This window comes from Helicobacter sp. MIT 99-5507 (assembly GCF_003364295.1).
In the GTDB taxonomy this organism is placed as follows: Bacteria; Campylobacterota; Campylobacteria; order Campylobacterales; family Helicobacteraceae; genus NHYM01.
Window position 1 is genome coordinate 230,136 of the sequence record NZ_NXLO01000001.1, and the last position, 57,671, is coordinate 287,806.

Sequence of the window (57,671 nt, forward strand, 5' to 3'; positions counted from 1 at the left end):
AAAAAGATTGGCATTAGATGGTGAATTATATAGCTATTGTCATAATGGATTCTGGAAATGTATGGATACTTTAAGGGATAAAAATGAATTATGCGATATGTGGTTAAGCAATAAAGCTCCTTGGGCTATGTGGTTAAAATAAAAGAAAGGAATAAATATGAATAAATGTAAAAGTTGTGGTAGTTATAGTTTGGATAATTTATTATTTAGAGAAAATGTGCCAGTTTTTCAAAATATGAAATACAAAGATAAAATTGAAGCAGTCAATGCTAAATGCGGGAATCTTGATATAAAAATATGTAATATTTGTGGAATGGCACATAATTTTGCATTTGATAGTAGCTTAGTAGATTATGCAGAATCCTATGAAAACTCTCAATTTTGCAGTGGAGAATATGTAAATTATATCAATGAAATAATTGATATTTTAATCAATAAATATGAAATCAAAAATACAAATATCGTAGAAATTGGTTGTGGTAATGGAAAATTTTTATCAATATTAGCAAAAGAGAGCAAATCAAAAGGTTTTGGATTTGATCCATCATTTAGTAAAGATTCCAATATGGGGGGGGGTAGAAGCAGAAATAGAAATAAAACAAGAGTATTACACTTCACAAAAATTGATAAATCCTGGACTTATTGCATGTAGGCATGTAATAGAACATTTGCAAAATCCCCTAACTTTTTTACAAATAATTAGAAAACAAATAAAAAATAATCCGCTTATATTTTTTGAGACACCAAGATTTGAATGGATATTAGAGAATAATGCATTTTATGACTTTTTTTATGAACATTGCAATTACTTTACAGAAGAATCTATTAGGATTCTATTCTTTAGGGCTGGATTTGATGTGATAGAAATTATTCCATCATTTAAAAATCAATATCAATTAATCTTTGCAAGACCTAAAAAATACAATAGAAATATAACAGATTTGCAAATAAAAAATGATTTAGAAAAATTTAAAAATATCGCTATTTGGGGTGCTGGTGCAAAAGGTGTAACGCTATGCAATATGTTGGATAATGTAAAATGTGTAATTGATATAAATCCAAACAAACAAAATTGTTTTATTCCAAAATCTGGCATTCCAATACTTTCTCTTAAAAATGCTATGCTTAAATATAAGCTAGATTTGATTTTGGTAGTCAATCCAAACTACTTAAAAGAAGTAAAAAATATGATAAATGATGATAGAATTATGATTATAAGCGTGTGATTTGTAGATTCAAGTTTTATTAGGATAGAATCCTGCTCCATCTATATTTTAAGGCAAAAGTATGAATATCTATAAAAACAAAAAAGTTTTTCTAACTGGTCATAGTGGATTTAAAGGCACTTGGCTTTATAAGATATTAGAAACTATTGGTAGCGATGTATTTGGATATTCACTTGCACCTATAACAACTCCTAATCATTTTGATTTACTTGGTAGTAAAGATAGTTTTAGTGGGTTATTTGCTGATATAAGAGATAAAAATAGTTTGCAAAATACCCTTTTATCTTTTAATCCACATATAATCTTTCATCTTGCTGCCCAGCCACTTGTAAGAGAGAGCTACAAAAATCCATATGAAACATTTGAGATAAATGCACTTGGAATCTTAAATTTATTATATATAGTGTATAAAATAAAAGATCAACTTAGCAATTTAAAAGCTATCGTAGTTATTACAACTGATAAGGTTTATGAAAACAAAGAATGGATTTGGGGATATAGAGAAAATGATAGACTTGGAGGATTTGACCCATATAGTGCAAGTAAAGCATGTGGGGAGATTGTTGTAGATTCTATGAGGCAAAGCTTTTTTAATATCGCTGATTTTACTATTTTGCATAATATATTAATTGCTACTGCTAGAGCTGGAAATGTTATAGGTGGTGGCGATTTTAGCCAAGATAGATTATTGCCTGATTTAATAAGAGGAGTGATAAATAAAAAACCAACAATCATTAGAAATCCCTACTCTACTCGTCCATGGCAAAGTGTATTAGAACCTTTGAGAGGATATTTATTGCTTGGTAAAAAATTATTACAAGGTGAGACTAAATTTGCTAGTAGTTTTAATTTTGGACCAGATATAAATGGGAATCTAAAAGTCTTAGAAATGTTAGAGATTGCAAAAAGTATGTGGAATAAAATAAATTATGAAATACAAGAAGATTCTATCAATCCTCATGAAGCAAATTTATTAATGTTAGATACTTCAAAAGCTTATCATTTATTACAATACAAACCTATATTAAATACTATAGATTCTATAGAACATACTATCACTTGGTATAAAAAGTTTGTAGAAGATAAAGAAATAATTACACAAAAACAAATCATAGAATACTTAAATGGGGGGGGGGAATCTCATAATTTAAATCATAAAAACACTTCAAAAAACACTTCAAAAAATAAAAATCATACAAAAACACTAAATTATATAGAGATTCTACTTCTAAATAATTTATCTAACAAATACAAAATCAATCAATCAAAAAATGCTGCATAAAGGAAAAATATGGAAATTTTACGTGCAAAAACAAAAGAATTATTCAAAACAAAATTAAATCAAAAACAAGCTGCAAATTCTAAGCTAAATATAGAAGAATTGGAATCCAAAAAAACGATTTTAGATTCATATCCGCGTAGGATCGTCTTAGAAATGACAAGTGCATGCAATATAAAATGTATATTTTGTGGTAGAGATGAAGCAGAGTTTAATCAAACTTATCTCAAATTAGAAGTATTAGACAAATTATCAAATGCGTTGCAGCATTGCGAGGAAGTAACGCTATTTGGTTGGGGCGAGCCTACAATAAATCCTAATTTTTCTAAATTTCTAGCAAAATTAGATGAAATAAATGTGCGAAAATATTTTGTTACAAATGGAACAAGACTAGATAAGTTTATAGATGATATTTTTAAATATCATGTAGATATTATTGCAATTAGCTTAGATGGCGCAGATTCTAAAGTAAATGACAGCATTCGCGTTGGATCGAAATTTGATAAAATCATTGAAAATATAAGCAAAATCACTGCAAAAAAAGAGGAATTAAATCTTACATATCCATATCTAAATTTTGTATTTGTGGCAATGGAATCTAATATTAGAGAACTCCCAAAAATGATAAAACTTGCAAAAGATTTAAAAATGCAAGAAGTAAAAGTCGTATTTTTGACCGCTTTTAGCCCTGAAATGCTCAAAGAAAGTTTATATAATAAACAAGAATTAGTAAAAAGTGAATTTAGCAAAGCTATGGCTTTAGCAAAAGAATTAGATATTAAATTAAAACTTCCATATTTACAAGGCGAAGATATAGCAGGAGATAAATATCACAAAGATTGCTTTGTAGGATGGAGAGATTTCTTTATAGGTAGTGATGATAGTATCCGCCCTTGTCAAAGCACGAGTTTGAAATTTGGGAATCTTAGTGATTATGATACTTTTGAGGATGCTTGGAATTCAAAAGTTATGCAAGATTTTAGGGCAAATGTAAATGATAATGGGGGGGGGTATGCCTCTTTGTTGCAAATTATGCTATCAAAGCTCGCATGCAAATTGGAACAGAAAATCAAGCTTTATTCAAATTGGCACAGCATTTGCACCAGATTGGGAGAAAAAGAAAAACTAAAGAAGAATCTAAAAAGCCACTTCAATCTTTTAAAATTTTTAATCCAATATTTGCATATCAGCACAAAAATCCATTTAGGAGTGCTGCATGCTAAATAATACAATCATAAAAGAAGATTTCAAATACATATTTAATAATTTAGAAAATAAAAATAAATTTCAAGATTCTACTATTTTAATTACTGGCTGTGCGGGATTTTTGGGATTTTATTTTTTAGGATTTTTAAGTAGCTATGCAAAAGAATTTGGTATAAAAAAGATTATTGGCTTAGATAATTTTATGATTCAAACTCCACAATGGATAGATGAACTACAAAAAACATATAGCAATTTAGTAGAAATACAAAAATTTAATATTATCACTGATGATATAGATAATATAAAATATGCAAAAGAAGCAAATTTCATCATTCATCTAGCAAGCATTGCATCACCAACATTTTATAGAAAATATCCAATAGAAACGCTAGATGCAAATATTTGGGGGCTTAGGAATCTTTTTGAATTTTATAAAGATAAAAAAATAGATGGCTTTTTATTTTTTTCAAGCTCAGAAATATATGGCGATCCAGAATCTAGCCAGATTCCAACAAGTGAAGATTATAGAGGCAATGTATCTTGCATTGGTCCGCGAGCTTGTTATGATGAATCAAAACGATTTGGCGAGACTATGTGTTATTTATTTGCTCAAAAATATCACATGCCAATAGGCGTTTCTAGACCTTTTAACAATTATGGTCCGGGTATGAATATCAATGATAAACGTGTCCCAGCAGATTTTGCAAAGGCAATAGTAGAAAATAGAGATATTGAAATTTTTAGTGATGGCACACCAAAAAGAACATTTTGCTATATAAGTGATGCGATTTGTGGCTATCTAAAAATTTTACTTTATGGAAAATTTGATTTTTTTAATATTGGTATTGAAAAAAGAGAAATAAGTATAAAAGAATTAGCAGAGATTTATAAAGAAATTGGGATTAGATTATATAACTACAAAGGTGATATAAAACTCTCAATTTCTAGTGATAAAGACTATCTTACACATAATCCAAATAGAAGATGTCCAGATATCACAAAAGCAAGAGAATTGCTAAATTATAATCCAAATATTGATGTATCTAGTGGAGTTTTTAGATTCCTTAGTTTTTTAAAGGATTCTAAATGAAAATAGCAGTTTTTGGACTTGGCTTTGTTGGATTAACCACTGCTGTAGGATTTGCAAATAAGGGCTATGAAACTTTTGGATTTGAAATAGATAGATCTAAAATCACAACTATCAAAAATGGCAAAGCTCCATTTTTTGAAAATGGGCTAGATTCTGCATTACAAGCTGTAATCAATAATAATCTACATATCACAGATGACATAAAAGAAGCGCTAGATTGTGCTGATATTATATTTTATTGCATTGGAACACCTATGAGTGAAGATGGGAGTGCTGATTTATCCTATCTTTTAGAAGCATTAAAAATGAGTGCAAAATATATAAAATTATGCAAAAAAGTGCCAATTTTTGTTATCAAATCTACGATTCCACCAAGTAGCCTAAAAGAAATATTTTTACCATTTTTACAAAATTTAGGTTTAGTAGAAAATATAGATTTTATTTTGGCTAATAATCCAGAATTTTTAAGAGAAGGATTTGCTTATGATGATTTTATGAATCCAGATAGAATTGTGATTGGTGCAGATTTTGAGATAGATAAATTAAAAGATCTTTATTCAAAATTTAATGCTCCAATATTTTTTGTAACACCAAATACAGCAGAATTTATCAAATATCTAAGCAACACAATGTTATCTATGATGATAAGCTATGCAAATGATATGAGTGTGATAGCAAAATCTATTGGAAATATAGATACAAAAAAAGCATTTGAAATACTACATTTAGATAAAAGATTCTTTGGGAATCCTGCAAATATTACTAGCTATATTTATCCGGGTATGGGATTTGGTGGGTATTGTCTTCCAAAAGATACGCTAGCATTGTATAAAAAATCAAAAATGCAAGGTTATGAAAGCAAATTGATAAAAGAAATATTAGATATTAATAATAAAATTATTGATTTTCATATCAATACTATTGATGAAAATCTAAATACAGATATTGGAATCTTAGGGCTTAGTTTTAAGCCAAATAGTGATGATGTTAGAGATTCTAAATCATATATTTTAATAAAAAAATTACTTGATAAAGGATACAAAAATATACATGCTTTTGATCCTATATCAAATGATATTTTTCATAATACTTATGGATTAGATATCAAATATCATTCTAGTTTAGATTCTATAATACAATCTTGTAAAAGCTTGATTATATCTACCGCATGGAGTGAGTTTAAGAACTTGGATTGCAAGATTGTAGATAAAAAAATATATAATTTTAGATATATATAAAAAATAAGGAGATTTGATGGGCTTGCTTACAATAGCTTTTCCAACATATAAAAGACCATTTAGAATAAAAGAGGCAGTAAATGATACGCTAAAAATGGACTGCAATGAGATTGAGGTAATAGTTTGTGATAATAATGAAGATTATCAAACAAGAGATTTGTTATCTGATATAAAAGATTCTAGATTTAAATATTATAGAAATAATAAAAATTTAGGCTTATGTGGCAATTTTAAGTCTTGTATAATGAATGCAACAGGGAAATTTGTGCTTATTATTAGTGATGAAGATAGAATAAATCCTAGTGCAATTTATGATATTTTAAATATTATAAAAGAAAATATTAGGGGGGGGGCAGCAGCAAATTTCAGAAATTGTATCTGGAGTAGCCTATATAGAAGAACAAGATAGATATTATGTAGCTCCACCAAAAAATAAAAATCAATTTCTACCTCCACTAAAAGCCAAAAAACACCCACTTTATAAACTCTTACGAAGCTATATTTCAGGATTTTTATTTAATACAAAAATAGCGCAAAATATTTATACAAACAAAATAAAAGAATTTGAAGATTCTGAAATTTATTTTTATTATCCATTTTGGATTGTAGGCTGGCTTGGGCTAGATTCTGGTGGTTTATATACTTATAATTCTAAACCATTAATATTAAAAATGCAAAATGAACAATTTGGATATGTAGAAGATACAAAACAAGCAAATAAATTATTTAGTTTTAAATCAGAATTGCAATGCCTAAGAGATAGAATCCATCTATCAAAAAATGATAAACCTCTCATTCAAAGCAGTCTTGATGCATATAATATATCTTATATAAAATATGTAATATTAAACAATGACAAAACTATTTCATGGACAGACGCATTCAAAGAAATCAAAAAAGCGCTAAAAGAAGGTAGAAAATATTATCGTTTAAGCATAATTCATTTTTATTTTTTTGACTATATTAATAAAATAAAAGCAATTATTAAAAAAACAATTAAGTATAAGCCAAAATATAAAATATAATTCCATTATCAAATTTGCAAAAGGATTGGGTAATGGATTCTATAAAAATTCAAATAAGTGATAAAATAAAACAAGATTCTCTTGAATATAAAAGTATAAAAGATTCTAATAAACAACTAAATATTTATAATGTTGCAAAAATACTTTGCAGCGATGAAGATTCTAATAATGAATCATTAAAACAACTAAAAAAAGATTTTTTAGATATCAATAAAAGAATCTTTAAAATACCGCTAAATGAATTTAAGATTTATCACCAAGATGAAGCAAAGATTTGCTCATATGGTGGTTTGTTTGTAGAAGACAAAATAATAAAACAAAGCCTAAACTCTACTACAGCTAGCAAACATCAACAAAACACCTTTGATAAAATACAATATCATAGTAAAAATATTTTCAATAAAGAAAATCTAAAATCATTGCTTAAAAATAAATATTTTAAATATTTAGGAAGAGAATCTAAAAAAAATAAAGCAATATTTCAAGATCCAAACAAAGCAAAAATATTATTTTTCTGCGAATATTGGTCTAATTTTTATCATTTTATTTTTGAGGCATATCCAAGGCTAGTAGAGCTTATTAAAGAATGCAAAAAGAAAAATCTAGATTTTTATATCATAGCTCCACCAAAATATAGAAAACTCATGCAATATCATAAATGGTTTATTGATGAGATGTTTGAGAGCTTAAAAATTAGCAAAGATAAGGTTTTATATCTAGATCATCAAAACTATGATATTAAAAATATTTATTATTGTTCTAATCCACAATGCAATGGTAAATACACTCTTGAGAGCTTAAATAAACTAAAAGCGTATTGTGCAATTAGGGGGGGGGCAGCAGCATAAAATAGATATTATAGATAGAATTTATATAAGCCGCAAAAAATCCCCACGAAGATACTTAAGCAACGAAAAAGAAATCATTGAAATTTTAGAGAAACAATTTAACTTCAAAGTGCTATATATGGAAGATTATAGCTTATGTAAAAAAATCAATATTATGCAAAATGCAAAAGTGGTGATGAGTATAGAAGGCACAAGCCTAATAAATGGCTTATTTATGAATGCAAAAGATTCTAAGCTCATCGCACTTAGAAGTTTTGATATGACAGAGCATATATTTATCATATCTTCTATGTTTAAAAATATAGAATTTCTACCAATTGTATGTGATATAAAAAATAAAATTGGAGATTCTGCATTTTGGGTTGAAAGTGATTTATACCTAGATAAAGATTATCTAATCAAAAAATTAAAAGAATATGAAATAGAGCCAATAAATTAATTATATTTTTACCCAATGCTTTGGAATGAAGTGATTTGTATTATCGCCAATATTTCCAAGCCAATTTTTTGGTGTTATTATCAATTTTGCATATTTATTTAAATATGCTCCAAAATAGCTAAATGATGAATTTGCTGTTATTAAATATTTACATTCTTTCATAAGGATTAAATCTTTATAGCTATTTTTTCCTCTATTAAAATCTATAATATCCACCCCCCCTATTTTTACTTAATAATTTCATAAAATCATTTTTTACAAATTCTATATCATCACTAAAAATAAATATATGCATATTTTTATCATTAATAAAATTTATTGCATTTTTATAATAATCCAAGCTTAAGCCAATTCCACCTTGAAAACTCAAAAAATCCCCTCTTCTTATATGGATACCTAGTGAGTTTGTTGATTTCATTTTATTGATTATTTCTAGATTATATAAATCTAGTTTTTCTCTAATTTCTAAAGTATTGATTAATTCATTTCTTATAAAATCAAAATATTTCAAATTCATAAAATACCCAATATACACTTCAAATGGCTTTTTATTGATATGCAAAAATTCATCTTCATTTGTATAGACCTTTGCTAATTTAGATTGAATTAGCAATTTTTTATAAATCTTGAACATAATATTATTAGAATAAAACCAAATATTGTATGTTGGATTTATATTAAAAATCTTGCATAGCTCCTCACCATTATGCTGATTTTTTCCAAAAGTTTGGTTTGTTATTATTGATACATCATTGTATTTTGATTTTAATCCTAAATAAAATGCATATTGAAATATTTGATTACCAAGTCCAGAAAACAAAACAACGCTTTTCATATGATTTCATATTCTATAAGTTTAGATTCTAGATATTTTACATCAACTCTTAAATTGCTAAAAAACCAAGCTTCATTATTATGATTTAATATTTCATCATCAACATCACACACAATACAATAAAAATTCAAATCAAACATAGAAGCACTAAATTGATTAAACTCTTGCATATCATAAGATCGAAGACCAACTATATTAGAATCTTTTGGCATAAATATCATACTTGTTAGATTTGTCCCATCAACGCCAATAATATTTTTTGCTCTCATCATTATATTTACTCTATCTTTAAAGCTTAAATCTTCCATATCAATTTCAATAAAACCATGATTTGATAAAAAATCTATAACCTCTTTTTCATTATTTACCTTTCTTCTATTAGCTTTTTTTCTTGATATATAAATATTTTGATATTCCCATACAAAATCTTTATCATAAAAATATTGCTTTATTTTTTGTATTGATTCAAAACTTACAGATTTATTGTATTTTATATGCGTTGGTAAATATACATTTTTAAGAGATATAAAAGCTGGTGATATAAGAATATTTGTATGATTTGTATAGATTCTATCTTTTTCTTTTATATCTAGTGTTTCAAATATTGGATTTATAAAAGATTTATACAAGGATTCTGTTAAAAATTCACGTTTTTTAGGTGGCACAACAACGATAAAATCTCTATTTTGCTCTCTAAATATTTTAGTGATTAAATAAAGTCTTGGATATGCCTCTAAAATAAAATGTGTAAAGTTATCAAACCAAGGACAAAAAAATATAATTTTTGGCGTGTTTGATCTTGATAATTTGTATGATTTTGTGAATCTATAAAAAAACTGCTTTATTAGCTTTTTTATTTGTTTTATAATACTCTTATCATTTATAAAAGTATTATATGAATTTTGTAAATCTGTATTTAGCTGCCCACATTCAAAATGAGATAATGCTTCTTTGATGAGTTTGTCATCTACAAATACCCCCCCCCACAGCTAATTTTTGCTTCAGTGAAATGTAGTATTTTAAATTCTTCTAATTTAAATTTCATTTGTCTTTGTATGGAGATTCTCTCTCTTTTGTTTCCAAGCACATTTAATCCCACTAAATTTTGCATTTGAAAACTTCCAAATTTATTTTCATCTACCATACTCATAAATTCAATGGAACTATCTTTTATCTTATTATTTATTGTTACTTCTAGCATTGTTAATTCTCTTATTTATATAATCTTTAACTACTCCATCTTTTAGCCAGTCTTTTATTTCATCAAAACTAATTTTTGTAGTAATCATTCCAGATACATAAGGTGCTATTTGATAAATATCCCACATAAAAATAATTCCATCTGATCTTATAAAAAATGAACTTGGCAAAGTATCAATAGGAAAAATAAATAAACGATCTTTTTGAGGCTCTAAATATGAAGATAAAAGTGCTAAAAATTCATCGTCATTATTTATATCAAATACTTCTTCAAATTTGCTTGGGAGTTTTTCTCCACTATTTATATCATATAACTGCATAGTTTCCATGCTATATCCATGTGCTCCGCCTGTATATTCATATATAAAAGTATCAATCTCTAAAATATCATCATCAATATAGGCTACACTATCATTGCTACTAAAATTTACATTAAAGTCTATCTCACCATAATCATTCATTTTATCTTGCAATGTAGAATCTAGATTCTCTTCTAACTCTTCTATATTAAGGGCATTTGACATAGATTTATTTAATACATCTACATTTTTAAATGAACTATCTAAAATAATAGGTTTTGTAATCACATCTTCATAAGTAACTTCACTTCTATATTTATCATTTACATTGATTTTTTTAGATATGCTGGATTCTACAAAATATATTTTATTTAGCTTTGCATTAGAATCTTGAGTAAAACTAAAATCTACTCCATTATAACTTCCATTTATAAAAAGCATATCATTATTAAGCCCAAATTTTAAATCCTTAGAATCTAGCATGATATCAATATTTATATTATCTTGTTTTGGAAGTTTAATATTTGCAATATATTTTCTATCATAATTTTTTTTGATATGTAAATAAGCTTCTTGTTCTACTCCATCATATTTTCCATACAATAGATAAAATGCCTCCATATCATTTTTAAGATTTAAAGATTCTCTAAAATTTGTGCTATCAAGCTTTTGTAATGATTCTGCAAATAGCGAAAATACTAAAGTAAAAATCAATAATATCTTTTTCATACTAAACTCCTATTTTTTGCAATAATAAACAAATGCAGGCGGTATATTTTGCCATATTATATTTGATGTTTTTACATCACCAAAAGTATGAAACACTCTTTTTTTAAACCACTTTGCATGAGGTGTAGGTATGATATATGCAAAAGTAGTAAAATATCCTCCTGGCTTTAAAGCCTTATAAATACTTCTTAGTATAACGCTTTGCTCTTTTATTGATAATAAAGCCCAAGGAATCCCAGAGACTATAATATCTGCATATTGCATATTTCTTTTTTTCATCATAGATTCTAGAAATTTTGCAGAACCTATTTCTATATCAAGTCCATGGAACTTTTTGTGAAGATTATTTGCTATTTTTGAGTTTATCTCAACAGCAAAAAAATTAGAATTTTGCTTTTTATTATTTATTATGTATCGCGTAAAAGCCCCAAGCCCTGGACCAATTTCTATGATATTTTCTGCATTTTCAATTTCTATATTTTTTAGCATAGCACGACTTAATTGTTTGGAACTAGAACATACAGCACCCGTTGTTTTTGGGTTTTTAATATAATGCAATAACAATAACTTTAACCTTATTAAAAAATAGTTGCGTATTATATCAAATTAAGAGAGCTATAAATAAAATAAATGATATGTTAAAATACCAAGATTTTTTAAAAATGAGAAGAAAAATGAAAATAATACCAATAATGTTTTGCTTTGATAAAAATTACTGCATACCTGCAAGCATAGCTTTTATATCACTTCTTTGCAATACAGCAAAATATGGCACTATGGGGGGGGGTAAAATCAGAATCTAAATTAGAATCTAGCAATAAAGAAAAATTATTTTACAAATTATATGTCCTGCACAATGATATAACAAAAGATTATCAAGACTTACTTCAAGATTCTATAAAGCCATTTAGTGATTTTTCTACTTTACATTTCATCAATACTAGCAATACATTTGCAAAACAATGGAGCGATATATCACATAAGGCGCATTATGCAAAAGAGATGTTATACAAAATACTTTTATCTAGCAATTTTCCAAAATACGACAAAATTATTGTCTCTGATGTAGATGTTGTATTTTTAGGTGATGTAAGCAAAAGCTTTTTAGAGTTTGACACAGATGATGATATTTATATTTCTGGTGTAAAAATGAATAATCCAAATGATTTATTTCCGCTTACCAACTGGAAAGAAGGCTATAAAAAGTTTAATGACAAAGAGCTAGAATCTATTCAATATGGCGTAGGCGGCGGATATCTTATAGCAAATCTAAAAAAATGGCGTGAAGATAATATAGAATCCAAGATGATTGATTTTTTGCAAAATAATGCAAACAAACTCATACAAGCCGAACAAGATATCTTAAATATAATCTGCTATCCAAAGATTGGCAAACTCTCTCCTGCTCATATTGTAGGTAATGCTATGTGGGAAATCTATGGAGAATCTTGGGAAAAATACAAACCAAATGTATATTTATACGATGAGCTAAAAGATGCTAGGCTAAATCCGATACAGATACACTATATAGGCGATTGCAAGCCATGGCATACGCCAAGCACACCAAAAAGTGATATTTGGTATAAATATCTAGCACAAAGCCCATTTGCAAAAATCCACTTAGAGAATCTAGAAAATATTATCATCAAAAAATATTTAAAAACAACCCTGCCATATAGAATAAAATCTTATATAAAAAGAAATCCTACTTTTCTTCTGCAATATAGATTCTACACAAAGGTATTAAATAAAATAAAAAGGAAATATTTATGAAAAAAATCAATGGAAAAGATATGCTTCAAATTTATGATAATTTTAAAAAATACAAACATATAGATTCCAATCTTATTTTTAAACAAGAAAATATAGATATAAATAATATAGACTTTACTATTGCAATACCAACTTTTAAGCGACTTAATACACTAAAAGAAGCAATAGATTCTGCTCTAAATCAAAATATAGATACAAAATATGAAATCATAGTAGTAGAAAATTGCGATGATATGGGGGGGGGGGAAGTAAAATACAAAATCTCTTAGAATCTAACTACAAAAATAAACTTAGCTTTTATAAAAATCATAAAAATCTTGGGCTTTTTGGTAATTTCAATAGATGCATTGAATTAGCAAATGGAAAATGGGTGTGTTTATTGCATGATGATGATATATTGCTTCCAAATTATCTAAAAGAAATGCAAGAAAGAATAAAAATAATAGATAAAAACACTTCTCTTATAAGCCATAGGGCGATATATTTTGGCAATCTTTCTTTGATTAATTATAAGCAAGATGAAAATATAATAAAATCTTATATAAAACATAAGATTCCAATATTATTTATATTTTTAAAAGCAATAAAGCAAATATTTATAAAAAAGATTATCTATTCTATATTTCATATCAAAACATATAAAGAATTTGATACTAGAGATTTTGATTATATTTGCAAATACAATCCACTGCATCCCTCTGCCCTACTCCACAATAAAGAGCAATGTATAAAACTTGGTGGATATAACGATAGTTTTTACCCTTCGGCTGATTGGTTTTTTCATGCTATTTGTGCAAAATATACAAAAGTCTATCAAGATTCTAGATTCTTAAGCAAATATAGATGGGAAATAAATACTTCATTTGAATATCAAACATTATTGCAAGGAAGCATGATGGATTTGGTATTTATACGAGATAATCTAATAAATAATAGCATTAAAAATACTATTATTTATCACAAATATCAAATGATTTATAAAATTGATGATGAAAATTTAAGAGAAAAGATAATAGAAAATCTCAAATTTCAAGATTTTAAATATCCAAAAAAACCTAGTATGCTAGATAAAATAATTTATAAAATCCATACAATGCACTGCGTTGAATTATGGAAAGCAGAAAATGATATAGAAAAATTGGGAGAAAAATAAATTATGATAAAATAATGCATATTTAAATGCGAGATGGAATATGATTTATTTAATCACTGGTGGTTGTGGATTTTTAGGGAGTAATATAGCAAAGGATATTTTAGATAATTCAAATGATGAATTAATCGTATTTGATAATCTTTATAGAAAAGGTTCTAATTTAAATTTAGATTTTTTAAAAGAAAGTGGTAGAGATTTTACATTTATTCACGGGGATATAAGAAATTTCTATGATATTTCAAAAGTTATCATTGATTTTAAACCAGATATAGTTTATCACCTAAGCGGACAAGTAGCTATGACTACATCAATAGCCAATCCAAGATTTGACTTTGAAGTCAATGCAGTAGGGACATTTAATATATTAGATTCTATTAGACAATTTAGCAAAGATTCTATTGTAATTTATTCATCAACAAATAAAGTCTATGGTGATTTAGAAAATTTTACATATAAAGAAACTGCTAAAAGATATATCTGCGAGGAATATCCTTATGGTTTTAGTGAGGATATTGGCATAGATTTGCATTCTCCTTATGGATGTTCAAAAGGAATAGGTGATATGTATATGCTTGATTTTCATAGAATCTATGGTGTAAAAAGCATTGTCTTTAGGCATTCATCTATGTATGGTGTAAGACAATTTAGCACTTATGATCAAGGTTGGATAGGATATTTTATAAATGAAGCAATAAATAACAATGAAATAACAATATCTGGCAATGGCAAACAAGTAAGAGATATATTATATGCCTCTGATATGGTAAGATTATATTTAGATGCACCAAAATATATAGAAAAAATGCAAGGAAATGCCTTCAATATAGGGGGAGGATGGGATAATAGCCTCTCAATATTAGAGTTATTTGATATTTTAGAGGAAATATTGGATATAAAGATAAAATACCATATAGCTTCTCCTAGAGCAAGCGATCAAAAAATATTTGTAGCAAATTTAGATAAATTAAATAGAATTATGCCATTTAACCCAACAATTAATAAACAAAGCGGAATAAAAAAGATGATTGAATGGGTAAAATCTAATAACTAAAACAAGGAATTAAATATGGATTTTTTACATTTAAAAATAGATTCTAAGATAAGCAAGGATAGCCTAGAGTATAAAAGCCTAATAGATGAAAATAAAAATAGAAACATAAAAGAGCTAACCTTGCAATATATAAACAATAATCCACAAAATTGGGGGGGGGCAGCAAGAAAATCTATTAGAAATAATAGAATCTAAAAATACTCCTAGAGATTATTTTATACCAATTAGAGGTTTTGAAATATACCATTTAGATGCTGGCTATATTGGGCTATGTGGCGCCGTATATGATAGTAATGGAGAATATGTATTCAAAGACAATAAAAAAGTCTATCAAGCACTGCAAGGAATGTTTGATTATTATAAACATTTCAATCTATTTAAAATTAGAAAACTTGGACATTTAAAAGGATTTGTAAAAAAATGGATATATATACTTACAAATCCAAAAGAAAGCCTACAAAAAAGAAGGATTCTAAATAGCAATAAAGCAAAAATTATGTGGTTTGAATCTGCTTACAAAAATATGTATCATTCGCTTTTTCAATACTATCCTAGTTTGGTTATGATAATAAATCATATGAAGAAAATAGGAATTAATGATTATTTTGTAATATGCCCCAAAAAAGATTCATATTGGTATGATGCAGTATTTGAAGAATTATTGACTTTACAAGGTATAGATGAAAACAAACGTATATATATAGATGATTGTAATATAAGTGCAAAAAATATTTATTATTCATCATTTCCAAATGAAATACCATCTATCATTAACCAGATAATAAAACAATTACAAGATTCTTTTAATGATGATAAATTTAATTTTACTAATAGATTATATATATCAAGAAAAAAATCACAAGTTAGATTCTTATCAAATGAAGATGAAATAAGAAATATATTAGAAAAAGAATATGGATTTAAAACAATATATATGGAAGATTATAATTTAAAAGAAAAAATAAATATTATGAAAAATGCAGAAATCGTCATAAGTATCGATGGAACTAGTCTAGTTAATGCACTATTTTCTAAAAAACAATGCAAGATGATTGGACTTAGATTACATAGCCTAACTGAACATATGTTTGTAATGAGTGCAATGTTTGACAATATTTCATATTTGCCAATAGTGTGTGATTTGGATGAAGAAATACTTGATAAAGGATATAATAATGACTGCCAGTGGCACTCTAGCAATATATACATAGACCCTATATATTTAAGAGAAAAGCTAGAAGTATATGAGGTAAGTAAAATATAGACTTTTAGCAATATTGGCTACAATATGATTTTTTTAATAGAATAATACAAAGGATAAATATGATTTATAGCGATATTAATAAAGAAAGTATAGATAAATTGATGGATATTTTCTATGATAAGATAAAAAGCGATAATAATCTAGGTCCAATTTTTAAAAGCAAAATTGGTGAAAGCAAAGAAGCGTGGGATAAACACAAAGATAAAATTAGTAATTTTTGGCAAGGACAAATACTTGGAGAAGGAAATTACAGAAGGCAGCCAATGAAAACTCATATAGAGCTACCACCATTTCCACAAGAATTTTTTAATATATGGCTAGATCTATTTTCTCAAAGTCTAGATTTGGTATTTGATGATAATTGTAAGGCTGTATTTCTAAAAAGAGCACAAATGATAGCAAATAGCTTTCAAAATATGATATATAAATATCACTAAGATCTCTATTCTTGCACACTTAAGCTTTGCATATGTGCAAGAAGCGGATTTATAACCAAGTCAAGATTCCCAGATAACATAATCTCTTCTAAACTATAAAGTGTTATTCCTGCTCTATGATCACTTAAGCGATTTTGTGGATAATTATAAGTTCTTATTCTCTCACTTCTATCACCACTACCAACCTGCTCTTTTCTATTTTGGCTTTCAAGTTGCATTTTTTCTTCAAGCTCTTTTTCATAGATTCTAGCTTTTAGTATTTTTAGCGCTTTGTCTTTATTTTTATGCTGTGATTTTTCATCTTGCATTGATACACTAATGCCTGTTGGGATATGTGTAATACGCACTGCAGAATCTGTAGTATTTACACTCTGCCCTCCATGTCCTCCACTACGAAATACATCTATTTGCAAATCATTTGGATTAATATTAATCTCAATATCCTCAACTTCTGGCATAATGGCAACTGTGACTGCCGAAGTATGGATGCGACCTTGAGATTCTGTATCTGGCACTCTTTGAACTCTATGTGTGCCACCTTCGTATTTTAGCCTAGAATAAACGCTATCACCTTTGATAAGAGCAATAACTTCCTTGTAACCACCTACATTATTTTCACTTGAACTTATTATTTCAACTTTCCATCTCTTAGATTCTGCATATCTACAATAAGCTTTAAACAAATCACCAACAAATATTCCAGCTTCATCGCCACCAGTGCCAGCACGGATTTCTAAATATACATTTTTATTACTATTTGGATCTTTTGGAATAAGGAGAAGCTTGATTTCTTCTTCTAAATCTACTTTTTTAGATTCTAAAATCTTTATTTCTTCTTTTACTAAATCACCTAATTCTTTATCATCGAGCAGTTCTTTATTATCTTCAAGGCTTTTTAAAACAGCTAAATATTCTTTTGCCTTCTCAACCAAAGATGATAAATCACTCTGCTCTTTTGTAAGCTTGCTAAGTAGCTTGACATTAGATAAAACCTCAGGCTTTATTAGCTCTTGATTTATATTATCATAACGTTCAATTAATGGAAGTAGCTTATCAACAATCATAAAATTAGACTAATATCTTAAAACTATAGAATCTAAAAATTTTTAAGCTTTTGCTATTTTTTTAACACTTGCATTTAATCTTGAAACTTTTCTTGCAGCGGTATTTTTTGATAATATACCTTTGCTTGCAAATTTATGAAGATTTTTATTTGCGATTTTTAGTGCATTGTTTGCATCTTCAATATTACCGCTATTAACAGCTTCTCTTACAGCTTTTATGATATTTTTAATTTTAGTTTTATAATACCTATTTCTTTGAGTACGTTTTAATGTTTGTCGTATTCTTTTTTCAGCTGATTTATGGTTTGCCATTATATTATTTTTCCTTCATTGTATTTTTAAAATTATAAAGTCGTGATTCTCGCACTTTTTTATTTAAAACAAAATTAAAATCTTTAAAAAATCTAAATAGTTTTTAGCTAAAATTTTTATTTTAGAATTTTAGCAAATAGGTGTATATTTTGAAAATTTTTGGAACTGATGGTATTAGAGGCGAAGCAGGAATAGATATTACCCCATTTACAGCGATGCGAGCAGGACTTGCAATTGGTATATATCTAAAAAGAAACACAAATAGAATCTTGATAGGAAAAGATACAAGACGAAGTGGATATATGATAGAAAACTCTCTTGTGTCAGCATTAACATCACTTGGATATGATGTAATACAAATAGGTCCTATGCCAACTCCAGCAGTAGCATTTCTTACAGAAGATATGCGTTGTGATGCTGGAATTATGATTAGTGCAAGTCATAATCCATACTATGATAATGGAATAAAATTTTTCAATCATAATGGATATAAATTTGACAAAAAAGAAGAAAAAGAAATAGAAACAATCTATAATAATTTGGATATTTTAAAAAGCCACTTTAAAAATAAAACAGATATTGGCTCATCAAAAAGAATTGATGATGTGATTGGTAGATATATAGTCCATATCAAAAATTCTTTTCCAAAAAACTTAAATCTAAAAAATATAAAAATTGTCGTAGATACAGCAAATGGAGCAAGCTATAAAGTCGCACCTATTATTTTTAGTGAACTCGGAGCAGAAGTAATAACAATAAATGACAAACCAAATGGCTACAATATAAATGAAAATTGCGGGGCAATTCACCCAGAATCTTTATGCAAAAAAGTAAAAGAAGTTGGTGCGGATATTGGTTTTGCTCTTGATGGTGATGCGGATAGATTGGTCGTTGTAGATAATAGTGGAAATATAGTAAATGGCGATAAATTGCTTGGAGCATTGAGTTTATATTTAAAAAATCAAGGCAAATTGCAAAATAATGGAGTTGTTGCAACAATAATGAGCAATATTGCATTAGAAGAGTTTTTGGATAGTAATGATATAAAATTAATTCGCTCTAATGTTGGTGATAAATTTGTATTAGAAGAAATGATAAATCATTCATACAATTTTGGGGGTGAGCAAAGTGGGCATATCATCTTTAGCAATTATGCAAAAACAGGTGATGGAATCCTTAGTGCATTGCAGACTTTAGCATTAATGCTAGATTCAAAACAAAGTAGCATACAAATCCTAAATCCTTTTTTATTGCATCCTCAATTACAAAAAAATATTGATATCAAACAAAAAAAACCTTTAGAAAATATGAAAGAAAAATATATATCACTTATTCCAAATAATATTCGACATATTATTAGATATTCTGGCACAGAAAATAAGCTTAGAATCCTACTTGAAGGAAAAGATAAAGATATATTAGATTCTACAATGAAGATATTAATAGACTTTTTTAATAAAGAGATCAATTAAAATATGAAACAAAAAATCTTATTTTTTATTATTGCTATTTTTATTATCATAATAGATCAAGCAATAAAACTATGGATTTTAAATCTTGCAAAAACTACAAATCCAATATTTGAAACAAATTTTATTGATATTATTTTGGTTTATAACAAAGGTATGGCATTTTCACTTGGGAGTTTTTTGGGAGTTAGCCTAAAGTGGATTATCCTTTTGCTACTAATAATCACAAGTATTTTAGTAATAAAAAGTAAAGATTTTTTTAATAAATATTATATTGCACTTGGTGCAATAATTGGTGCTGGTTTTGGTAATGTAATAGATAGATTTATTAGAGATGGTGTTGTAGATTATATCTATTGGCATTATGGATTTAAATTTGCTGTATTTAACTTTGCAGATTCTATTATAAATATTGCAATTATATATTTATTATTAGATTATGTATATAATAGCTATAAAACAAGAAAGCCTAAAATAAACTAAAATGCAAAAATATTTAGTATTTTTATTTATAAAATTTATTATAATTAGCACTTGTTTTTTAAAAGCATTTATTTTTGGTCGCGTAGCTCAGTTGGTAGAGCACTACCTTGACATGGTAGTGGTCGCTGGTTCAAGTCCAGTCGTGGCCACCATAAAATCATATAAATAAGGCATAATAAAAATTTGGAATTAATTGGTTTAAAAAAAGATAATGAAATCTTTGATTTACAAACAGCAGAGGAATTGAAATTTAATATTGATGAATACCAAAAAATCTATTTTGATAATTCAAAAGATGCACTAAGTATCATTAGGCATTCTTGTGCTCACTTGATGGCTCAAGCAATAAAACAACTCTATACAAATGCACAATTCTTTGTTGGACCTGTTGTAGATGAAGGATTTTATTATGATTTCAAAGTAGATGAAAAAATAGGTGTAGAAGATTTAGCAAAAATTGAAGATAAGATGAGAGAATTAGCTAAAAAATCATGTCCTATTAAAAAAGAATATATGGATAGAAAAAAAGCCATAGAAATATTCAAAGATGATGAATTAAAAATGGCAGTTATTAAAAATATCAAAGGTGATACATTTAGCATATATAAGCAAAATGACTTTGAAGATTTATGCAGAGGTCCTCATATTCCAGATGTAAGATTCTTATCATATTTCAAGCTTACAAAACTAGCAGGTGCATATCTAGGTGGTGATGAAAATGCAGAAATGCTAACTAGAATCTATGGTATTGCATTTGCAACAAAAGAAGCTCTCAAAGAATACAATTTTATGATGGAAGAAGCTCTAAAAAGAGATCATAGAAAATTAGGAAACGAATTACAACTTTTTGCATTTGATGAAGATGTTGGCGCAGGGTTGCCAATATGGCTACCAAGAGGTGCTAGGATTAGAAGAAATATAGAAAATATACTTACAAAAGCACTAATCAATCAAGAATATGAGCCTGTAAGGGGTCCAGAAATATTAAAAAGTGATTTATGGAAGATTAGCGGACATTATCAAAATTATAAAGAAAACATGTATTTTACAAATATCGATGATATAGAATATGGAATCAAGCCTATGAATTGCCTAGGGCATATTAAAGTATATCAAAGTGATGTTAGAAGTTACAGAGATTTACCGCTTAGATTCTATGAATATGGCATAGTTCATAGACATGAAAAAAGCGGGGTCTTACATGGATTGCTTCGTGTTAGGGAATTTACACAAGATGATGCACATATATTTTGCAGACCAAATCAAATAAAAGATGAGATTGTATCAATTGTGCATTTTGCAAGCAAGATTATGAAAATTTTTAATTTCAAATATGAAATGGAAATCTCAACAAAACCGCAAAAATATATAGGTAGTGATGAAATATGGGAAGAAGCTACAAATGCACTAAAAGAAGTCCTAGAATCTAGCGGTATTAATTATAGCATTGATGAAGGTGGTGGTGCATTTTATGGACCAAAGATTGATATAAAAATCACTGATGCAATAGGCAGAAAATGGCAATGTGGAACAATTCAAATTGATATGAATTTACCAGATAGATTCAATCTTGAATATATTGATGAAAATAATATCACACAAAAACCAGTAATGATACATAGAGCGATACTTGGAAGTTTTGAGAGATTTATTGCGATTTTAACAGAGCATTATGGTGGAGAATTTCCAGTATTTATAGCACCAACACAAGTTGTTATTATACCTATCGATAAAGAAGCGCAAGATTATGCTAAAATCATTCAACTAAAACTAAGAGAAATTGGAGCTTATGCAGAGATAAATCTAAAAAATAATACACTAAATAAACGCATTAGACTAAGTGAAAAGCAAAAAGTGCCATATATCGTGGTTATAGGACAAAAAGAGGTTTTACAAAAAGAATTATCAATTCGAGATAGAATAAAAAAAGAACAATATACATTAAAACAGGAGGATTTTTTGAATCTAATTAGCAAACAACTAAATGAGGTGTATTTTTGAGCAAAGAGAGTACATTATTAAATCAAAATATAAAATTTGATAAGGTTAGATGTATAGGAAATAATGGAGAGCAACTAGGGATTATCTCATCAAAAGAAGCACAAAATATAGCTGATGATGCTGGTTTAGATTTGGTATTAATTGCTGCTGACGCAAAACCACCTGTATGTAAAATCATGGATTATAAAAAGTTTTGTTATCAAAGAGATAAAAAAATAAAAGAAGCAAGAAAAAAACAAAAACAAATAGAAATAAAAGAAATCAAGCTATCAACTCAAATAGCACAAAATGATATTAACTACAAAGTAAAACATGCAAAGGAATTTTTACAAAGTGGAAAACATGTAAAATTTAAAGTATTTTTAAAAGGTAGAGAAATGACAGATCCAAAACAAGGATTTAATGTCCTTTATAAAGTAATGGAAATGTTGCAAGAAGAAGCCAATACAGAAGATAAGCCTATATTAGAAGGTAGATATGTAAATATCACTCTTACTCCAAAAGTAAATAAAAAAGATGTGTAGAAATTATTAGAATCTTTTAACTTACTATTATCTTTTGTATAGATAATAGTAAAAATAATACTTTATAGGCAATACAAAGAATCATACAAAATATACAAACATTAACTTTTTATACAACTAGATTCTACTATTGATTTTTATACAATCTTTTATTTTATATATTACAAATTAAAATTTATTATTTTATATATTTTTAAAGTTATTTTGTGAAAATACCAACTTCTATTTTATATAAATATTAACTTAAAGGAATAAAATGAAAAATATCATAAAACTAATATCAATATTTTTTATTGGGATTTTTTTTATTGCTTGCGATGATAATCAAAAGGATAAAGCTCAAAGTGACAACCAAACAATATCAAATGATACATCACTAAGTGATATCATCAAAAAAGATAAAGTGGTAATTGGTGTTTTTGGGGATAAACCACCATTTGGTTATTTAGATAGCGATGGTAAAAATCAAGGCTTTGATGTATATATAGCAAAAAGAGTAGCAAAAGAATTATTAGGTGATGAAAATAAACTTGAATTAGTCCTTGTTGAGGCACAAAATAGAGTTGAATTTTTAAGATCAAATAAAGTTGATATTATATTTGCAAACTTTACTCAAACAAAAGAAAGAGAAGAAGTTGTTGATTTTGCACTTCCTTATATGAAAGTTGCTTTAGGTTTAGTATCTAAAAATGGAGAAATATCAAATTTAGAAGACTTAAACAAAAAAACTTTGATAGTAAATAAAGGCACAACAGCAGATTTTTATTTTAGCACCAATTATCCAGATATAAAACTTCTAAAATTTGACCAAAATACAGAGGCATTTTTAGCTCTAAAGGATAATAGAGGTGATGGATTGGCACATGATAATTTATTACTTTTTGCATGGGCAAATGAAAATCCTCCATTTGAAGTTGGTATAACTCATATTGGAAATGATGATGTTATCGCTCCAGCAGTAAAAAAAGGTAATACAGAATTATTAAATAAGCTAAATGAGATTCTAATAAAGCTTGGAAAAGAAAATTTTATACATCAAGCCTATGATGCAACATTAAAAGATGTATATGGTAAAGATATAAAAGCAGATAGTGTTGTCATTGAGAATAAAGAGTGATAAATTTTATTTTTTAATGATATAATGCGAAGTTTTAATTTTACAAAGGAGGAAATAAATGCCTAAAATGAAAACAAATCGCGGGGCAGCTAAGAGATTCAGAGTAAAAAAGAATCTTATAAAAAGAGGCACTGCGTTTAAAAGTCACATTTTGACAAAAAAATCACCAAAGAGAAAAGCAAATTTAAATGCTCCTCATTATGTTGATGATACAAATGTGAAGCAAGTTAAAAAACTTTTATGTATGGCATAATAGTTTAATCCCCCATAATGGGCAAGTGAAGCTTAAAGGCTACCACCTAAATTTATATTTTTAAGGTAAAGGATAAAAAATGAGAGTAAAAACTGGTATAGTTAGAAGAAGAAGACATAAAAAGATTTTAAAACTCGCAAGAGGTTTTTATAGCGGAAGAAGAAAACATTTTAGAAAAGCAAAAGAACAGCTTGAAAGAAGTATGTATTATGCATTCCGCGATAGAAAGCGTAAAAAAAGAGATTTTAGGCAATTATGGATTGTAAGAATTAATGCAGCTTGTAGAATCAATGATATAAGCTATTCTAAATTTATTCATGGATTAAAATTAGCAAATATTAATTTAGATAGAAAAATACTAGCTGATATGGCTATGAATAATCCAAATGCATTTTCTCAAATAGTAACAACTATCAAAGAAAAAACAAAATAATTTCCAAAGGCGTATTTTACGCCTTTTTTCTACATCAATCATCCTTATAAAAAACTAAACTAAAACCAATTAAAAATATTACATTGTTAAATTATCTAAATAAAGATTTTGTAAGCTAAATATTAACTTGTATTTTATAAAATATCCCAATTGTTGCATTATTTAATATGACAATGTTGCATTTAATTTTAATTTAGGTTGGGACAGCGATGGCAAAAACAATAGAAGAATACGAATTAAGCACTCAAGATGAGGAAAGCTATAAAGAATTCACATCATTTTATGAACAAAGTGAAAAAAAAGAAAAAACAAACAATACAGGAATCTTAATAAAAGGTAAAATTGTTAAGATTAATGATGATATTGTGATGGTAGATATAGGGCAAAAAGCAGAATCTAAAATGAATATCAATGAGATTACAGATAATGATGGAAATTTGATATTTAAAGAAGGTGATGAAATAGAGTTACTTCTTAATGATTCAAAAGGAAAATATAGAATATCTTACAAGCAAGCATTAAAACTAGCTAAAACAAAAGAGGTTATTGAAAAATTAAAAGATGATTTTCAAGATAAAATCATAGATGTTAGGATTATTGGTAAAAATAAAGGTGGTTTTATAGTAAATTGGGAAAGTGAAGGTGTTGAATGCTTTTTACCAATCAAAGAATCTGCACTAAAACCTAATATAAAAATTAATAATAAAGTCATAAAAGTTTGTATTATCAAGCTAAATAATAGTGGCATTATAGTATCTAGAAAAAAATATTTTGATATATCTAATAAAGACAGAGAAGAAAAAATCGAAAAAATGAAAAAAGCAGAATCTTTGCAAGGCAAAGTCGTAAATGTTAAAGATTTTGGTATTTTTGTAAGTGTTGATGATATTGAAGGATTAGTGCATTCAAGTGAAATATCTCATAAAAATTTTGTAAATCCAGAAAAATTATACAAAGTTGGAGATGATGTATTAGTAAAATTTTTAAATTATGATGAAAGTAAATCCAAATTATCATTATCTATCAAAGCATTGACTAAAGATCCTTGGGAAGATATAGAAAATCAGCTTAAAGTTGGCTATACGATAAAAGCTGTAGTTAGCAGTATCCAACCTTATGGAACTTTTATAGATATAGGCAATGACATAGAAGGGTTTTTGCATATTACAGAAATTTCATGGGAAAAAAATATCAAAAAACCAAATAATTATTTAAAAATTGGTCAAGAAATTGATGTTGAGATTATAGAATTAGATCCTTCTAATAAAAAGCTTAGAGTATCACTAAAAAAACTATTAGATAAGCCATTTATTCAGTTTATAAAAAAATATAAAGAAGGTGATATATTAAATGGTGATATTGCTACTATAACAGATTTTGGTGCTTTTATAAGATTTGGTAATATTGATGGCTTATTACATAATGAAGATTTATCATGGAATAAACAAGATAAATGTAAAGATGTATTAAAAGTTGGTGATAATATTGAAGTAAAAATATTAAAAATCGATAAAGAAAATGAAAAAATTTCTCTAAGTCGAAAAGTATTATTAAAATCTCCTACTAGTATATTTGCTAAATCACATAAAGTTGGAGATGTAGTATCTGGAAATATAGTTGAGATTAAAGATTTTGGAATCTTTGTTCAACTAGATGAAAATATGGATGCATTGATTAAAAATGAAGATTTATTTCCTTTGAAAAAAGATGAATTAAAAATCGGTGACAAAGTAGAAGCTAGTATTGTAAATATAGATACAAATAATAGTAAAATTAGGCTTTCTGTTAAGAAATTAGCTCGTAAAAAAGAGCAAGATGAAATTAAAAGTTATAACAATGATGAAAAAATGACATTAGGGGATATTCTAAAAGATAGACTTAAATGAATTCAGTAATCAATATATTGTTATTCGTAGTTTTTATGGCTATATTGATAACATCATTTATAGCCATAGATCTTTATATAAATAAGGCGATGCAATTACCGCAAAATTACCAAAAAAATACGCAGGCTATGCAACCCAAAGTAGATATAAAAGAAGATACACAAAATAATTCTTGGATAAAAATATTTTCAAAACAAATATTAAATGATTTTAAATATCCCAGTTCAGAGCTATTTATTCATTTAGATTTTTCAAATAATAAAAAAACGCATACATTAAAGATTACAAATCTTGATTCATATAAGTTTTTTTGTTTAAATGAAATTTTAAAAAGTAATAATATAAAATTCGCCTATCAAAAAACACTAGATTCTGTTATCTTAGAAGTTGTCCTTAATAATACTAATCTAAAAAATACATTGATAAGTGAATTAAATAAATACAATATATCATATAATATTCAATAAAATTGGAGTTTAAAATGTCAAAATATAAAATAGTAGTATGCGACCATATACATCAAGCTGGTTTAGATTTTTTACAAAAACAAAATGATGTGGAGTTTGTCAATTATTCAAATTTAAAAAAAGATGAATTATTAGAAAAATTAAAAGATGCAGATGTTGCCATCACAAGAAGTTCAACTGATGTTGATGAAAAATTTATAAATGCAGCATCAAAACTAAAAGCAGTTGTCAGAGCTGGTGTTGGTGTTGATAATGTAGATATTGATGCTTGCAGTAAAAAAGGTATCATAGTTATGAATGTTCCTACTGCAAATACAATTGCTGCAGTTGAATTAACAATGGCTCATATTATAAATTCAGTTAGAAATTTTCCTGGTGCAAATAATCAACTAAAAAAAGAGAGAATCTGGAAAAGAGAAGATTGGTATGGGACAGAATTAAAAGGAAAAACTATAGGGATTGTAGGATTTGGAAATATTGGCTCTAAAGTAGCAGCTCGTGCAAAAGCCTTTGAAATGGAAGTGATTGCGTATGACCCATATGTAAAAGATTCTACTATCATTGATGCTGGTGTGATATGTGCTAAACATATAGATGATATTTTAAAATGCGACATAATAACAGTTCATACACCAAAAAATAGCGAAACAAAAAATATGATAACCAAAAATGAAATAGCAAAAATGAAAGATGGTGTGATACTTATTAATTGTGCTAGAGGTGGATTATATAATGAAGATGATATATTAGAGGCTGCAAAAAGTAAAAAGATTAGATGGCTTGGACTTGATGTATTTAATAAAGAACCAGCAATAGATAATCCTTTGCTTGATTTGGATAATATATATGTAACACCACATATTGGGGCAAATACACTAGAATCTCAAGAAAAAATTGCACTTCAAGCTGCAAGTATTGCAGTAGAATCTGCTAGAGGAAGTAGTTATCCAAATGCACTAAATCTAGCTATCAAAGAAAATGAAATACCAGCTTTTATAAAACCATATTTGGATTTATCACAAAAACTAGCATTTTTCTTATCACAAATTACAAAAGAGGCTATAAGAAGTATAAATATCACTTGTAGTGGTAAATTGACACCATATGCAGAATCTTTTGGCACATTTGCGGCACTTGGAATGCTAAAGCATTCACTTGGAGATTCTATAAATTATGTAAATGCATTATTTGTAGCAAAAGATAGAGGCATAAATATTAATATAAATACAAAAGACAGCCTATCAAGCGTATATAAGAATCTAATTACGATAGAAATCACAACAATAGAAAAAACCATATCAATTAGTGGTTGTGTATTTGATGATGATAAATTACGAATTATTTATATTAATGGATTCTGTATTGATGTAGAGCCAAGTGGTAAGATAATATTATTTAGAAATACAGATGTTCCAGGTGTCATTGGTAATGTAGGGAAGATTATGGAAAATCATAATATAAATATTACAGATTTTAGACTTGGTAGAAATAAAGAAGTAAAAGAAGCATTAGCTGTTATCATTGTAGATGATGATATTACAGATAATATTTTAGATGAACTAAGAAATATAAAGGCTTGCATTAGTGTAGGCTATGCTATATTATAGATATAGAATCTAAATCTAACACTTCTAAAATAAGCATAGCAATTTAGAATCTAAAATCTAAATTGCTACATTTGTTGCTTGCATAATAAAAATTACAAAACTTATAAAAGAATAAGCACAACATAGAATCTCTTAGAAATTTATTTTTGTGCTTACTCCTAAATCTTCTCTAATATTTATATAGCTAGGTGAAAAATATAAAAATAAAGCAAAATCATCATATCCAAAACCTTGCCTTATTTTGATATCAAATATACCTTTTGAATTAGATTCTATTGCTATAGTTTGCACACCATTTAATATATTGCCAATTGATTGTATGCTCAAATTATCCGGAAGGATTAGATTATTATCTTGCACTTTAAAATTAATAGGATGTGCTGTATTTATATACCAATTTTGAGTATTAGAAGCAGGGAATCGAGTCCTAGGTGATAATACACTTTCTAAATCAAGTATATTACACATAGGCAATTTACAATAAAATTCATAATTAATCTTTGGATTTGCAATCAAAGCGTCACTTTGATTTGTATTGCTAAGTAGCGAGATTCTACCGCGAAATAGCACTACACGCCAATCATTTTTAATACGAGGTTTTATATGATAGATTGGATATTTTATCCCCATGTTATAAAACTCAATATTCATTATTGTATTATTTAAATTGATGATATTTGAGGAAAAAGCATCAAGTGGGGTTAGATCTCTATCTAAGATTCCACTACTTGATAATTTACGCACAACTCTAGATTGAGAATTATCCAAAAATGTAGCTTGCGGGATAATAGAATCTGGAATATTTCCATTTATAAATAAAAGATTATTTTTATTATCACTTAACTTTATTGATAAATCTTTAGCAAAACATTCATTTTTAAAATTCTTTAGCAATTGATTCTTATCATTTATGGCTTTTATATCTAGCTTGGTTGTTGGAAGATGAACTATTGCTGGAATAAAAGTATGTTGATTGTAATATATTTGCTTTCCATTATTTTCCAATTCTACAAAGAAAGAATAAGGGATAATATCCACTCTCTTTCTAATTACAATTGGCTCTTGACACAGAATCTTGCCTGCATTTGTTATATCTATATTAGATGGAATTGAATTTAGACATTTTCCTTGCAACATATCATCTCTAGATAGATTATGACCAATAATTAGCTCTAGCTCACCACTTGCGACATCACTGAAACTAAGATTTATATTATTATTAGTATATTTTCCATTTGTAAATTTTATAACACCTTGTATATTTTCACCAATAGCATCACATTTTCCATTATCTCTATTAAATCTCATTGATAGTGGAAGTAACAAGCTACTAAAACCTATATCTATTTCATCATTTATAGTTCTTGCAGTAGCATTTGGTTTAATAATAAGTGGATAATTCTGTGTCTTTAATATCAAGTCAAAATTAGCATTTTGACTTTCTCTATCATTTGAATTTAGACTAAAGATAGAATCTTGTATAGTTTGTATAGATAAATCCAAATCAAATCTACTTGGCACAATAGTAATTGGCTGACTAATCTGTGAGAGTATATTACCATTTTTGACAATATGACAAACAATATATGATTTGCTCTGTGAAGAAGAATAATTAAAATTATAATTTAAAACATAGTGAAATCCATTTCCACTTAGCACAAAATTACTTTTTTTACCGAAAGTATCTATAAACTCACAATATTTATTATCGAGTTTTTCTTGTGGATAAGTAACTCTACCATTAGAATCTATAGCATATAAAATTACGCTAATCTTGCCTAATTGTCCGCTTTTTTTAGTATATATTTTATTGCTATAATTTTTTAGATTCTCAACCAAACAAGGAATCTTTGTATAATCACTACCATTGCATATTTTTTCTGCTTCTTTAAATACGGGAAACTCTACTATAAGCGGAGCTTGAGTGATTACACTATTTGCATTTAAAAATAAACTTGATAATAAAATAAAATAAAAGATTCTTAATATTTTTTTATACATTAGTTTAAAACCTCATATTGTAAGATTTTAGTAAGTCCAGATGTTTTACTAGATATTAATTTAAATGGATATGTAATCTCATTATTTATAGCTAAATTTCTAAGTAATAAACCTCGATAAAATTTTGAACAATGAGTAGCTTTTTTACCATTTTTAAAAAATTCAACTTTTGTATGTGCTAGATTTAATTTATAAGCTTTTGTATAAAACTCTGCTCTTAAATCTAATATTTCTTTATCTTTTAAGTAATCATCTAAGAATCCATCAAATCCTTTATAAACATAGTTTATATTGATATCTAAAAAATTCTCACCTTGTTTTAATTTATAATATGGAATCTTATCTTTTGCTCTTATTGCACCAAATAAATTACTAAATATAATCACATTATTCATCACAAAATCTAACCCATTTTTAGGCATAGATTCTATATCAAGTGCTCTAAAAGCAGTGCCACTATAAAGATAAATAGATTCTATTGTATTTGCACAATCTATACTACTACACGCAGCTATTAAATCCAAATTTTTAAATGATTTTACTCCAAAGATTCTAGCTAAATCCCCGCTTGGAGATTTCTTTAAAAAATTTATATATTTTTTTAAAATACTTAAACGATGAGCATTTAAATCACTAAATAGCAAATTATCCACAAAAGCAAAACTTTTATTTTTACTTTCTTTGTATATAAATTTTTTATCCTCACTAGGGCTAAATAATATTATCATATTAATATAATATATACTTGCTGTGGTCCATGAACACCAAATACAGTTTTTAACTCTATATCGGCTGTGCGAGATGGACCTGCAATAAGTAGCATATTACTAGGATCGCCACTATCTTTTAGCATATTTACTCCATCATAAATACTTTGGATAATATTTTTCTTCTCTAAAATTACTATACAATTTTTTGTAATAAGCGATGCTAATCTTGGGTGTTTTGAGCTTGAAGCAAGTCCAAATACTCCTACATCAGCTATACCACATACAGCCCTTATTATAGAAGTATCAGTATTAAATAATTCATCTCTTATTTCTTCTACACTTCTATTATATGGATTAATTAAAAACTCATTATTAAGCATGGATATATCTATACCTAAATCAGGTGTGTAAATAATATTTTTAGAACCCAAATTATATAATATATTTCTTATATCATTTACTACATCACTAGATTCTACTAATATAGCCTTATTTGCACTTTGTATCATTTTGTATTCTTCTAATATACTACCTGGAGAATGCTTTATTAGATTTTTATATTGTTTTTCTAATGTAGATAATTTATTTTGCTGCAATGCCATCTTTGTACTAGATATTATAGCTTCTCTATTCATAAATCACCCCTTTTAACTGCTTTACTTTAGAATGAAGTGTTGCATCTAGTTTTGGATAACTTCTACAACTAAGCCAATTTTTAAGTCCTGGAATCATATTTCCAAATATTTTACCAAATCCACCAAAAATCCTCACTTGATAGATTAAGAGTCGCCACTTTAGCCCACTTGTAGCTAGATTCCTAAATATCATAAAACTCTGTTTCTCTATCTTGCTTCTATGGGTATTACTATATCCTAAAACACCACCTCTACCCTCTCCAGCTTTCTCACTTCTTAAATCCCTTATAAGACTAGCCAAAGGTATCTTTACAGGGCAAACTTGAGAACATCTCTCACAAAGCGAACAAAGATTTAGCATAGGAGAACAATTATCAAGTCCAAATAATTGTGGAGAAATTACTTCTCCAATTGGTCCTGGATAAGTAGATAAATAAGCATGTCCTCCGATTTTATCATATACAGGGCAGTGATTAAGACAAGTGCCACATCGAATACAGCTAAGTGCTCTATAATAATGCTTATCTGCTAGAATCTTTGATCTATTATTATCAAGTAAAATTATATGAACTTCTTTTGGACCATCTAATTCACCTTCTTTTCTTGGACTTCTTATGATATTGTTATAACAAGTGATATTTGCACCAGTTGCACTTGGCACTAATAATAAATCCAAAATGCTAGCATCTTCAAAACTTTCTATGACTTTTTCAATACCACAAATTGCAATATGAATATCACAAGCAGTAGTACTCATTCTACCATTTCCTTCATTTTCAACAAGCCAAATAGCACCCTCATTTGCAATAGCAAAATTTACACCAGATAATCCAATCTTAAAGTCTTTAAACTCTTTTCTTAAATGATCTCTTGCGATATTATTTAGTTTTTCTGGCTCACTCTCTAGCGGAGCATTTAATTTCTCTTTAAAAATATTACCTATTTCATATCTATTTTTATGTATCGCAGGAGCAACAATATGCACAGGTGGTTCATCTATAAGCTGGATGATTAATTCACCTAAATCCGTTTCAACGGCACTAATTCCATTTTCTTTTAAATAGGCATTTAAGTGAATTTCTTCACTTGCCATTGATTTACCTTTTAAAATAATATTTTGTGATTTTTTTTGCATTAAAGATAAAATAATTTCATTTGCATCTTTTGCATTACTTGCCCAATGCACTTTAAAGCCATTTTTAATTGCATTTTTCTCAAATATCTCTAATAAAGTTGGCAAATTTGCAAGTGTATTTTGTTTTACTCTTCTACCTAGCTCTCTTAATGCTTCCCAATCGGTATATCTTGCAGCAATAGTATTTTTTCTATTTGTTTTCAAAGTCTGCATTACACTTTGTAGATTTTTTCTTAGCTGATTATCATTTAGTTTTTGATTGATTATTTCCTCATATTGTTCTTTAGAATGAAAATTACTTATTTTACTCATTATGGAATCCTTTAAAACTAAACTAAATTAATTCTTTGTGCTATAAAGTCATATAAATGGATACCTTTTACATCAACACCCATTTTATCCATCGCACCACTAATATTCATAAGACAGCCTGCATCACCAGATATAACATAATCTACCCCTTTGCTCTTAATGTCATTTATCTTATCATGCACCATAGCTTTTGACACTTGTGGTTCTTTTATAGAAAATGTCCCACCAAAACCACAACATTCTTCTTCTTTATCTAATTCTATTAATTCAACATTTTTAAGCTGTCTTATTAGTGCTTTAGAATACTCTATACTTTTTGTAACACGTAATGCATGGCAGTTTGAATGCCAAGTTGCTTTTATTTTCTCTCCAGTATCAGTGTATCTAACTTTTAATTCTTTTAACAAAAACTCACTTAATTCAAAAACTCTAGATGAAAAATCCTTTACCATAGAATAATTTCCATCATTTTCAAATAATTCCAAATAATCAACCCTCATCATTCCTGCACAAGAACCAGATGGCACGATGATAGGATATGGCTCATTAAAAAGATTTATATTATGAAGTGCCACTTGTTTGGTATCTTCATAATAACCAGAATTATAACTAGGCTGCCCACAACATGTTTGATCTTTTTTAAAAATTACTTCAATGCCTTCTTTTTGTAATAACTTAATTGCATTAATGCAAGTATTTGAATAAGCTATGCTCCCTAAACAAGTAGCAAAAAAATAGACTTTCATTTTCCCTCCTAATTATTTCTAAATTATTATATTAGTGTATCGTAAATTTAGTAATTTAAAAGTATTACAGCACAAACAACAACAATAACTCCCAAAATACCTACATAGTTTAATCTTTCTTTATAAAATATATATCCACCTAAAGAAGTGCCAATGATTCCAATAGCGCCCCAAGTTGAATACGCAATACTAAGCTCTACATATTCTAATGCAAATGAAAGAAATATAAAAGCAATAATCACAAGCAATATGGCACTTATTCCATAAGTTTTGTATTTAAATCCATCTGATTTTTTTAATAACAAATTTGCGACAATATCAATGAATGCAGAAATCATAATAATAACAAAATAGAAACTCATTTTTCTTTTACTTCACCAATATTGATTAATATTATTCCAATAATAGCAAACAAGATTCCAATAACCTGCCTTGTTGTTAATATTTCATCAAATATAAAAACAGACATAAGCACAATACAACTAGAACCTAGAATCTCCCACATAGCATATGCAGCACCTACTTGAATCTTTCTAATTGCTAATGCCATAAAATAATATGATATAGAAATAAAAATTGCTATTAAAATATAGCCATACAAACTGCCTTTGGATGCTTTTAAGATTCCAGTTGATAATACTTCAGCAAATATTGCTAATACCAAAAATATATAGGCAAGTATAGTTTTTCGTTTTTGTAAATTCATCTAGAATCTAAACTTCTTTACTAATAATAATATCTTCTATAGTATCATTTTGTTCTATTTTATCTAGTGTTTCATAACTATTTTTATCACTAGCTCTAATTCCCCCAAAAACGGTGTGTTCTCCATCTAAATGCGGACAAGGCACAAAACATATAAAAAATTGGCTACCACCTGTATCTCTACCTGCATGAGCCATACTTAGGCTTCCTCTTTGATGTGAGTTTGGATTGTTTGTAACTTCACATTTTATTCTATATCCAGGACCACCTGTGCCTACATAAGGAAGATTCTCTTTACTATATGGACAACCACCTTGTGCCATAAAACCTTTTATAACTCTATGAAATTTCAATCCTTTATAATAGCCACTATTTGCTAATGAAGCAAAATTCAACACTGCTTGTGGTGCATCTTTGCCAAATAATTCTACAATAATACTACCTTTATTAGTTTTTATTGTTGCGTATTTACTATTTTCTAATATATTCTCATCGATATCAAAAACTTTTAGTGCTTCCATATTTTTCCTTATTTTAAATTATGATGAAATTTTACCGATATTTTGATACATTTTCTAGAATCTAAATTTTAAAGGCTTATGATAGTTGTTTTATAAAATCATATTTATTATTTTTATTTTCATCATAAATACAAATGCAAATGACATGATAAATAAAAAAGATTGGATTGCTGGAGTTGTAAAACTTGATATTAATTTTAATAATGGTGCATTTAAAAGTATGTTTGGATTCTTTGTAGATGAAGATACAATCATAACAAGCTCTACTATTACAAATATTGGATTCCCACTTGATATAAATATAAAAATAAAAGATGATGATACAGATTTAATAATATGCATAGCAAAAGCAAGATTATTAGCAAATGATACAAACAAATCGCTAGCTATGCTAAAAATCACAAATTACACAGATGATTATTGCAATTATTCAAATAAAAAACTATATCATCAAGAAATCATAAAAAATCAAAAAATACAAATACCAGATTATAAAAAACCATTAAAAAGAGATACTATTAATCCTAAAAGCCCATTTTTTTATAAAAATTATATGCATACAATAGCAATTGAGCAGGGAGTGCCATATTTTGATAAAGATTATAATCTAATTGGAATTTCAAGCAATAATAAAATCATAAAAATTGATGAAATAATAAGTTTTATTCATAATATCAAATCAAAAGATATAAAATAGAATCTAGATTCCATTTAAATAATATTACAAATTTATTTTATATAAAATTTGCAGTCTTATGACTAACGAAATCTATCCTAATTTGTTTGCTTTTGAAATATAAAGATACAAATATTATCTTGACATCTAATATTTATTCTTATATGATTTTGGGCATGAAAACTTTTAGCAATATGATTTTTTTTAGCTTTTATATATTTTCTTCTTTTATCAAATACATTATAAACTCTATGTGGTGGCGCCCTTAGTGCGCTTTTTTTATCTATATTCCAATCACCAAAACTAAATCAAAATAAGGAATCTTTATGTATCCAACGCTTGATATGATACAATCAATGCCAGATCTATTACAATACAAACGCATACCAATAAGCAAAGAGATCTATGCTGATTTTATAACACCAATTGAGGCTATGAGGATTTTAAAAACCCATAGTGTTGAGTGTTTTTTACTTGAGAGTGTTGAGCAAAAAAATTGGGGGCGATATAGCTTTTTGGGGTTTAATCCGACTTTAGAGATAACTTGCACAAAAGGCAAAACTACAATCAAAGATAAAAATGGCACACAACAAAAACAAGGCAATCCAAAAGATATCATAAAAGAAATTATTGCAAAATACAAAAGCCCAATTTTAGAGAATCTACCACCATTTAGTGGTGGGCTTGTTGGTTATTTTGCATATGATTATATTCGCTACAATGAGCCAAAACTTAATTTTGCAAATACAGACAAAGATTTTGTTGATGTAGATTTAATGCTTTTTAATAATGTGATTGTATTTGATAATTTTAAGCAAAAAATTATCCTTATTACTGGCATAACTACTACAAATCTAGAATCATCTTACAAAGATGCACAAAATACACTAGAATCTATGCATACATTACTAAAATCAGCTCCAAAACAAAGCATTGCACCTTTTGTGCTAGATTCTACGCTTAAGCATGATTTCTCACAAGAACAATATATCCAAATGGTCAAACAAGCAAAACAATACATTTATGAGGGTGATATATTTCAAGTAGTATTATCCAATCCTATACGCGCAAAGGCAAGTGGCAGTCTTTTTGATGTATATAGAGTGCTTCGCAGCACCAATCCTTCGCCTTATATGCTATATTTCTCAAGCAATAAAGTAGAAATAGCTGGTGCTTCTCCAGAAACACTCCTTAAGCTTAATAACTCCAAATTATATACATATCCACTTGCTGGAAGTCGCAAACGAGGAAAAAACAAAATCGAAGATGAAGCACTAGAAAATGAGCTTTTGGGTGATGAAAAAGAATTAGCCGAGCACAATATGCTTGTTGATTTGGGACGCAATGATGTAGGTAAAGTTGCAAAATTTAATAGTGTGCAAGTAGAAAAATATATGAATATTGAGCGATATTCACATATTATGCATATAAGTTCAACAATTTCTGGAATCTTGCAAGAAAACAAAGACGCACTTGATGCAATTGATGCAATCTTACCTGCTGGCACACTATCTGGTGCGCCAAAAATAAGAGCATGTGAAATCATCAATGAGCTTGAAGGGCAATCTCGTGGAATCTATGGCGGTGCAATAGGCTATCTTGATTTTACAGGCAATATGGATATGTGTATTGCAATCCGCTTAATATATAAGAAAAATGATGAAATCTGTATCCAATCAGGTGCTGGAATCGTCTATGATAGCAATCCACAAAGTGAATTTGAAGAATGTGCAAAAAAAGCACAAGCAATTATTGAAGCTATCAAAATTGCTCAAAATGGTATATAAGGAGGACTAAAGTGATTTTACTTATTGATAATTATGATAGCTTCTCTTATAATCTATATCAGCTCATAGGAAGCATTGAACCACAAATCAAAGTTATTCGCAATGATGAATTAAATATTATGCAAATAAAAGAAATAAAACCAACACTCATTGTCCTTTCTCCAGGACCAAAAAAACCTCAAGATTCTGGAATATGTATAGAAGTAATAAAAAAGCTAGGGAGCGAGATTCCGATTTTTGGCGTTTGTCTTGGACATCAAGCGATATGTGTAGCATTTGGTGGTGAAGTAAGCTATGCTCAAAAAATAATGCATGGCAAAACATCTATGATAGAAGTTGATCCTACATCAGTTTTATTTAATGGATTAGGAGAGACAATTCAGGTTGCACGTTATCATTCACTAATATCTACAAAAATTCCACAATCTCTTAAAATCACTGCAACAACAAAAGAGCATGAAATTATGGCATTAGAACACAAGGTATATCCGATATATGGCGTGCAATTTCACCCAGAATCTATACTAACACCACTTGGTAAAAAAATAATACAAAATGTTCTTTATTCCACACAAAAAAGAGAATCTAAATGACTAAAGAAACAAATATTACAAAACAAAATAACAATACAAAAGAAGCAATCATGATAAAAGAAGCGATTTTGCAACTAATAAAAAAGCAAGATCTTACACAAAATATCGCACTAGAAGTGATGGATGAGATTATGCAAGGTATGGCTAGCCCTGTGCAAATCTCTGCATATCTCACAGCGTTAAATATGAAAGGTGAAAGCATTGATGAAATCACTGCTTCAGCACTTAGTATGCGTAAGCATTGTGTGAAACTTTTACATGATATGGATGCATTAGAGATTGTAGGCACAGGAGGCGATCACTCAAATTCATTTAATATCTCTACAACTTCGGCTATTATCGTCTCATCAGCAGGAATAAAAGTCGCAAAACATGGAAATCGTGCTGCATCATCAAAATGTGGTGCAGCAGATGTATTAGAGGCTTTAGGTGTAAATATCATGGTGCCAAAAGAAAAAAGTAAAGAATTGCTTGAAAAAATCAATATTTGCTTTCTTTTTGCACAAAATTACCATATCACGATGAAATATGTTGCTCCTATTCGAAAAGAACTTGGAATCCGCACGATTTTTAATATCTTAGGACCACTTTCAAATCCAGCAGGAGCTAATATGGAGCTTATGGGTGTATATGATGAAAGCCTTGTAGAGCCTTTGGCACAAGTAATGAAGAATCTTGGTGTAAAAAGAGGAATGGTTGTATATGGAATGGATAAGATAGATGAAATCTCACTCTCAAGCAAAACAAAAATTTGTGAAATCAATCAACAAGAAATCAAAACCTATACTTTGCACCCAAAAGATATTGGCTATAGTTTATGTAATAAATGTGATTTACAAGGAGGCGATGCAATCCAAAATGCTACAATTATTAAAGATATTTTAGAGGGTAAAGAAAAAGGTCCAAAACGTGAAGTCGCAGCACTAAATGCTGGTGCTGCACTATATATCGCAGGTGCCACTGAAAGCATAGAATCTGGTGTAAGACTTGCAGAACGACAAATAGATGAAGGATTAGCAGCAAAACAATTACAATTATTTATAAAAGAGAGTAATAAATAAATAATGAATATTTTAGAAAAGATTATCAATTCAACAAAAATACGCATACAAGAAAAAAAACAAAAAATTTCACTTTTAGAAATAAAGCAAATTGCTAAAAAAAATACATCAAATATTCCATTTGCATTTGAAAAAGCTTTAAATACGCCTAAAATGCACTTTATATGCGAAGTCAAAAAAGCCTCACCTTCAAAAGGAATTATTGCTACTACTTTTCCATATAAAAATATTGCATTAGAATATCAAAATGCAGGTGCTAGTGCGATTTCTTGCCTCACAGAGCCATATTATTTTTTAGGAAGCGAAGATTATCTTAAAGAAATTAAGCAATGCGTGCAGATTCCAGTTCTAAGAAAAGATTTTATTATAGATGAATATATGATTTATGAATCAAAAGCTATTGGTGCAGATGCTATTTTGCTTATTGCTGCGATTTTAGATAAATATCAAATGAGAGATTATTTTACATTAGCAAATGATCTTGGATTATCAGTCCTAGTTGAAACACATAATAATGAAGAAATACAAAAAGCACTTTTTTGTAATGCTAGGATTATTGGGGTTAATAATAGAGATTTAAAGACATTTAAAGTCGATATAAACACAACAATAAAATTAAGAAATAATGTGCCAAAAGAATGCATTTTTATAAGTGAGAGTGGAATACACACAAAAGAAGATATACAAACATTAAGTATGCACAATGTAAATGCTGTATTAATTGGTGAAACACTTATGAAAGTAGATGATAAATGCTTAAAACTAAAAGAATTGCAAAGTGGAATCTAAATAGGAGCTAGATTGAAGATCAAAACTTGTGGGTTATTTCGCTTGGAAGATATAGAATATGCAAATATCTTAAAATCTGATTTTATAGGCTTTGTCTTTGCTAAAAGCAAGCGAGAAGTGGATTTTACAATAGCAAAAAAACTTAAATCTCATCTTGATAGCCAAATACAAGCAGTAGGAGTATTTGTAAATGCACCTATAAATAAGATTCTTGAGGCAATAGATTTGCGTATTATTGATATAGTGCAACTTCATGGCAATGAGAGTATAGAATTTATATCTAATCTAAAATCCAAGACAAATGCCAAAATCATCTATGCAATAGGTATAAATAATGAAAATTCTATTGATTATACAAAATGCGATTTGGTGGATTTTTTACTTTTTGATAATATAAAAGGTGGGTCAGGAGAGAGCTTTGATTGGAATCTACTCTCAAAGATAAAACTTCCAAATAAACCATATTTTTTAGCTGGTGGCATCAATATCAATAATATACAAAAAGCAATTGCTCTCCATCCTTATGGTATCGATGTATCTGGAGGATTAGAAAGTAATGGATATAAGGATTTTTATAAAATGAAAACAATTATTACACAAGTAAGGCAAAATAAAGGAGTATAAAATGGAGCATACATATTTTGGAAAATATGGAGGTTGTTTTATCCCAGAAACATTAATGAATGCGATATTAGAGCTTGAGAGTGCATATCTATCATACAAAAATGATCCTACTTTTAATCAAGAGCTTCAAGATTTATTTAATAACTACGCCTCTCGTCCTTCAGCACTTTATTTTGCCTCTTGTATGAGTAAAAATCTTGGAGATGCTAGAATCTACCTTAAACGCGAAGATTTAAATCATACTGGATCACATAAAATAAATAATGTCTTGGGGCAAGTTTTACTTGCTAAAAAAATGGGTAAAAAACGAATTATTGCAGAAACAGGCGCAGGACAACATGGTGTAGCTACTGCTACTGCATGTGCATTATTAAATATGGAATGTGAAATATTTATGGGTGAAGAAGACACTAAGCGACAGGCATTAAATGTATATAAAATGCGGCTTTTAGGTGCAAAAGTGCATGCTGTAAAAAGTGGTACTGCAACACTAAAAGATGCTGTCTCTCAAACGCTTAGAGAATGGAGTAGTAGGATTGCTGATACTCATTATGTAGTAGGCTCTGTTATGGGTCCTTATCCATTTCCAATGATTGTCCGTGATTTTCAAGCAGTAATTTCAAAAGAAATAAAAAACCAAATTTTAGAATGTGAAGGCAGACTTCCTGATATGGTGGTGGCTTGTGTGGGTGGAGGCTCAAATGCAATTGGGGCATTTTATCATTTTATTGATGATAAAGAAGTGCGGCTTATTGGCTGCGAAGCAGCAGGAATGGGAGTTGATACAGAGCAAACTGCTGCAAGTATTGCAACAGGAAAAATTGGAATCTTTCATGGAATGAAATCATATTTTTGCCAAGATAAATATGGTCAAATAGCGCCTGTATATTCTATTTCTGCAGGGCTTGATTATCCAGGTATTGGTCCAGAACATGCATATTTAGCAGATACAAAACGAGCAGAATATTATCCTATAAGTGATAAAGAAGCTTTAGATGCGTTTTTTTATCTCTCAAAAACTGAGGGCATTATTCCAGCTATTGAGAGTGCTCATGCTATTGCTTATGTGATAAAAGAGGCAAAAAATTTCTCTAAAGATCAAATAATAGTTATAAATCTATCAGGCAGAGGTGATAAAGACTGCGCTGCGATTGCAAGAATGCAAGGAGAAAATATCAATGAGTAATTTATACAAAGCATTTGAAAATGGCAAAGCATTTATTCCATTTATTACTTGTGGTGATCCAGATATTGCTACTACAGAACAAATTATTTATTCAATGATAGAAAATGGTGCAAGTCTAATTGAACTTGGGATTCCATTTTCTGATCCTATGGCAGAAGGGGTTGTGATACAAGAAGCAAATATGCGAGCTTTAAAAAATGATACTAAAATAAATCATATTTTTGAGATGCTTGAACGCATACAAAAAAGGATTACAATTCCTATGGCATTTATGACTTATGCAAATGTTGTATTTGCATATGGAAGTGATAAATTTCTAAAAAATGCTAAAGATGTAGGGATTGGTGGGCTTATTTTGCCAGATGTGCCATTTGAAGAAAAACAAGAATTTGAACCAGTTTGTATAAAAAATGAAATTGATCTAATCTCATTTATAGCACCAACTTCAAATGATCGAATTGCTATGATTGCAAAAGAAGCTAAAGGTTTTATTTATTGCGTCTCATCACTTGGTGTAACAGGGGTAAGAAAGCATATTGATACAAATATTAAAGATATGATTACTTGCGCACAAGAGGTAAGTGAGATTCCAGTAGCTGTTGGATTTGGTATAGAAACACCAAATCAAGCAAGAGAAATAGCACAATATGCAAATGGAATCATTGTAGGTAGTGCCATAGTCAAACTATGTGCGCAATATAAAACAAAAAGCCCAGAATATATAGGCAGATATGTAAAAGAGATGAGTAATGCAATTAGATAGATTATTTGTAAATCATTTTATAGCTAGTACAAATTATTTATAAGAGGCACTAATATGGATTCTAATTTATTTTTTGTAATTGCAATCTTACAAGATTCTAGAATCTAAAAAAAATATTTGATATATTTCAAAGTTAAAATAATTCAGATTTTAGCACTCTTAAAACTTATCTTAGAATCTAGCCTAATATCCACATATATTTTGCTTTATTTATAGATTCTAGCTATGATGATTTTAAGCTTTAATAGTATCATCATGTATATATTTTGCTATTTTTTAGTTGATGAAATTTTTTAAAATTCTATTAAATCCAATTAATTTTCTAAAACTTTTTAAATCTAGCCCACTACAAAATACCCTAATTATTGTATAATTCAAACTTTTCACCAAACCAAAAAACCACGAGTTATTATAAGGAGAATTTTCATCATGGCACGCTTAAAAAATGAAGAAGTAAAAGTGCTTTCCCTTAGCTCTCTTGGTGGAATGCTTGAATTTTATGATTTTATTATTTTTGTATTTTTCACAGGCGTTATTGGGGTGCTTTTTTTCCCTTCAAATAGCACTTTTTGGCAGGATATTAGCGCTTATAGCACCTTTGCGGCTGGGTATTTTGCAAGACCACTTGGCGGGATTATTATGGCGCATTTTGGCGATAAAAATGGGCGCAAAAATATGTTTATGCTTTCCATCTTGCTAATGGTTATCCCAACTTTTGCGCTAGGTTTTATGCCTACTTTTGAGGAAATTGGCGTGCTTGCGCCAATAGCTTTGATTTTGATTAGAATCTTGCAAGGCATTGCTATTGGTGGGGAATTGCCCGGGGCATGGGTGTTTGTATGCGAACACAGCGAGCGCAAAGTGCTTGGCTCAACGATGGGGATTTTCACAAGTGCGGTGGTTTCAGGGATTTTGTTAGGAAGCATTGTAACGCTCTTTGTGCATATGAATTTTAGCCCAGAAGAAATCAAAGAATACGCATGGCGCATTCCATTTATTTTGGGCGGTATTTTTGGGATTATCTCGATTTTCTTGCGTAGATATTTGAGCGAAACACCGGTATTTAAGGAAATGCAAGCATTGCAGCAAACACAAAAAATGCCTATCAAAGAAGTGGTAAAATCGCATAAAATAGGCGTTGGATTCTCATTTTTAAGCACTTGGATTTTGACAGGTTGCGTGGTTATTAGCGTGCTTTTAACACCTAATCTTTTGGCGCAAAAATTTGACATTGATGCGATTTCAAAAATTGTCTATCAAATCATCGCAATCTTTTTTCTCGCCTCTGGAAACGCGCTAGGTGGGATTTTGAGTGATAGAATCGGCTTAAAAAACGCAAGCATTCTTTTTGGTGGCGCGCTCATGCTTTTTGCCTGCCTTTTTTATGGCTCAATCACTCAAGGCATGCATTTTGACCTAGTTTTGCTCTTTTATTATTTGATGGCACTAAGTGCTGGAGTTATGGTTTTTACACCTCTAATCCTTGTAGATAGCTTCCCAGCACCAATCCGCTATAGTGGAATTTCATTTGCCTACAACATTTCTTATGCTATTTTTGGTGGTTTGACACCGATTTTTTTCGCCTTTGTCAAAGATGAGTATCCCTTCTGTTTGGGCTTATATATGATGTTTTTGGGGCTTTTAAGCATTGTGCTAGCAGTGGCATTTGTGAAAAAATTCAAGCAAGATTGAGGCTAAGATCTATATGCTAAGTGATATTATAAAAACTTAAAGTTTTTATAATATCTATTTTGATAATTCTTGAGATTTTTAGTTGCTCTAGCAACTTTACTAGTGGAATTAATAGAATGAAATCTTTTAAATAATTAAAGCAAGTAATTTTTTATCAATTAATTTTTAGTTTTAAAGTGCTTTTATTTTCTCCTTAAAATTTTTATATATTATAGTTTAACTCTTAAATCCACTATCTTAGATTCCATCATATTACGCTTAGAATCTAGCTCAGCTTTGCGGGTTATGGATATATCTATAAATTCTTTTTCTTTTTCTATACCGATAAATTTCCTACCTAAAATATTTGCTACAATACCTGTGCTTGAGCTTCCACTAAATGGATCACAGATTATGCTATTTTCATTACTCGCCATTAAAAGCAATCGCACAAGTAGATTTAATGGTTTTTGTGTAGGGTGCTTACCGCAAGTTTTTTCCCATGGAGCAATTGCTGGAAAACTCCACACATCACGCATTTGTTTGTTATTGTTGATTTTTTTTCATCAAATCATAGTTGAAAATATGTTTATGTTTATGACTTTTTCTAGCCCAAATAATCTGCTCGGTAGAATGCGTGAGATAGCGACAGCTAAAATTTGGCGGTGGGTTAGTCTTTTGTCAAGTAATGATATTTAGAATCTTAAAATCAAGTTTTTGTAATATCCGCCCAAGGGAAAAAATATTATGATATGTGCCACTAATCAAAATGCTTCCTGTGTCTTTGAGCGCGATTTTTGCGTTACTTATCCAGCGCTCATTAAATGCATCGATATCATCTATATTTTCGCCCTTGTCCCATTCGCCCTTATTTACGCTAACTACCTTGCCGCTTTGTATAGTCAAGCCATCATTTGAAAGGAAATAAGGAGGGTCGGCAAAGATGAGATCAAAGCTAGATTTAAATCTAAGTAGTATTTCATTGCAATCAGCGTGATAAAGACTAAACAAGGAATCTTTGCTGATAAAAGTTTCTATCGGGATTCTAGCATTCATTTTTTTACCTTTGCGAGATGCGGAAAATCTTTAATATTTACCTGTTCTTTAAAATTAAGTTGGTTGTCTTTAAAGACTTGCGATAAATGCGTCTCCATGGTGCTACCACCGCGATTTTTCGTGCATTGCTATCAAGCCCTACTTCTATACCAAAGACAAAATCATTCAAATCTTTTATATATCCGCGAGCAAAAATATCAATAAGCCCGCTTTCGCATAAAAAATCAAAAATACTATCTGCATTTTTAAAATAGCTATCCAAGCGACATTGTGCACTGCTAGAATCTAAAACCATACTGCCACTATCACGCACGGCAAGAAGTAAATGTAGCACGCTAAATGCCTTTGGATATTCATCAAAAAGCAAAGCAGTATGTGTTTTTATAGAATCTTTATCTTTACCCAAGAGAAAATTAAGATGATTTAGACAAATACGGATTTTATCGACATTTTTTAGACATTTTTCCCAATCCACAAAAAAACTAAGCCTGCGATTGCTGGCTTTGAGTGTATTTAAAAAATGGCTAAATTCAAGAGTATTTTTCATTTTTTTCATTTTTTTCATTTTATTTTATGTGTTTGTCTTTGAGATATTTTTCAAGTTCGTCATCATCTAACACTTTGTCAAAGCTTGAATTTATTTCACCTATATTTTCATAGTGTGCCTTTATTTTGCGATTTATATCATTGATAAAGTCTTTAAAATCGCTATTGTTTCGCACCAAAACATCGATGGTTTCGACATCTAAAGATTCATTGTCATTGCATTGGATTAGAATCTGTGAGCTTGCCACTTCGCTTTCAAGTTTTATAAGCCCTATACCAAAACTAGTATTGAGTCGCCTAAGCACAGATAATACTTCGCTATCTACTTCCTCATACACGACTAAATAACCTTCATTCGCCCAACTGGAATTTGACACTGCTTGAAAATAGCATTCTTTAAGATTACTAAAATTTAGTGCAATTTTTAGCTCAAAAGAGTAAAGTCTATAATCTGGTCTATCGATATTTTGAAGTAATTCTAAAGTCTCATTTTTATAACTTCCAAAAGGAAAGGAAACAGCGACAATATCAGGATGATCCCATTTGCTTTTACCACTTGCATTTTTAACGCTTTTTTCGTGATAAATTGTTCTTGCGTAAGCGTTAAATTCATTTTCGTATAAAAATTTCACAAGCAAGGGGTGCAGGTCTCTTTCGCTAAATTTTTCTTTTGTTGGTTTCTGTATTGGTGATTCTTGGATAAGTTGTTCGGGTTTCTTGTTGTCTAGTTCGGCAATTCTGCTTTTAAGCCAAAAAGTTGTTGGACGCTTTGAGACAATGATAAAAAAAGAATTATCACCTTTATTTTTTATATTTGTATAAAGTGCAGCACCAAGCGATTGCCACGGTGTTTTACCCAAATCCCCTAGCCTTCTATCTATACCTTGTTTTACTATCTCATTCCAAATTTGTGTAAAAGTAAGTGGTTTTTGTGTCTTACTTAGCACTTCTTTTGCCGCTTCTAAATAAGTTATTTTTTTATTATCTGACATTTTTTACCTTTTTATGTATTACAAATCTTTTATTTTAGATTCTATGATTTTACGATGAAAATCTAACTCTAATTTACAAGCAATATATCTATAAATTCTTCTTCAATCCCTATAAATTTACGCCCTAATTCTAAGGCATTTTTCACATTTATACTAACACTGAAATGGCATTATATTGTATTTTTAGATGTTTATGAAGGAGATGATAATTAAAGATTTTACATTACAATATAAAGCAAAAATGCTTTATATGTATCATTACGATAGAGTTTTCATATCAATTACATATCTAAATTTTGCACTACCATTTGTGAGCTTTTCATAAGCTTCATCAATTTGATTAATGCTTATAATCTCTACCTCTGGATATATTTTGTGTTGCAAAGAAAAATCTAGCATTTCTTGTGTTTCTTTTATTCCACCAATAAGAGAGCCATATACTTTTTTGTTTGCATTAAATATAAGGTTATTTAATGAAATATTTACATTATCATCTGTTGGAGGTAATCCGACAATTGCTAATTCTCCATCAAATGATAAAAGTTTTACATATTCTATTGGATCATATTTAGTAGGAATTGTAGAGATTATTAAATCAAATCTTTCACTTACATTATTTGTATTGTCATATAATGCTTTAGCTCCAAGATCTAGCGCTTCTTTTTCTTTATTTTTATTTCTAGCAAATACTGATACTTCTGCGCCCATTTGTAAAGCATATTTTAATGCCATCATACCAAGACCACCAAAACCTGCTACTGCAACCTTGCTACCTTTTTTTACACCACTAAATTTTAATGGTGAATATGTAGTGATTCCAGCACAAAGCAATGGTGCAACTTTATCAAGCGGGGCATCATTTGGCACTTTAATTGCAAAATTTTGACTTACAACAATATTATTTGAATATCCGCCATATGTTGGCTCATTGTCATGAAAACAATCTTTACAATCATATGTAAAAACTACTTTTCCATTTTGGCAAAATTGTTCTTGAGATTTTTTGCAAGCATCACATTCTCCACAGCTATTTACCATACAGCCAACCCCAGCAAAATCACCTACTTTAAACTTATCTACATTTTTACCAATTGCTACTACTCTTCCTGCTATTTCATGTCCAGGCACCATTGGATAGATTCCCTCATGCCATTCACTTCGTGCAGAATGCAAATCGCTATGACAGATTCCAGCATATAAAATTTCAATCAAAATATCATTATCACCTAATGAATGCCTGCTAAAAGTAAATGGCTTAAAAGTGTCATTTTTGTGATTTACAGCATAACCTTTTGCACTAATCCTTTTACCTTCTTTTGCTTCATTTAAATTAGATTCTAATAGCATTTTTTATCCTTTTATTTTAAAAATGGAATTATAATATTATTATTAATCAAGAATGCTTTAAATATTTATTTTTTATTGCTATTTAAAAAATCAAATAGAGGCTTTGTATTATTTAATTTTTCTCTTAATGTGTTTTTTAATGAAGTGTGGCAATCAATACATTTATTTAGGGCTAAGTGTTCTAAATTTTGAATAGAATTAATTTTTTCTACACTATGACAAGCAAAACAATCCTGTCCGCAAGAATTTTGCATTTGCACTCTTGATAGTTTTTCATCAGTATGGCAAGTCTTACAATTTAGCATTATTGAATGCTTAGAATCTTTATAATCTAAAGATAAGTGACAAGACCTACAATCACCACTACAAGCATATAAAAAGCTGGTTAAAAATAAAAAAAATACAATATATTTCATATACTAAAATCTATAAATTTAAAATTTACCATAAATGCACCTATATTGCTTACCTTGATATTGCTTCTTTGTGTAGTTTTAAATGGATACAAACCAACTCTATATGCAGCTTCTAATCCAAATCCGCTAGTAATATCTAAAAACATAGAAATAGTAGTGTTAGCTCCATGTAGATTATATTGCTTATTTCCTACTTGGTGATTTAATAATCCATATCCCACACTTATACTAGGTATAATTCTACCATCAAAGATTCTAGCTCCAATCTTTGTATTGATATTAATAGAGTAGAATCCACCAGCACTCCCATCAAGTGAAAAACCAAAAAGTATTATATTATCAATAAATAAAAAACCTCTATCAAGCTCAAAATATATACCTTGTTTTGTATCTCTTGTATCATTGTAACTCCTATGCAACATCTCATATCCAACCATAAAAGCGCCATAAGTATTAGTTGAAATTTTTGCAGTATGGAAAAAATCGGATATATTGCTTTGTTTATTTGTGTTGCTTTGTTGTGTATTTTGAGATTCTAAGTCTTTATTTTGATTATCATTTAGAGCTATGAGTTGATTTTCTTCTTGTGTATTTATATCATCTGCATAAATAAAATTTAATATCAATACTAATAATAAAACAAATCTCAATTATTATCTCCATTCATAATATCATAATGCTTTTGATATGTTTGTTCTATATTATCTCTTAGTTCTTTATACCAATTTGGATTTGAAAAATCTGGCATATATGAATCTAGACATACAACCCTTGCTTTACTTGCATTTATCTCTACTTTTGTAGTATCAAAAAGTTTTCTAGTATTTATTACTACCATTGGTTGCACTTTTAATTTGTATTTTTCAATTAACATCTTAGCGCCATCTTTAAAAGGAAGTAAATCCCTACCACCTTTGCTTCTAGTGCCTTCTGGAAAAATTGCCAAGATTCTACCTTCATCTAATTTCTTTTTAGATTCTTTTAAAAGATGTATTAATGATTTTTTATTTTCTCTATCTACAAAAATCATTCTAGGTGCTTTTAATAAATGCCCATACAAAAAAATATCACCTAGTTCTTTTTTTGCAATCCAACATATATCCCATGGATAATATGCTTCAAAATAACAAATATCTATAATACCTTGATGATTTAAAACTAATATTTGAGCATTTTTATCAAATTCACCGATTCGTTCAACTCTAATACCATTAATCCAAAAAAATATTTTACTAAACTTTCTTATTGTTCTATTTATCGGTCTAAAAATATACATCAAAGCTATAATTATTAAAAGTATTATAGAAGTGCTTACAACCGCCCACAATCCGCGAATCTTATTAATTTTTATTATATTTTTCATTTTTTTGATGCATTTTTTAAATTAGATTTGTGAATCCAGCCTGTTGTTCCATCACTTGCAATTATCTTATAATAATCACCATGAGTATTTAATATCTCAACATTCGTATTTGCCATTATTTGCTCTATGATAGTTGAATTATGCGTAGGCAATATAGTGATATAACCATTGCTAATGGTAGTCATCTCTCTTTTGAAATTAAATGAAAACAATAAATATATCAATAATAAAACAGCAATAATAACAGATGATACTCTTAACTTAAATGGAATCTTTTTGACAAAAAATAAACCAGCAAACAACAAGATAAATATAATAATTGTTAAATATTGAAATATCAATTCTTTGTTTATAGGATTTATATCTTTATTGATACTAATTTGGTCTTTATTGATAATATTTTTTATAGAGATTGTATTGTATGATTGTGATTTAAGATTAAAATATTCAAATTCAATATTTAATAAACTATTTGGAATGATTGCATAATACATACCATTAGAATTCATTGTATTAAAACTTTTATTCTCAAAGCCCTGCTCTATTGCAAATGGAATCTTAAAATCTTCAAGATTCCCATATTCTGCCATTAAATCAAATATAACAATATTATTTTTTTGATCATAAAATTTAACACTATAATTACCTAATTTTAAATCAAATGCCACTACACCACTATATTTTGGGTGATTACTATGTAGAGATATAGCTGTGCCTTCTATGATTTCACTTAATTCTTGTTCTACTATATCACCATTTTCTACTATCACTTCAAGGCGAGGAATAGAGAATCTAGAATTATTAATTTTAAAATAAAATATATTCTCTAGAGTGTCATCAGGTAATTTATTCCAAGATGAATTAGGATTTTTAAGTGTTACATTTGATTTTGGAGAATCTATAAAACCTATCGAATTGATGGAGGAATTATCTAAAACAAGTATATTATATTTGATAGCTATAACTTGACCAATATAAGTTTGATCTGTATTGACTTGAGATAGATTTTCTTGCTTTATATAAACCAATTTTGCTTGTTCATTGGAAAATAAAAATAATAATGGTAAAAATAACAATAATAAGATTCTATTCACTTATATTCCTTAACATTGCCAAACCATCATAACTACCAAGAATCTCCTCTATTGCTCTTTCTGGATGTGGCATCATACCAAATACATTTTTATTGATATTGCAGATTCCAGCTATTCTATCAATAGAGCCATTTATATCATCTGTGTATCTAAGAATAATTTGATTATTTTCTTTCAAACTATTTAATCCATCATTATCAATATAATAATTACCATCTGCATGGGCTATCGGGATATTTAACTTTTGATTTAGTGAATAACTTTTTAAAAGTTTATTGTCTATAGAGGCTACTTCTAATTCAATCATTTTAGAATGAAAAACAATATTTTTATTTCTCATCAATACACCTGGAAGTAATCCTGCTTCTGTTAGTATTTGAAAACCATTGCATATACCAAAAACCAATCCACCATTATTAGCATATTCAATAACGCTTTTCATTATAGGTGAAAATCGTGCTATTGCACCACTTCTTAAATAATCACCATAGCTAAATCCCCCTGGAATAATAACTAAGCTTGTATCTTTTGGGAGAGATTCTTCTTTATGCCACACTATAGTATATGGCTTATTAAGCAATTTAAATGAATATGCCATATCCATTTCACAATTTGTGCCTAAAAATTGTAATATAGCTATCAAGGTAATAACTCTATATTGTAGTTTTCAATAACTGGATTTGCAAGAAGCATCTCACTCATCTCTTTTGCTTTATTTAGTGCTTCTTCTTTATTATTTATATTTAAATCTAGCTCAATTATTTTTTTTGTTTTTAAATCATTTATGCAATTAAAACCAAGAGATTCTAATGCATGAAAAATCGTCTTTGCCTGCGGATCTAAGACTCCATTTTTCAGTGAAATTTCTATTTTTGCTCTCATTTATTACCTTAAAAAATTATTTAATTCTATTTAATATTTCTTGATAAGCATCGACTACACTACCAAGATTCTCTCTAAATATATCTTTGTCCATTTTTTTATTACTTTCTTTATCCCACAATCTACAACTATCTGGGCTTATTTCATCAGCTAATATTATTTTGTTATTAGAATCTATTCCAAATTCTATTTTAAAATCAATAAGTCTTACATTTTTAGTATCAAAAAAATCTATCAAAATAGTATTAACTTTTCTTGCCACATCTTTTATATATTTTATATCATCATCATTATCTAAGATTCCCATAATCTTGCAATGTTCATCATTTATGATAGGATCACCTAATGCATCATCTTTATAATAAAATTCAACCAAACTAAATGGCAACTTAGTGCCATCTTTTATGCCAAGTCTTTTTGTCAATGATCCTGTTGCTACATTTCTTACAACAACTTCAAGTGGAATGATTTTTACAACCCTGCAAAGCATATTGTTTTCATCTAGCTGTTTTACAAAATGATTATCTATACCATTTTGATTTAATAATTTAAAAATCAAAGAACTAATTTGACAATTAAGAGAACCTTTTCCAACCTCAGAGCTTTTTTTCTGTGCATTAAAAGCTGTTAGGTCATCTTTAAACTCTGCTATCAGGAGATTCTCATCACTTGTTTTATATAGTTTTTTACCTTTGCCTTCATAGATTAATTGTTTTTTATCCATATAACCTTCTTGTATTAAATATTATTTATTTGCAATATTTATTAAATCTTTATTATTCATAACCATTAATATTTTCAATGCATCAATTGAACTTTTTAATTGTATGTCATTGTAAATATCTTTTGTTGTAATCATATCTTCATTTTTATTGACTACTATGTTTTGAGGCTTATTATCAATCTTGTTTAATTCACCTTCAAGATGTTTTTTTAAATCAGATTCTTTTATAGCAAAATTATTTTCATCTTGTGGAACAGCACCTGGATATACAACTATATCTGGAGTTATACCGATTGCTTGTATTGTCCTTCCACTAGGTAAATAATATCTAGCTATAGTCAATTTTAATGCATCATTTTTATCTAGTGGTAATACGACTTGAACGCTACCTTTACCAAATGTCTTTTCTCCAACAATAATAGCTCTTTTATGATCTTGTAATGCCCCTGCTACTATCTCACTTGCACTTGCACTACCACCATTTACAAGGACAACAAGAGGCATATCTCCAAATTTTGCTTTTCCATTTGCCACAAATTCTTCATTATCTTCTTTTACTTTACCTTTTTGAGATACAATCACACCATCTTTAATAAAAAGATTGCTTAACTCAACTGCTTGATTTAATAATCCACCAGGATTATTTCTAAGATCTAAAATAACACCATTTGGATTATTTTGACTAATCAAATCTTGCACTTCTTGCGAAACTTTTTTATCAAAAGTATTTACTTTTACATACAAATAATTTGTATTTTCTATCTTTTTGGCATATGTAGATTTTACATCTATTGTATCGCGTTCTATTTTGAATACAAGAGGTTTTGATTCATTTTTTCTGACTATTGTTAATGTAACACTAGTTTTTTTCTTACCACGCATTAAATTAACTGCATCATCAATTGTCATGCTTAAAGTGCTTTTATCATCAATTTTTAAAATAATATCACCAGATTTTAATCCAGCTTTATCACCAGGTGTTCCTTCTATTGGAGCAATAATTGTTAATGCACCATCTTTTAATCCAATCTGTATTCCAATACCGCTAAATTCACCATCTGTTTGAACTCTTAATTCTTGAAAATCTTTTGAAGGCAAATACGCAGAATGTGCATCAAGATTTGTAAGAAGTCCGCTTATAGCCTTATCTACAATATCATTAATCTTTACTTCATCTACATAATAGTTTTCAACAGCAAGAATCGCATTTCTAAGTTTATTATATGCATCAAGCCTTGATTGATTGGAGTTATTTCCATCATTTCCAAAAAGATTGCTAAAAAGCAAACTGCTCATAAAAAAAGCACTAATAAATCCAACTAAAAGAAATCTATAATATTTCATAAACATAACCTAAGAATCAATTTTTTGCGTATTCTATATAAAAAATATTAAGTTGTAATTTAATTTATAAAACAAAATAACAAAATATATTTATTTTTTTAAAATCATAGAATCTTAATAACAAGATTCTATTGATAAATCATCTATACATTATACTCACTACCATAATTTTTAATAATAAAGTCTATATCTTTATCACCTCTACCGCTAAGATTTACTAAGATTTTCTTATTTTTTAATGATGGAGCAATTTTTAATGCATAAGCTAATGCATGAGAAGATTCTATTGCTGGAATAATGCCTTCTAACCTACTTAGTTCAAAAAAAGCTTTTATTGCTTCTTTGTCATCTATAGCTGCTACTTTTGTCCTACCAGATGAAAATAAATATGCGTGCTCTGGACCAACACTTGGATAATCTAGTCCACTAGCTACGCTATATACACTTGAAGGATTCCCATCTTTGTCTTTTAACATAATAGAATTAAATCCATGCATAACACCCTCGCTTCCGTAAGATAGACTTGCGGCATGATTGCCTAACTCTATATTATTAGATTCCACTTTGCCAAGCGGTTCAACACCAACTAATTCAATATATTCATCATCAATAAATGCACCAAATATACCCATAGCATTGCTGCCACCACCAACACAAGCAGTAATAATATCTGGTAATTCACCTGTCATATTTTTGAATTGTTCTTTTGCTTCAATCCCAACTATAAGCTGAAAATCACGGACAATTTTTGGAAATGGATGCGGACCAACAACACTTCCAATAGCATATAATGAATTTATAGGATCTTTTAAATATGCTTCAAATGCTGAATCTACAGCCTCTTTTAGTGTTTTTGCACCAAAATCAACACTCACGACTTTTGCACCTAGAATCTTCATTTTTACTACATTTGGATATTCTTTTTGTATATCAACTTCACCCATGTGTATTTCACATTCCATTCCAAAATATGCAGCTGCCGTAGCTAAAGCAACACCATGCTGTCCTGCTCCAGTTTCAGCAATAAGCTTTTTCTTGCCCATAAATTTAGCAAGAAGTGCTTCACCCATACAATGATTAAGTTTGTGTGCTCCAGTATGATTTAAATCTTCTCTTTTTAGATAGATTCCAGCGCCACCATATTTTTGTGTTAGATTCTTTGCAAAATAAAGTGGCGTTGGACGACCTTGAAAATCTTTTCTTATTTTTCTAAGTTCTGCTATAAAATCCGAATTTTGAGCAATCAAATCATAAGCTTCGTTTATCTCTTTCATTTGTTTTAATATCACATCTGGGACAAATGCACCGCCAAATTTACCAAAATATCCTTTATCATCTGGAAATTGTTTTAAGTAAGGAATTTTCATTTTTATATACCTTTAAAAAAAATTTTATTACTTTATATAAAAATTCTTAAAAACTCAAAATAAATATTATTTAAATCTAGAAAGAAGTATGGTGCAATTAAAAATCGCACCAAGTAAAAAAATGAAATTTAAATTATTTATACTATGCAATATAAATTTTTATTTTTTATATTCTTTTTGTCCAATTTCATAAAAATTAACGCCATTAGAATCAATAGCAACAATTGCAGGAAAATCTTGCACTTCAAGTCTTGCAATAGCTTCTGCTCCAAGCTCTGGATATGCTAAAACTTCATATTTTTTAATACTTTTTGATATAAGTGCTCCTGCTCCACCGATTGCTACCATGTATATAGCCTTATGCTTTATTATAGAATCTATTACTTCTTTACTTCTATAACCTTTACCAATCATCCCACTAATACCCAAATCTAGCATCATAGGGGTATATTTATCCATTCTCCCACTTGTAGTTGGTCCTGCTGCACCTATAACATCGCCTGGTTTTGCAGGGCTTGGACCAAGATAATAAATAGTTTGATTTTTTAATTCTATTGGTAATTCCTGATTATTTTGAAATGCTTCAAATATTTTTTTATGTGCTGCGTCTCTAGCTGCAATAATACTCCCAGTAATTAAAACATTATCTCCTGCCTTCAAATCTTTTATATCATCTTTGCTAAATGGTGCTTTTAGTCTTATTTCCATTATACCTCTCCTGTATTTTTTTAAAGCTCTATATGAGCATGTCTTGCAGCATGACAATTAATATTTATTGCAACAGGTAATCCTGCTATGTGGGTTGGATACCATTCTACATTTACAGCAAATGCAGTTGTATTACCGCCAAGACCTTGTGGTCCTACTCCAGAATTATTTGCAATCTCTAATAATTCATCTTCTAATTTTGCATATCTTTTATCGCTATTATGGGAGCCTACTTCTCTTACTGCTGCTATTTTTGCAAGTAATGCAGCTTTTTCCATAGTTCCACCGATTCCTACACCAACAACAAGAGGAGGACAAGCATTTGGACCTGCAAGATTAATAGCTTCGCTAAATACTTTTTTTACACCTTCAATCCCATCAGCTGGGACTAGCATTTTTAATATACTTTTATTTTCACTACCAAAACCTTTTGCTGCCATTGTAATATTTAATTTATCACCTTTAACTATTCTAGTATGTATCACAGCCGGGGTATTATTGGTGGTATTTTTACGCTCAAATAAAGGCTCTTCAACTACAGATTTTCTTAAATATCCCCCAACATAGCCTTCTTTTACACCTTCATTTATCGCATCTTCTAAATATCCCCCAACAATTCTTACATCTTGCCCTAACTCTAAAAAAATTACTGCCATTCCTGTATCTTGACATATTGGTATAAATGTATCTTGTGCTATTTTCCCATTTTCAATAAGCTTATCTAATATACTTTTGCCAAGAGGTGAAGTCTCATTTTCCCTGGCTTCACTAAAAGCTTGTTTAATACCATCTGTTTGAATACAACACGCATCAATGCATAGTTTTGCTACACTTGAGACTATATCTTTATAATGAATTTCTCTCACACTTTACTCCTTATACTTTAAATGTATATCAATTTTAACACTTTTCAAATATGTTATCTATAATATTTTTTTATTTTGAAACTTTTTCTATGGATTTGTGATAAACCATATAAATTTATTAATTCTATATGTTTTTTTGTAGCATATCCTTTGTGTTTATTTATTTCATAAAGTGGATAAGCTAAGTGTAATTCATCACTTTCTTTATCTTTTAGGCTTTTTGCAATAATACTTGCAAGTGAAATTTGTGGAATCTTGCTATCACCTTTTATGATACATTCAATTTTACTTACTCCAAAATTAGTATTTCCATCAAATAAATATCGCTTAGAATCTAAATTAT

69 protein-coding genes, 1 tRNA gene and 1 pseudogene (2 of these 71 cut by a window edge) are annotated in these 57,671 nt (G+C 28.6%); 39 read left to right on the forward strand and 32 right to left on the reverse strand.

Annotation, left to right across the window (positions count from 1 at the left end):
• The 11 genes from rfbF to CQA42_RS01275 form a co-directional block, all read left to right on the forward strand.
• A protein-coding gene (gene rfbF, locus CQA42_RS01230) for a glucose-1-phosphate cytidylyltransferase (RefSeq protein ID WP_115582879.1) crosses the window boundary here: on the forward strand, positions 1 to 142 show its 3' portion. Its footprint begins 656 nt before the window's first position; the window shows 142 of its 798 coding nt (coding positions 657-798); its start codon lies off the left edge, out of view; its stop codon occupies positions 140 to 142.
• A gap of 15 nt (positions 143 to 157) precedes the next feature.
• A complete protein-coding gene (locus CQA42_RS08220; RefSeq protein WP_181881446.1) occupies positions 158 to 652 on the forward strand; it encodes a hypothetical protein in 495 nt (164 codons plus the stop codon).
• Positions 537 to 1,226 carry a class I SAM-dependent methyltransferase gene (locus CQA42_RS01235; protein WP_181881447.1) on the forward strand — a complete coding sequence of 230 codons (690 nt, stop codon included), beginning with the start codon at positions 537 to 539 and terminating at the stop codon, positions 1,224 to 1,226. The genes CQA42_RS08220 and CQA42_RS01235 overlap by 116 nt, the downstream gene beginning before the upstream one ends.
• Positions 1,227 to 1,287: 61 nt before the next feature.
• A complete protein-coding gene (gene rfbG, locus CQA42_RS01240) occupies positions 1,288 to 2,508 on the forward strand; it encodes a CDP-glucose 4,6-dehydratase (protein ID WP_115582881.1) in 1,221 nt (406 codons plus the stop codon).
• A 9-nt stretch (positions 2,509 to 2,517) separates the two neighbouring features.
• Positions 2,518 to 3,732: a radical SAM protein gene (locus tag CQA42_RS01245; protein WP_220271575.1), complete on the forward strand. Its 1,215-nt coding sequence runs from the start codon at positions 2,518 to 2,520 to the stop codon at positions 3,730 to 3,732.
• Positions 3,722 to 4,801: an NAD-dependent epimerase/dehydratase family protein gene (locus CQA42_RS01250; RefSeq protein ID WP_115582882.1), complete on the forward strand. Its 1,080-nt coding sequence runs from the start codon at positions 3,722 to 3,724 to the stop codon at positions 4,799 to 4,801. Before CQA42_RS01245 ends, CQA42_RS01250 begins: the two co-directional genes overlap by 11 nt.
• On the forward strand, positions 4,798 to 6,039 hold the full coding sequence (locus CQA42_RS01255) for a UDP-glucose/GDP-mannose dehydrogenase family protein (protein WP_115582883.1): 1,242 nt from the start codon (positions 4,798 to 4,800) through the stop codon (positions 6,037 to 6,039). The genes CQA42_RS01250 and CQA42_RS01255 overlap by 4 nt, the downstream gene beginning before the upstream one ends.
• 16 nt (positions 6,040 to 6,055) lie before the next feature.
• Positions 6,056 to 6,448, forward strand: a complete 393-nt coding sequence (locus tag CQA42_RS01260; protein ID WP_115582884.1) for a glycosyltransferase — start codon at positions 6,056 to 6,058, stop codon at positions 6,446 to 6,448.
• Positions 6,449 to 6,710: 262 nt separating this feature from the next.
• Entirely contained in the window at positions 6,711 to 7,064 is a 354-nt protein-coding gene (locus CQA42_RS01265) for a hypothetical protein (RefSeq protein WP_115582885.1), read from the forward strand.
• A gap of 32 nt (positions 7,065 to 7,096) precedes the next feature.
• Positions 7,097 to 7,912: a glycosyltransferase 61 family protein gene (locus tag CQA42_RS01270; protein ID WP_115582886.1), complete on the forward strand. Its 816-nt coding sequence runs from the start codon at positions 7,097 to 7,099 to the stop codon at positions 7,910 to 7,912.
• Positions 7,884 to 8,351 carry a glycosyltransferase 61 family protein gene (locus CQA42_RS01275; protein WP_181881448.1) on the forward strand — a complete coding sequence of 156 codons (468 nt, stop codon included), beginning with the start codon at positions 7,884 to 7,886 and terminating at the stop codon, positions 8,349 to 8,351. Before CQA42_RS01270 ends, CQA42_RS01275 begins: the two co-directional genes overlap by 29 nt.
• Here the strand turns inward: CQA42_RS01275 and CQA42_RS01280 are convergent, their stop codons facing one another.
• The 6 genes from CQA42_RS01280 to CQA42_RS01305 are packed head-to-tail and all read right to left on the reverse strand — an operon-like array spanning position 8,352 to position 11,978.
• Entirely contained in the window at positions 8,352 to 8,567 is a 216-nt protein-coding gene (locus CQA42_RS01280; protein WP_115582888.1) for an alpha-1,2-fucosyltransferase, read from the reverse strand.
• On the reverse strand, positions 8,548 to 9,186 hold the full coding sequence (locus tag CQA42_RS01285) for an alpha-1,2-fucosyltransferase (RefSeq protein WP_115582889.1): 639 nt from the start codon (positions 9,184 to 9,186) through the stop codon (positions 8,548 to 8,550). The genes CQA42_RS01280 and CQA42_RS01285 overlap by 20 nt, the downstream gene beginning before the upstream one ends.
• Positions 9,183 to 10,175, reverse strand: coding sequence for a DUF563 domain-containing protein (locus CQA42_RS01290; protein WP_115582890.1), 993 nt, complete (start codon positions 10,173 to 10,175; stop codon positions 9,183 to 9,185). Before CQA42_RS01290 ends, CQA42_RS01285 begins: the two co-directional genes overlap by 4 nt.
• The gene (locus CQA42_RS01295; protein WP_115582891.1) at positions 10,154 to 10,387 is read right to left on the reverse strand and encodes a hypothetical protein; all 234 of its coding nucleotides are present in this window, start codon (positions 10,385 to 10,387) and stop codon (positions 10,154 to 10,156) included. The genes CQA42_RS01290 and CQA42_RS01295 overlap by 22 nt, the downstream gene beginning before the upstream one ends.
• On the reverse strand, positions 10,365 to 11,414 hold the full coding sequence (locus tag CQA42_RS01300) for a DUF3298 and DUF4163 domain-containing protein (RefSeq protein ID WP_115582892.1): 1,050 nt from the start codon (positions 11,412 to 11,414) through the stop codon (positions 10,365 to 10,367). Before CQA42_RS01300 ends, CQA42_RS01295 begins: the two co-directional genes overlap by 23 nt.
• Before the next feature lie 9 nt (positions 11,415 to 11,423).
• The gene (locus CQA42_RS01305) at positions 11,424 to 11,978 is read right to left on the reverse strand and encodes a class I SAM-dependent methyltransferase (protein WP_115582893.1); all 555 of its coding nucleotides are present in this window, start codon (positions 11,976 to 11,978) and stop codon (positions 11,424 to 11,426) included.
• A 110-nt stretch (positions 11,979 to 12,088) separates the two neighbouring features.
• Between CQA42_RS01305 and CQA42_RS01310 the strand changes: the two genes are divergently transcribed.
• From CQA42_RS01310 to CQA42_RS01345, 8 genes are all read left to right on the forward strand, one after another.
• Positions 12,089 to 12,217, forward strand: coding sequence for a glycosyltransferase family 8 protein (locus CQA42_RS01310; RefSeq protein WP_115583119.1), 129 nt, complete (start codon positions 12,089 to 12,091; stop codon positions 12,215 to 12,217).
• Positions 12,183 to 13,187 (forward strand): glycosyltransferase, encoded by a 1,005-nt coding sequence (locus tag CQA42_RS01315; RefSeq protein WP_115582894.1) that lies wholly within the window; start codon positions 12,183 to 12,185, stop codon positions 13,185 to 13,187. The genes CQA42_RS01310 and CQA42_RS01315 overlap by 35 nt, the downstream gene beginning before the upstream one ends.
• Complete coding sequence (locus CQA42_RS01320; protein WP_115582895.1) at positions 13,184 to 13,456, forward strand: glycosyltransferase; 273 nt, start codon at positions 13,184 to 13,186, stop codon at positions 13,454 to 13,456. The genes CQA42_RS01315 and CQA42_RS01320 overlap by 4 nt, the downstream gene beginning before the upstream one ends.
• Positions 13,441 to 14,340: a glycosyltransferase gene (locus CQA42_RS01325; protein ID WP_115582896.1), complete on the forward strand. Its 900-nt coding sequence runs from the start codon at positions 13,441 to 13,443 to the stop codon at positions 14,338 to 14,340. Before CQA42_RS01320 ends, CQA42_RS01325 begins: the two co-directional genes overlap by 16 nt.
• 40 nt (positions 14,341 to 14,380) lie before the next feature.
• Positions 14,381 to 15,391: a GDP-mannose 4,6-dehydratase gene (locus tag CQA42_RS01330; RefSeq protein WP_115582897.1), complete on the forward strand. Its 1,011-nt coding sequence runs from the start codon at positions 14,381 to 14,383 to the stop codon at positions 15,389 to 15,391.
• A 15-nt stretch (positions 15,392 to 15,406) separates the two neighbouring features.
• The gene (locus CQA42_RS01335) at positions 15,407 to 15,586 is read left to right on the forward strand and encodes a hypothetical protein (RefSeq protein WP_115582898.1); all 180 of its coding nucleotides are present in this window, start codon (positions 15,407 to 15,409) and stop codon (positions 15,584 to 15,586) included.
• Positions 15,587 to 15,737: 151 nt separating this feature from the next.
• Entirely contained in the window at positions 15,738 to 16,655 is a 918-nt protein-coding gene (locus tag CQA42_RS01340) for a DUF563 domain-containing protein (RefSeq protein WP_115582899.1), read from the forward strand.
• 59 nt (positions 16,656 to 16,714) lie between these two features.
• Positions 16,715 to 17,092 carry a group III truncated hemoglobin gene (locus CQA42_RS01345; protein WP_115582900.1) on the forward strand — a complete coding sequence of 126 codons (378 nt, stop codon included), beginning with the start codon at positions 16,715 to 16,717 and terminating at the stop codon, positions 17,090 to 17,092.
• Between the two features lie 5 nt (positions 17,093 to 17,097).
• Here the strand turns inward: CQA42_RS01345 and prfA are convergent, their stop codons facing one another.
• Both prfA and rpsT read right to left on the reverse strand, forming a co-directional pair.
• A complete protein-coding gene (gene prfA, locus CQA42_RS01350; protein ID WP_115582901.1) occupies positions 17,098 to 18,156 on the reverse strand; it encodes a peptide chain release factor 1 in 1,059 nt (352 codons plus the stop codon).
• Between the two features lie 42 nt (positions 18,157 to 18,198).
• Positions 18,199 to 18,468, reverse strand: a complete 270-nt coding sequence (gene rpsT, locus CQA42_RS01355) for a 30S ribosomal protein S20 (RefSeq protein WP_115582902.1) — start codon at positions 18,466 to 18,468, stop codon at positions 18,199 to 18,201.
• A gap of 149 nt (positions 18,469 to 18,617) precedes the next feature.
• Here rpsT and glmM point away from each other — a divergent pair, with 149 nt between their 5' ends.
• From glmM to serA, 11 genes are all read left to right on the forward strand, one after another.
• Positions 18,618 to 19,940, forward strand: a complete 1,323-nt coding sequence (glmM, locus tag CQA42_RS01360) for a phosphoglucosamine mutase (protein WP_115582903.1) — start codon at positions 18,618 to 18,620, stop codon at positions 19,938 to 19,940.
• A gap of 3 nt (positions 19,941 to 19,943) precedes the next feature.
• Positions 19,944 to 20,420 carry a signal peptidase II gene (lspA, locus tag CQA42_RS01365; RefSeq protein ID WP_115582904.1) on the forward strand — a complete coding sequence of 159 codons (477 nt, stop codon included), beginning with the start codon at positions 19,944 to 19,946 and terminating at the stop codon, positions 20,418 to 20,420.
• A gap of 76 nt (positions 20,421 to 20,496) precedes the next feature.
• A tRNA-Val gene (locus CQA42_RS01370) sits at positions 20,497 to 20,572 on the forward strand.
• 31 nt (positions 20,573 to 20,603) lie between these two features.
• Complete coding sequence (thrS, locus tag CQA42_RS01375) at positions 20,604 to 22,421, forward strand: threonine--tRNA ligase (RefSeq protein WP_115582905.1); 1,818 nt, start codon at positions 20,604 to 20,606, stop codon at positions 22,419 to 22,421.
• The gene (gene infC / locus CQA42_RS01380; RefSeq protein ID WP_115582906.1) at positions 22,418 to 22,945 is read left to right on the forward strand and encodes a translation initiation factor IF-3; all 528 of its coding nucleotides are present in this window, start codon (positions 22,418 to 22,420) and stop codon (positions 22,943 to 22,945) included. The genes thrS and infC overlap by 4 nt, the downstream gene beginning before the upstream one ends.
• 256 nt (positions 22,946 to 23,201) lie before the next feature.
• Positions 23,202 to 24,062: a transporter substrate-binding domain-containing protein gene (locus tag CQA42_RS01385; protein ID WP_115582907.1), complete on the forward strand. Its 861-nt coding sequence runs from the start codon at positions 23,202 to 23,204 to the stop codon at positions 24,060 to 24,062.
• A 58-nt stretch (positions 24,063 to 24,120) separates the two neighbouring features.
• Positions 24,121 to 24,315: a 50S ribosomal protein L35 gene (gene rpmI, locus CQA42_RS01390; RefSeq protein ID WP_115582908.1), complete on the forward strand. Its 195-nt coding sequence runs from the start codon at positions 24,121 to 24,123 to the stop codon at positions 24,313 to 24,315.
• A gap of 79 nt (positions 24,316 to 24,394) precedes the next feature.
• Positions 24,395 to 24,748 (forward strand): 50S ribosomal protein L20, encoded by a 354-nt coding sequence (rplT, locus tag CQA42_RS01395; protein ID WP_115582909.1) that lies wholly within the window; start codon positions 24,395 to 24,397, stop codon positions 24,746 to 24,748.
• A 209-nt stretch (positions 24,749 to 24,957) separates the two neighbouring features.
• Positions 24,958 to 26,634, forward strand: coding sequence for a 30S ribosomal protein S1 (locus CQA42_RS01400; RefSeq protein WP_115582910.1), 1,677 nt, complete (start codon positions 24,958 to 24,960; stop codon positions 26,632 to 26,634).
• Complete coding sequence (locus CQA42_RS01405) at positions 26,631 to 27,101, forward strand: hypothetical protein (protein ID WP_115582911.1); 471 nt, start codon at positions 26,631 to 26,633, stop codon at positions 27,099 to 27,101. Before CQA42_RS01400 ends, CQA42_RS01405 begins: the two co-directional genes overlap by 4 nt.
• Before the next feature lie 14 nt (positions 27,102 to 27,115).
• Positions 27,116 to 28,708 carry a phosphoglycerate dehydrogenase gene (serA, locus tag CQA42_RS01410; RefSeq protein ID WP_115582912.1) on the forward strand — a complete coding sequence of 531 codons (1,593 nt, stop codon included), beginning with the start codon at positions 27,116 to 27,118 and terminating at the stop codon, positions 28,706 to 28,708.
• A gap of 132 nt (positions 28,709 to 28,840) precedes the next feature.
• On the opposite strand, the gene CQA42_RS01415 is transcribed toward serA, so the two are convergent.
• From CQA42_RS01415 to CQA42_RS01450, 8 genes are read right to left on the reverse strand one after another with little or no spacing between them, the layout of a single operon-like run.
• A complete protein-coding gene (locus CQA42_RS01415; RefSeq protein WP_115582913.1) occupies positions 28,841 to 30,709 on the reverse strand; it encodes a hypothetical protein in 1,869 nt (622 codons plus the stop codon).
• Positions 30,709 to 31,437, reverse strand: a complete 729-nt coding sequence (gene yaaA, locus CQA42_RS01420; protein ID WP_115582914.1) for a peroxide stress protein YaaA — start codon at positions 31,435 to 31,437, stop codon at positions 30,709 to 30,711. The genes CQA42_RS01415 and yaaA overlap by 1 nt, the downstream gene beginning before the upstream one ends.
• On the reverse strand, positions 31,434 to 32,054 hold the full coding sequence (locus tag CQA42_RS01425; RefSeq protein WP_115582915.1) for a lactate utilization protein C: 621 nt from the start codon (positions 32,052 to 32,054) through the stop codon (positions 31,434 to 31,436). Before CQA42_RS01425 ends, yaaA begins: the two co-directional genes overlap by 4 nt.
• Entirely contained in the window at positions 32,047 to 33,492 is a 1,446-nt protein-coding gene (locus CQA42_RS01430) for a LutB/LldF family L-lactate oxidation iron-sulfur protein (protein ID WP_181881464.1), read from the reverse strand. Before CQA42_RS01430 ends, CQA42_RS01425 begins: the two co-directional genes overlap by 8 nt.
• A 26-nt stretch (positions 33,493 to 33,518) precedes the next feature.
• The gene (locus CQA42_RS01435) at positions 33,519 to 34,247 is read right to left on the reverse strand and encodes a (Fe-S)-binding protein (RefSeq protein ID WP_115582917.1); all 729 of its coding nucleotides are present in this window, start codon (positions 34,245 to 34,247) and stop codon (positions 33,519 to 33,521) included.
• 47 nt (positions 34,248 to 34,294) lie between these two features.
• Complete coding sequence (locus CQA42_RS01440) at positions 34,295 to 34,609, reverse strand: SMR family transporter (RefSeq protein ID WP_115582918.1); 315 nt, start codon at positions 34,607 to 34,609, stop codon at positions 34,295 to 34,297.
• The gene (locus tag CQA42_RS01445; RefSeq protein ID WP_115582919.1) at positions 34,606 to 34,953 is read right to left on the reverse strand and encodes a multidrug efflux SMR transporter; all 348 of its coding nucleotides are present in this window, start codon (positions 34,951 to 34,953) and stop codon (positions 34,606 to 34,608) included. Before CQA42_RS01445 ends, CQA42_RS01440 begins: the two co-directional genes overlap by 4 nt.
• 7 nt (positions 34,954 to 34,960) lie before the next feature.
• Positions 34,961 to 35,473, reverse strand: coding sequence for a peptidylprolyl isomerase (locus tag CQA42_RS01450; protein ID WP_115582920.1), 513 nt, complete (start codon positions 35,471 to 35,473; stop codon positions 34,961 to 34,963).
• An 85-nt stretch (positions 35,474 to 35,558) separates the two neighbouring features.
• Between CQA42_RS01450 and CQA42_RS01455 the strand changes: the two genes are divergently transcribed.
• From CQA42_RS01455 to CQA42_RS01495, 9 genes are all read left to right on the forward strand, one after another.
• Complete coding sequence (locus CQA42_RS01455) at positions 35,559 to 36,170, forward strand: hypothetical protein (RefSeq protein WP_115582921.1); 612 nt, start codon at positions 35,559 to 35,561, stop codon at positions 36,168 to 36,170.
• A 305-nt stretch (positions 36,171 to 36,475) separates the two neighbouring features.
• Positions 36,476 to 37,936, forward strand: coding sequence for an anthranilate synthase component I (gene trpE, locus CQA42_RS01460; RefSeq protein WP_115582922.1), 1,461 nt, complete (start codon positions 36,476 to 36,478; stop codon positions 37,934 to 37,936).
• An 11-nt stretch (positions 37,937 to 37,947) separates the two neighbouring features.
• Complete coding sequence (locus CQA42_RS01465) at positions 37,948 to 38,529, forward strand: aminodeoxychorismate/anthranilate synthase component II (protein ID WP_115582923.1); 582 nt, start codon at positions 37,948 to 37,950, stop codon at positions 38,527 to 38,529.
• Positions 38,526 to 39,590, forward strand: coding sequence for an anthranilate phosphoribosyltransferase (gene trpD, locus CQA42_RS01470; protein ID WP_220271576.1), 1,065 nt, complete (start codon positions 38,526 to 38,528; stop codon positions 39,588 to 39,590). The genes CQA42_RS01465 and trpD overlap by 4 nt, the downstream gene beginning before the upstream one ends.
• A 3-nt stretch (positions 39,591 to 39,593) precedes the next feature.
• Entirely contained in the window at positions 39,594 to 40,379 is a 786-nt protein-coding gene (gene trpC, locus CQA42_RS01475; protein ID WP_115582924.1) for an indole-3-glycerol phosphate synthase TrpC, read from the forward strand.
• Between the two features lie 12 nt (positions 40,380 to 40,391).
• Positions 40,392 to 41,003 (forward strand): phosphoribosylanthranilate isomerase, encoded by a 612-nt coding sequence (locus CQA42_RS01480; RefSeq protein WP_181881449.1) that lies wholly within the window; start codon positions 40,392 to 40,394, stop codon positions 41,001 to 41,003.
• Position 41,004: 1 nt separating this feature from the next.
• A complete protein-coding gene (gene trpB, locus CQA42_RS01485) occupies positions 41,005 to 42,189 on the forward strand; it encodes a tryptophan synthase subunit beta (protein ID WP_115582926.1) in 1,185 nt (394 codons plus the stop codon).
• Positions 42,182 to 42,952, forward strand: coding sequence for a tryptophan synthase subunit alpha (gene trpA, locus CQA42_RS01490; protein ID WP_115582927.1), 771 nt, complete (start codon positions 42,182 to 42,184; stop codon positions 42,950 to 42,952). Before trpB (CQA42_RS01485) ends, trpA begins: the two co-directional genes overlap by 8 nt.
• Positions 42,953 to 43,381: 429 nt before the next feature.
• A complete protein-coding gene (locus tag CQA42_RS01495) occupies positions 43,382 to 44,644 on the forward strand; it encodes an MFS transporter (RefSeq protein ID WP_115582928.1) in 1,263 nt (420 codons plus the stop codon).
• A 209-nt stretch (positions 44,645 to 44,853) separates the two neighbouring features.
• Here the strand turns inward: CQA42_RS01495 and CQA42_RS01500 are convergent.
• The 16 genes and pseudogenes from CQA42_RS01500 to CQA42_RS01575 form a co-directional block, all read right to left on the reverse strand.
• A pseudogene (locus CQA42_RS01500) lies at positions 44,854 to 45,679 on the reverse strand (DNA-methyltransferase).
• A gap of 37 nt (positions 45,680 to 45,716) precedes the next feature.
• Positions 45,717 to 46,226, reverse strand: coding sequence for a type II restriction endonuclease (locus CQA42_RS01505; protein ID WP_258865520.1), 510 nt, complete (start codon positions 46,224 to 46,226; stop codon positions 45,717 to 45,719).
• Positions 46,227 to 46,245: 19 nt separating this feature from the next.
• Positions 46,246 to 47,217, reverse strand: a complete 972-nt coding sequence (locus CQA42_RS01510; protein WP_115582929.1) for an HTH domain-containing protein — start codon at positions 47,215 to 47,217, stop codon at positions 46,246 to 46,248.
• A gap of 258 nt (positions 47,218 to 47,475) precedes the next feature.
• Positions 47,476 to 48,564 (reverse strand): NAD(P)-dependent alcohol dehydrogenase, encoded by a 1,089-nt coding sequence (locus CQA42_RS01515; RefSeq protein ID WP_115582930.1) that lies wholly within the window; start codon positions 48,562 to 48,564, stop codon positions 47,476 to 47,478.
• A gap of 65 nt (positions 48,565 to 48,629) precedes the next feature.
• Positions 48,630 to 48,980 carry a hypothetical protein gene (locus tag CQA42_RS01520; RefSeq protein WP_115582931.1) on the reverse strand — a complete coding sequence of 117 codons (351 nt, stop codon included), beginning with the start codon at positions 48,978 to 48,980 and terminating at the stop codon, positions 48,630 to 48,632.
• A complete protein-coding gene (locus CQA42_RS01525) occupies positions 48,977 to 49,630 on the reverse strand; it encodes a hypothetical protein (protein ID WP_115582932.1) in 654 nt (217 codons plus the stop codon). The genes CQA42_RS01520 and CQA42_RS01525 overlap by 4 nt, the downstream gene beginning before the upstream one ends.
• Complete coding sequence (locus tag CQA42_RS01530; protein WP_115582933.1) at positions 49,627 to 50,343, reverse strand: 1-acyl-sn-glycerol-3-phosphate acyltransferase; 717 nt, start codon at positions 50,341 to 50,343, stop codon at positions 49,627 to 49,629. Before CQA42_RS01530 ends, CQA42_RS01525 begins: the two co-directional genes overlap by 4 nt.
• Entirely contained in the window at positions 50,340 to 51,437 is a 1,098-nt protein-coding gene (locus tag CQA42_RS01535; RefSeq protein WP_115582934.1) for an SH3 domain-containing protein, read from the reverse strand. Before CQA42_RS01535 ends, CQA42_RS01530 begins: the two co-directional genes overlap by 4 nt.
• The gene (gene purQ, locus CQA42_RS01540) at positions 51,430 to 52,080 is read right to left on the reverse strand and encodes a phosphoribosylformylglycinamidine synthase subunit PurQ (protein ID WP_115582935.1); all 651 of its coding nucleotides are present in this window, start codon (positions 52,078 to 52,080) and stop codon (positions 51,430 to 51,432) included. Before purQ ends, CQA42_RS01535 begins: the two co-directional genes overlap by 8 nt.
• Complete coding sequence (gene purS, locus CQA42_RS01545) at positions 52,077 to 52,319, reverse strand: phosphoribosylformylglycinamidine synthase subunit PurS (protein WP_115582936.1); 243 nt, start codon at positions 52,317 to 52,319, stop codon at positions 52,077 to 52,079. The genes purQ and purS overlap by 4 nt, the downstream gene beginning before the upstream one ends.
• 16 nt (positions 52,320 to 52,335) lie before the next feature.
• Positions 52,336 to 53,043: a phosphoribosylaminoimidazolesuccinocarboxamide synthase gene (gene purC, locus CQA42_RS01550; RefSeq protein ID WP_115582937.1), complete on the reverse strand. Its 708-nt coding sequence runs from the start codon at positions 53,041 to 53,043 to the stop codon at positions 52,336 to 52,338.
• Positions 53,044 to 53,064: 21 nt separating this feature from the next.
• Complete coding sequence (locus CQA42_RS01555; RefSeq protein WP_115582938.1) at positions 53,065 to 54,387, reverse strand: S41 family peptidase; 1,323 nt, start codon at positions 54,385 to 54,387, stop codon at positions 53,065 to 53,067.
• Between the two features lie 143 nt (positions 54,388 to 54,530).
• Positions 54,531 to 55,754, reverse strand: a complete 1,224-nt coding sequence (trpB, locus tag CQA42_RS01560; protein WP_115582939.1) for a tryptophan synthase subunit beta — start codon at positions 55,752 to 55,754, stop codon at positions 54,531 to 54,533.
• Positions 55,755 to 55,913: 159 nt separating this feature from the next.
• Positions 55,914 to 56,462: a Fe-S-containing hydro-lyase gene (locus CQA42_RS01565; RefSeq protein ID WP_115582940.1), complete on the reverse strand. Its 549-nt coding sequence runs from the start codon at positions 56,460 to 56,462 to the stop codon at positions 55,914 to 55,916.
• A 20-nt stretch (positions 56,463 to 56,482) separates the two neighbouring features.
• A complete protein-coding gene (locus CQA42_RS01570; protein ID WP_115582941.1) occupies positions 56,483 to 57,328 on the reverse strand; it encodes a fumarate hydratase in 846 nt (281 codons plus the stop codon).
• A gap of 53 nt (positions 57,329 to 57,381) precedes the next feature.
• Positions 57,382 to 57,671 carry the 3' portion of a ribonuclease HII gene (locus CQA42_RS01575; protein WP_115582942.1) on the reverse strand. The gene runs 289 nt beyond the window's last position, so only the last 290 of its 579 coding nucleotides appear in the window; its start codon lies beyond the right edge, outside the window; the stop codon is at positions 57,382 to 57,384.

Excerpts from the sequence above, each read along its gene's own strand:
- CQA42_RS08220 (WP_181881446.1), top strand. The coding sequence starts at position 158 with ATGAATAAATGTAAAAGTTGTGGTAGTTATAGTTTGGATAATTTATTA.
- rfbG (WP_115582881.1), top strand. The coding sequence starts at position 1,288 with ATGAATATCTATAAAAACAAAAAAGTTTTTCTAACTGGTCATAGTGGA.
- CQA42_RS01245 (WP_220271575.1), top strand. The coding sequence starts at position 2,518 with ATGGAAATTTTACGTGCAAAAACAAAAGAATTATTCAAAACAAAATTA.
- CQA42_RS01250 (WP_115582882.1), top strand. The coding sequence starts at position 3,722 with ATGCTAAATAATACAATCATAAAAGAAGATTTCAAATACATATTTAAT.
- CQA42_RS01255 (WP_115582883.1), top strand. The coding sequence starts at position 4,798 with ATGAAAATAGCAGTTTTTGGACTTGGCTTTGTTGGATTAACCACTGCT.
- CQA42_RS01260 (WP_115582884.1), top strand. The coding sequence starts at position 6,056 with ATGGGCTTGCTTACAATAGCTTTTCCAACATATAAAAGACCATTTAGA.
- CQA42_RS01265 (WP_115582885.1), top strand. The coding sequence starts at position 6,711 with ATGCAAAATGAACAATTTGGATATGTAGAAGATACAAAACAAGCAAAT.
- CQA42_RS01270 (WP_115582886.1), top strand. The coding sequence starts at position 7,097 with ATGGATTCTATAAAAATTCAAATAAGTGATAAAATAAAACAAGATTCT.
- CQA42_RS01285 (WP_115582889.1), bottom strand. The coding sequence starts at position 9,186 with ATGAAAAGCGTTGTTTTGTTTTCTGGACTTGGTAATCAAATATTTCAA.
- CQA42_RS01295 (WP_115582891.1), bottom strand. The coding sequence starts at position 10,387 with ATGCTAGAAGTAACAATAAATAATAAGATAAAAGATAGTTCCATTGAA.
- CQA42_RS01300 (WP_115582892.1), bottom strand. The coding sequence starts at position 11,414 with ATGAAAAAGATATTATTGATTTTTACTTTAGTATTTTCGCTATTTGCA.
- CQA42_RS01310 (WP_115583119.1), top strand. The coding sequence starts at position 12,089 with ATGAAAATAATACCAATAATGTTTTGCTTTGATAAAAATTACTGCATA.
- CQA42_RS01315 (WP_115582894.1), top strand. The coding sequence starts at position 12,183 with ATGGCACTATGGGGGGGGGTAAAATCAGAATCTAAATTAGAATCTAGC.
- CQA42_RS01320 (WP_115582895.1), top strand. The coding sequence starts at position 13,184 with ATGAAAAAAATCAATGGAAAAGATATGCTTCAAATTTATGATAATTTT.
- CQA42_RS01330 (WP_115582897.1), top strand. The coding sequence starts at position 14,381 with ATGATTTATTTAATCACTGGTGGTTGTGGATTTTTAGGGAGTAATATA.
- CQA42_RS01335 (WP_115582898.1), top strand. The coding sequence starts at position 15,407 with ATGGATTTTTTACATTTAAAAATAGATTCTAAGATAAGCAAGGATAGC.
- CQA42_RS01340 (WP_115582899.1), top strand. The coding sequence starts at position 15,738 with ATGTTTGATTATTATAAACATTTCAATCTATTTAAAATTAGAAAACTT.
- CQA42_RS01345 (WP_115582900.1), top strand. The coding sequence starts at position 16,715 with ATGATTTATAGCGATATTAATAAAGAAAGTATAGATAAATTGATGGAT.
- prfA (WP_115582901.1), bottom strand. The coding sequence starts at position 18,156 with ATGATTGTTGATAAGCTACTTCCATTAATTGAACGTTATGATAATATA.
- rpsT (WP_115582902.1), bottom strand. The coding sequence starts at position 18,468 with ATGGCAAACCATAAATCAGCTGAAAAAAGAATACGACAAACATTAAAA.
- lspA (WP_115582904.1), top strand. The coding sequence starts at position 19,944 with ATGAAACAAAAAATCTTATTTTTTATTATTGCTATTTTTATTATCATA.
- CQA42_RS01385 (WP_115582907.1), top strand. The coding sequence starts at position 23,202 with ATGAAAAATATCATAAAACTAATATCAATATTTTTTATTGGGATTTTT.
- rpmI (WP_115582908.1), top strand. The coding sequence starts at position 24,121 with ATGCCTAAAATGAAAACAAATCGCGGGGCAGCTAAGAGATTCAGAGTA.
- rplT (WP_115582909.1), top strand. The coding sequence starts at position 24,395 with ATGAGAGTAAAAACTGGTATAGTTAGAAGAAGAAGACATAAAAAGATT.
- CQA42_RS01400 (WP_115582910.1), top strand. The coding sequence starts at position 24,958 with ATGGCAAAAACAATAGAAGAATACGAATTAAGCACTCAAGATGAGGAA.
- CQA42_RS01405 (WP_115582911.1), top strand. The coding sequence starts at position 26,631 with ATGAATTCAGTAATCAATATATTGTTATTCGTAGTTTTTATGGCTATA.
- serA (WP_115582912.1), top strand. The coding sequence starts at position 27,116 with ATGTCAAAATATAAAATAGTAGTATGCGACCATATACATCAAGCTGGT.
- CQA42_RS01415 (WP_115582913.1), bottom strand. The coding sequence starts at position 30,709 with ATGTATAAAAAAATATTAAGAATCTTTTATTTTATTTTATTATCAAGT.
- yaaA (WP_115582914.1), bottom strand. The coding sequence starts at position 31,437 with ATGATAATATTATTTAGCCCTAGTGAGGATAAAAAATTTATATACAAA.
- CQA42_RS01425 (WP_115582915.1), bottom strand. The coding sequence starts at position 32,054 with ATGAATAGAGAAGCTATAATATCTAGTACAAAGATGGCATTGCAGCAA.
- CQA42_RS01435 (WP_115582917.1), bottom strand. The coding sequence starts at position 34,247 with ATGAAAGTCTATTTTTTTGCTACTTGTTTAGGGAGCATAGCTTATTCA.
- CQA42_RS01440 (WP_115582918.1), bottom strand. The coding sequence starts at position 34,609 with ATGAGTTTCTATTTTGTTATTATTATGATTTCTGCATTCATTGATATT.
- CQA42_RS01445 (WP_115582919.1), bottom strand. The coding sequence starts at position 34,953 with ATGAATTTACAAAAACGAAAAACTATACTTGCCTATATATTTTTGGTA.
- CQA42_RS01450 (WP_115582920.1), bottom strand. The coding sequence starts at position 35,473 with ATGGAAGCACTAAAAGTTTTTGATATCGATGAGAATATATTAGAAAAT.
- trpE (WP_115582922.1), top strand. The coding sequence starts at position 36,476 with ATGTATCCAACGCTTGATATGATACAATCAATGCCAGATCTATTACAA.
- trpD (WP_220271576.1), top strand. The coding sequence starts at position 38,526 with ATGACTAAAGAAACAAATATTACAAAACAAAATAACAATACAAAAGAA.
- trpC (WP_115582924.1), top strand. The coding sequence starts at position 39,594 with ATGAATATTTTAGAAAAGATTATCAATTCAACAAAAATACGCATACAA.
- trpB (WP_115582926.1), top strand. The coding sequence starts at position 41,005 with ATGGAGCATACATATTTTGGAAAATATGGAGGTTGTTTTATCCCAGAA.
- trpA (WP_115582927.1), top strand. The coding sequence starts at position 42,182 with ATGAGTAATTTATACAAAGCATTTGAAAATGGCAAAGCATTTATTCCA.
- CQA42_RS01495 (WP_115582928.1), top strand. The coding sequence starts at position 43,382 with ATGGCACGCTTAAAAAATGAAGAAGTAAAAGTGCTTTCCCTTAGCTCT.
- CQA42_RS01505 (WP_258865520.1), bottom strand. The coding sequence starts at position 46,226 with ATGAAAAATACTCTTGAATTTAGCCATTTTTTAAATACACTCAAAGCC.
- CQA42_RS01510 (WP_115582929.1), bottom strand. The coding sequence starts at position 47,217 with ATGTCAGATAATAAAAAAATAACTTATTTAGAAGCGGCAAAAGAAGTG.
- CQA42_RS01515 (WP_115582930.1), bottom strand. The coding sequence starts at position 48,564 with ATGCTATTAGAATCTAATTTAAATGAAGCAAAAGAAGGTAAAAGGATT.
- CQA42_RS01520 (WP_115582931.1), bottom strand. The coding sequence starts at position 48,980 with ATGAAATATATTGTATTTTTTTTATTTTTAACCAGCTTTTTATATGCT.
- CQA42_RS01530 (WP_115582933.1), bottom strand. The coding sequence starts at position 50,343 with ATGAAAAATATAATAAAAATTAATAAGATTCGCGGATTGTGGGCGGTT.
- purS (WP_115582936.1), bottom strand. The coding sequence starts at position 52,319 with ATGAGAGCAAAAATAGAAATTTCACTGAAAAATGGAGTCTTAGATCCG.
- purC (WP_115582937.1), bottom strand. The coding sequence starts at position 53,043 with ATGGATAAAAAACAATTAATCTATGAAGGCAAAGGTAAAAAACTATAT.
- CQA42_RS01555 (WP_115582938.1), bottom strand. The coding sequence starts at position 54,387 with ATGAAATATTATAGATTTCTTTTAGTTGGATTTATTAGTGCTTTTTTT.
- trpB (WP_115582939.1), bottom strand. The coding sequence starts at position 55,754 with ATGAAAATTCCTTACTTAAAACAATTTCCAGATGATAAAGGATATTTT.
- CQA42_RS01565 (WP_115582940.1), bottom strand. The coding sequence starts at position 56,462 with ATGGAAATAAGACTAAAAGCACCATTTAGCAAAGATGATATAAAAGAT.